This is a genomic window from Enterobacter sp. FW301-JW81 (genome assembly GCF_058788735.1).
In genome coordinates, this window is sequence record NZ_JBYTBA010000003.1 from 115,344 (window position 1) to 171,750 (window position 56,407).

Genomic DNA, 56,407 nt, shown 5'->3' on the forward strand with positions numbered 1-56,407 from the left:
CTAAAAAGCAAAACAAAAATGCGCGTGTTGCCGGCAGCGTCAGGAAAAATTTCCAGCCGCCATTTCAACGCAGTGGGAGATGAATCAAAAAAAACTGGAAATCGGGCGAAGAAGTGACCTAAAATAGCCATCCAGATGTTAATCCATCTATACTGATTAACACTCATACTGCCAGTGTCAAAAACCTGCAGGCCTTGGTAGAATTATCTCCTTTGGCTATTCCACACAGCAGCTTGAGCTAACCAAATTCCTCTTAGGTGAAATAAAACATGGCAAAACACCTGTTTACGTCCGAGTCTGTATCAGAAGGACATCCTGATAAAATTGCTGACCAAATCTCCGATGCGGTGCTGGATGCGATCCTGACTCAGGATCCAAAAGCGCGCGTAGCGTGTGAAACCTATGTCAAAACCGGCATGGTTCTGGTTGGCGGTGAGATCACCACCAGCGCATGGGTTGATATCGAAGAGATCACCCGTAACACGGTGCGTGAGATCGGCTATGTGCATTCTGATATGGGCTTTGATGCCAACTCCTGCGCGGTACTGAGCGCGATTGGCAAACAGTCTCCGGACATCAACCAGGGCGTTGACCGTGCCGATCCGCTGGAACAGGGCGCGGGCGACCAGGGCCTGATGTTCGGCTATGCAACCAACGAAACCGACGTGCTGATGCCAGCACCGGTGACCTACGCGCACCGTCTGGTGCAGCGTCAGGCTGAAGTGCGTAAAAACGGCACCCTGCCGTGGCTGCGCCCGGATGCAAAAAGCCAGGTGACCTTCCAGTATGACGACGGCAAAATCGTCGGTATTGACGCGGTAGTTCTGTCTACCCAGCATTCCGAAGATATCGATCAGAAATCCCTGCAGGAAGCAGTGATGGAAGAGATCATCAAGCCGGTGCTGCCTACAGAGTGGCTGAGCAGTGCAACCAAATACTTCATCAACCCAACCGGACGCTTCGTTATCGGCGGCCCAATGGGTGACTGCGGTCTGACCGGTCGTAAAATCATCGTTGATACCTACGGCGGCATGGCGCGTCACGGCGGCGGTGCATTCTCCGGTAAAGATCCGTCTAAAGTTGACCGTTCTGCAGCGTATGCGGCGCGTTATGTTGCGAAAAACATCGTTGCTGCCGGCCTGGCTGACCGCTGTGAGATCCAGGTTTCCTACGCTATCGGCGTGGCTGAGCCAACCTCCATCATGGTTGAAACCTTTGGTACTGAGAAAGTGCCTTCAGAACAGCTGACCCTGCTGGTGCGCGAGTTCTTCGACCTGCGTCCATACGGCCTGATTCAGATGCTGGATCTGCTGCACCCAATCTACAAAGAAACCGCTGCATACGGTCACTTTGGTCGCGAACATTTCCCGTGGGAAAAAACCGACAAAGCCGCTCTGCTGCGTGAAGCTGCCGGTCTGAAGTAATCGACTACCCGCTGCTTTATAAAAGGCCAGCCTTCGGGCTGGCCTTTTGCATTTGTGCGGTCATCTTTGCCCGGCGGCGCTTCGCTTGCGCGGGCCTACGGGTTTTGCGTTATTTGTAGGCCGGGTAAGGCGCAGCCGCCACCCGGCTGAAAGGCGCACTATTTGGAACCGATTACACCTTAGCGGATGCCCTCCGCTTTCAGAATATTCTCTTTGCACGATCGCTTTTCTTCTGCTGTTACATCCCCTTTCAGTTAAGTCTGAAATGTATTCTTTCGCGATGCATGTCACCTCATTTACCTCTATATTTTCAAAGCTTTAATTTTATTTACGGATGCACACTTGTGTAACCGATTACACCAATGTGATTAATCTCACATATTTTTACGGGTCGCTCACCTACCCTTAACCTCAATAAAACTGATAACCCAACTGGAGGGCATAATGCCTGACAATAAAAAACAGGGGCGTACGTCCAACAAGGCGATGACATTCTTCGTCTGTTTCCTCGCAGCCCTGGCAGGATTACTTTTTGGCCTGGATATCGGCGTGATTGCCGGTGCATTACCTTTCATCACAGAAGAGTTCCAGATCAGCGCTCACACCCAGGAGTGGGTGGTCAGCTCAATGATGTTTGGTGCTGCCGTCGGGGCCGTCGGCAGCGGCTGGCTCTCCTTCAAGCTCGGGCGTAAAAAGAGCCTGATGATCGGCGCTATTCTGTTCGTTGCCGGTTCACTCTTCTCTGCCGCGGCGCCTAACGTTGAGGTCCTGCTGGTTTCCCGCGTTCTGCTCGGTCTGGCCGTGGGCGTGGCATCCTATACCGCACCGCTGTACCTGTCTGAAATCGCGCCGGAGAAAATCCGCGGCAGTATGATTTCGATGTACCAGCTGATGATAACCATCGGTATTTTGGGCGCGTACCTTTCCGATACCGCGTTTAGCTACAGCGGCGCATGGCGCTGGATGCTCGGCGTGATCATCATCCCGGCCATTTTGCTGCTGATTGGCGTCTTCTTCCTGCCGGACAGCCCGCGCTGGTTTGCCGCGAAACGTCGATTCCACGATGCCGAACGCGTGCTGATGCGCCTGCGCGATACCAGCGCGGAAGCGAAAAACGAGCTGGAAGAGATCCGCGAAAGCCTGAAGGTCAAACAGTCTGGCTGGGCGCTGTTTAAAGAGAACAGCAACTTCCGTCGCGCGGTTTTCCTCGGCGTCCTGCTTCAGGTCATGCAGCAGTTCACCGGGATGAACGTCATCATGTACTACGCGCCAAAAATCTTTGAGCTGGCGGGTTATACCAACACCACCGAGCAGATGTGGGGGACCGTCATCGTCGGTCTGACCAACGTGCTGGCGACCTTTATCGCCATCGGCCTGGTGGACCGCTGGGGACGTAAGCCAACGCTGACGCTGGGCTTCCTGGTGATGGCGGCCGGTATGGGCGTCCTCGGTACAATGATGCATGTGGGCATTCACTCACCAACCGCCCAGTACTTCGCGGTAGGCATGCTGCTGATGTTTATCGTCGGGTTTGCGATGAGCGCCGGCCCGCTGATTTGGGTGCTGTGCTCTGAGATCCAGCCGCTGAAAGGGCGTGATTTTGGTATCACCTGCTCTACCGCAACGAACTGGATTGCCAACATGATCGTCGGCGCAACGTTCCTGACCATGCTCAATACCCTGGGCAACGCGAACACCTTCTGGGTCTACGCCGGGCTGAACATCTTCTTTATTGTTCTGACCATCTGGCTGGTTCCAGAAACCAAACATGTGTCCCTGGAACATATTGAACGTAACCTGATGAAAGGTCGTCCTCTGCGCGAAATCGGCGCCCACGACTAATCCTCACGCGGGAGGTGCCCCTTGCACCTCCCCGCTTCGCGCTTTATGCTCTGCCCCTATGAAAGCTCCCCGTCTCCCCATCGCCCTTCAGCAGGCCGTTATGCGCAGCCTGCGGGAAAAGCTCGCCCAGGCGAACCTGAAGCTCGGTCGCAACTACCCTGAACCCAGGATCGTTTATCAGCAGCGTGGCACCGCGGCCGGTACCGCCTGGCTTGAGTCTTATGAGATCCGCCTTAACCCGGTACTGATGATGGAAAACCAGCAGGCGTTTATTGAGGAAGTGGTGCCGCACGAGCTGGCGCATCTGCTGGTCTGGAAGCACTTCGGGCGCGTCGCCCCCCACGGGAAAGAGTGGAAGTGGATGATGGAAGCGGTGCTCGGCGTTCCGGCGCGCCGTACCCACCAGTTCGAGCTGGAATCGGTACGCCGCAATACCTTCCCCTACCGCTGCCAGTGCCAGCAGCACCAGCTTACCGTCCGCCGCCATAATCGCGTGGTGCGCGGCGAGGCGACCTACCGCTGCGTCAAATGCGGCGAGCCGCTGGTTGCGGACTAATCATCTGAACTTTCAGGAACTTTCCTGATCTGACTGATTGCATACAGGAACAACATTCGTTACGTTGCGGGCTCGTTTTGACACGGAGTGTAAGATGTCCCGTAATGTTTCTCTCGCGGTCGCCTTTTTGACGACGGCGCTCTCAGGCCACGCGCTGGCCGACGGTATCAACAGTTTCTCTCAGGCCAAAGCGGCCGGCGTAAAGGTCAACGCTGACGTGCCGGGCGATTTCTACTGCGGCTGTAAAATTAACTGGCAGGGTAAAAAAGGGGTCGTTGACCTTGAGTCCTGCGGCTATAAGGTGCGTAAAAATGAAAACCGCGCCAGCCGCATTGAATGGGAACATGTCGTCCCGGCGTGGCAGTTTGGCCACCAGCGCCAGTGCTGGCAGGACGGCGGGCGTAAAAACTGTTCTAAAGATCCTGTCTACCGCCAGATGGAAAGCGATATGCACAACCTGCAGCCTGCGGTTGGCGAAGTGAACGGTGACCGCGGCAACTTTATGTACAGCCAGTGGAACGGTGGCGAAGGCCAGTACGGTCAGTGCAGTATGAAGGTGGATTTCAAAGAGAAAGTCGCCGAGCCCCCTGCCCGCGCGCGCGGCAGCATTGCCCGCACCTATTTCTATATGCGCGATCGTTACGACCTCAACCTCTCCCGCCAGCAGACGCAGCTGTTCAACGCCTGGGACAAGCAATACCCGGTGACGGAGTGGGAGTGCCAGCGCGACGAACGCATCGCCAGGGTTCAGGGGAATCATAACCCTTACGTCCAGCGAGCTTGCCAGGCGCAAAAGAGCTAACCTACACTAGCGGCAATTTGCTTACATCGTATTACACACGGAATTTCTGACTATGCGCATTCCCCGCATTTACCATCCTGAACCGATTACCGCAGGTCGCGAAATCGCCCTGTCTGATGACGCCGCCAACCACGTTGGCCGCGTGCTGCGCATGGGCGCAGGTCAGGCCATTCAGCTGTTCGACGGCTCTAACCAGGTTTTCGACGCACAAATTACGCGCTCCGATAAAAAAAGCGTGCACGTTAACGTGCTGCGTGGCGAAGTAGATGACCGCGAATCGCCGCTGCACATTCATCTGGGTCAGGTCATGTCGCGCGGGGAAAAGATGGAGTTCACGATTCAGAAATCCATTGAACTGGGTGTAAGCCTCATTACGCCACTTTTTTCTGAGCGCTGTGGCGTTAAACTGGATGCGGAACGTCTGAATAAAAAGCTCCAGCAGTGGCAGAAAATTGCCATTGCGGCTTGTGAACAGAGTGGCCGCAACCGTATCCCGGAGATCCGCCCGGCGATGGATCTGGAAGACTGGTGTGCAGAAGAGGAAAGTGGGCTGAAGCTCAACCTTCATCCGCGCGCCAGCGCCAGCATCAATACGCTGCCCTTGCCCGTTGAGCGCGTACGCCTGCTGATTGGCCCCGAAGGCGGGCTTTCGGCGGACGAAATTGCGATGACGGCACGTTACCAGTTTACTGATATTCTGTTGGGACCTCGCGTTCTGCGCACTGAGACAACGGCACTCACGGCCATTACCGCGCTACAGGTACGGTTTGGCGATCTGGGTTGACGCATATTGGAGAGAAAGATGATCAAGCTCGGCATCGTGATGGACCCCATCGCAAACATTAACATCAAGAAAGATTCCAGCTTCGCCATGCTGCTGGAAGCGCAGCGTCGCGGCTATGAACTCCACTACATGGAGATGAACGATCTTTACCTGATCAACGGTGAAGCCCGCGCGCGCACCCGCATCGTTAACGTCGAGCAGAACTACGACAAATGGTACGAGTTCGGCACAGAGCAGGACATTGCGCTTGCCGATCTCAACGTCATTCTGATGCGTAAAGATCCGCCGTTCGACACCGAGTACATCTACTGCACCTATATCCTCGAGCGTGCTGAAGAGAAAGGCACGCTGATCGTCAACAAACCGCAGAGCCTGCGCGACTGCAACGAGAAGCTCTACACCGCCTGGTTCTCTGACCTGACGCCTGAAACGCTGGTAACCCGCAGCAAAGCCCAGTTGAAGGAATTCTGGCAGAAGCACGGCGATATCATCATGAAGCCGCTGGACGGCATGGGCGGCGCGTCGATTTTCCGCGTGAAGGAAGGCGATCCGAACATTGGCGTGATTGCCGAAACGCTGACCGAGCTGGGCACCCGCTACTGCATGGCGCAGAACTATATTCCGGCGATCAAAGACGGCGACAAACGCGTTCTGGTTGTAGATGGCGAACCGGTTCCTTACTGCCTGGCACGTATCCCGCAGGGTGGCGAAACCCGCGGTAACCTGGCCGCCGGTGGCCGCGGCGAGCCGCGCCCGTTGACCGAAAGCGACTGGGAAATTGCCCGCCGCGTCGGTCCGACCCTTAAGGCCAAGGGCCTGATCTTCGTTGGCCTGGATATCATCGGCGACCGCCTGACGGAAGTGAACGTCACCAGCCCGACCTGCATTCGTGAAATTGAAGCGGAATTCCCGGTCTCCATTACCGGAATGCTGATGGACGCTATCGAAAAACGCCTGCAGAAATAACCCACCAATGAGTGACAGCGCCCGGGTTTCTCCGCATACTGGTCGCTGTCGCTTTTTAAACCAGGAAACAGTACCTCTGACAATGAATTTACAGCATCACTTTCTTATTGCCATGCCTGCTCTCCAGGACCCGATTTTTCGCCGCGCGGTGGTTTATATTTGTGAATACAATGAAGACGGCGCGATGGGCATTATCATCAACAAACCGCTGGAAAACCTTCAGGTTGAAGGGATTCTGGACAAGCTGAAGATCCCGGCTGAAGCGCGCTTGCCGGAGATCCGGCTCGATAAACCCGTGATGCTGGGTGGACCTCTTGCAGAAGATCGCGGTTTCATCCTCCATACGCCGCCGGTATTCTCCTCCAGCATTCGAATTTCGGATAACACCGTCATCACCACCTCGCGCGACGTGCTGGAAACGCTGGGCACCGCTGAGCAGCCTTCTGAAGTGCTGGTGGCGCTGGGCTATTCGTCGTGGGAGAAAGGCCAGCTTGAGCAAGAGATCCTCGATAACGCCTGGCTCACCGCCCCTGCGGACATGAATATCCTGTTTAAAACCCCTATCGCCGATCGCTGGCGTGACGCGGCGAAGCTGATTGGCATTGATATTCTGACCATGCCTGGCGTCGCGGGGCACGCCTGATGAGCGGAACACTTCTGGCCTTCGATTTCGGAACGAAGAGCATTGGCGTCGCCATTGGTCAGCGCATCACCGGTACCGCACGCCCGCTTACGGCCCTGAAGGCCAACGACGGCACGCCAGACTGGAATCTCATTGAGCGTCTGCTCAAAGAGTGGCAGCCGGACGACGTGATTGTTGGGCTGCCGCTGAATATGGACGGCACGGAACAGCCGCTTACCGCCCGGGCGCGTAAGTTCGCCAATAAAATCCATGGCCGCTTTGGCGTCTCCGTGAAGCTTCACGACGAGCGTCTCAGCACCGTTGAAGCGCGAGCGGGTCTGTTTGAACACGGCGGCTTCCGGGCGCTCAACAAAGGCAGCGTGGACTCCGCTTCTGCCGTCATCATCCTCGAAAGCTATTTCGAACAGGGCTATTGAGCACAGGGGCCTACAGCCGCCCCTGCGCCCGTCTCTCCGCCAGGCTCTGGTCAAAGTTCTGCATGCCTGCCTGCTGGCCGGTTTGAATGATGCCGGGCAGTTGCCATGTTTTTCCTTCGCGAATGAGATTCGCCGCCGCGGCGGTGTTCACCAGCAGTTCATACAGCGCGACGCGCCCGTCTTGTAAGTCAGGAACCAGCTTCTGCGCCAGCACCGCCCGCAGGCTACCGGCCAGCTGGTTACGCACCGGATCTTTCTCCTGCGCCGGGAACGTATCGATCAGCCGTTCAATCGCCTGCGATGCGCCGCGCGTATGCAGCGTCGCCAGCACCAGATGTCCGGTTTCCGCTGCCGTCAGCGCCAGGCGGATCGTTTCGCTGTCGCGCAGTTCCCCCAGCAGAATCACGTCCGGGTCCTCGCGCAACGCGCTGCGCAGCGCTTCAGCAAATGACGGGCTGTGCTGACCCATCTCCCGCTGCTGTATCAGGCAGCGTTCACTCTGGTAGATGAACTCCACAGGATCTTCGAGCGTGAGAATATGGCCGTCGGTATAGTGGTTGAGGAAATCGACCATTGCCGCGAGCGTAGTGGATTTGCCGCTGCCGGTCGCCCCCGTCACCAGAATCAACCCGGCCTCATTGGATAACAGTTCCGGGATTGCCCGCGGCACGCCCAGCGAAGCGAGTTGCGGACAGGTGCGCGGCAGCAGCCGCAGCGCCACAGAGACACCGTTCATCTGCTTAAAGGCACTGCCGCGCAGGCGCTGGCCACCCGCCACCGTCGCGGCAAAATCGACCTGCCCGCTTGCCCACCATATTCCCTGCTGCTCGTCGTTGAGCCACGCTTTTAACAGCGCTTCGACGTCAGGCGGCGGAAACGGTGCCGGCTCAAGGCGGCCTGATATGCGCCAGCGGGGTGGTGAATCACTGCACAGGTGTAGATCGGAGACATTATGCTTTACACTAAGCGCCACCATTTCTTCCACATCCATAGACTACTCCTCGGAAAATGAACGACATTGCGCATAACCTGGCACAGGTCCGGGACAAAATCTCAGCCGCCGCAGCGCGTTGCGGCCGTGCTTCAGAAGAAATTACGTTACTTGCAGTCAGCAAAACGAAGCCTGCGAGCGCCATCGCAGAAGCCATTAATGCAGGCCAGCGGGCGTTTGGTGAAAACTACGTTCAGGAAGGCGTGGATAAAATCCGCTACTTCCAGGAACAGGGGAATACGCATCTGCAGTGGCACTTTATTGGTCCCCTGCAGTCGAACAAAAGCCGTCTGGTGGCAGAGCACTTCGACTGGTGCCACACCATTGACCGTCTGCGCATTGCAACCCGCCTGAATGACCAGCGCCCGGCGGAGATGCCTGCGCTTAACGTGCTGATTCAGGTCAACATCAGCGACGAAAACAGCAAGTCCGGCATTGCGCTGAGCGAACTGGACGCGCTGGCAGCAGAGGTGGCCGCACTGCCGCGCTTAACCCTGCGCGGGCTGATGGCAATCCCGGCGCCTGAGTCAAGTTATGAAAGGCAGTTTGCCGTGGCACAGCAAATGGCTGTAGCATTTGAGGCGCTTAAAGCGCGCTATGACAAGGTAGACACGCTTTCTCTGGGCATGTCGGATGATATGGAAGCCGCCATCGCGGCAGGCAGCACTATGGTGCGCATCGGTACAGCCATTTTCGGTGCGCGCGACTACACCCAATAATAAGGAAACCTGAGGAACGCCATGAAGACGTTGACTTTCCTGCTCTCTACAGTGCTTGAGCTGTATACGATGGCGCTTTTGCTGCGCGTCTGGATGCAGTGGGCCCGCTGTGACTTTTACAATCCGTTCTCCCAGTTTGTCGTGAAAATCACGCAACCGGTTGTCGGACCGCTGCGCCGTGTTATCCCGGCAATGGGTCCCATCGACAGTTCGTCTCTGCTGGTGGCGTTTATTCTGAGCGTTATCAAAGCAATCGTGCTGTTTATGGTCATCACCTTCCAGCCGATTATCTGGATTGCCGCCGTCCTGATTCTGATCAAAACCGTCGGTCTGCTGATTTTCTGGGTGCTGCTGGTCATGGCCATCATGAGCTGGGTCAGCCAGGGGCGCAGCCCAGTAGAGTACGCATTGATTCAGCTGGCCGAACCGCTGCTGCGTCCGATCCGTAACCTGCTTCCGTCTATGGGCGGCATCGACTTTTCCCCGATGATCCTGGTTCTGCTGCTCTATGTGGTCAACATGGGGATTGCTGAACTGTTACAGTCCACGGGCGATATGCTGCTGCCGGGGCTGTGGATGGCGCTATGAGTGCAGTAAGCACCTGCGCTGACGGGCTGGTTTTACGGCTGTATATTCAGCCGAAAGCCAGCCGCGACAGTATTGTTGGACTGCATGGCGACGAGTTAAAAGTCGCCATCACTGCCCCACCCGTTGACGGCCAGGCGAACGCACACCTGACCAAATATCTGGCAAAACAGTTTCGCGTGGCTAAAAGCCAGGTCATCATTGAAAAAGGCGAGCTGGGGCGGCATAAACAGGTAAAAATCCTCAACCCGCAATCGATCCCGACTGAAGTCGCGGCTTTGACAGAACAGGACTAAACCATGCAGAAAGTTGTTCTCGCAACCGGTAACGCCGGTAAAGTGCGCGAGCTGGCCTCGCTATTAAATGATTTTGGGCTGGATGTGGTCGCTCAGACCGATCTTGGCGTGGATTCCGCCGAAGAGACGGGGCTGACGTTTATCGAAAACGCGATCCTGAAAGCACGCCATGCCGCGCAGATTACGGGCCTGCCCGCGATTGCCGACGACTCCGGCCTGGCCGTTGATTTTCTCGGCGGCGCGCCTGGGATTTACTCTGCACGCTATTCCGGCGTTGACGCGACCGACCAGCAGAATCTGGAAAAGCTGCTTGTTGCGCTGAAGGACGTGCCTGACGAGCAGCGTACCGCGCAGTTCCACTGCGTGCTGGTCTATATGCGTCACGCTGAAGACCCAACCCCCATCGTCTGCCACGGCAGCTGGCCGGGGATGATTACCCGCGAAGCGGCAGGCAACGGCGGCTTTGGCTACGACCCGATTTTCTATGTCCCGTCCGAGGGCAAAACCGCTGCGGAACTGACCCGCGAAGAAAAAAGCGCGATTTCCCACCGTGGACGCGCGCTGAAACTGTTACTGGAAGCACTGCGTAATGGCTAATTTGCCGCCTCTGAGTCTTTATATTCATATCCCGTGGTGCGTGCAGAAATGCCCGTACTGCGATTTCAACTCGCACGCGCTGAAGGGCGAAGTGCCGCACGATGACTACGTTGCGCATCTGCTGGCCGACCTGGACGCCGATGTACCTTACGCACAGGGACGTGAAGTTAAGACCATTTTCATTGGTGGCGGTACGCCGAGCCTGCTGTCCGGCCCGGCGATGCAGACGCTGCTGGACGGCGTGCGCGCACGTCTGAACCTGGCAGCGGATGCTGAAATTACGATGGAAGCCAACCCCGGCACCGTTGAGGCCGACCGTTTTGTCGAGTATCAGCGCGCGGGCGTGAACCGCATCTCCATCGGCGTGCAGAGCTTTAGCGAGCCAAAACTGAAGCGCCTGGGGCGCATTCACGGCCCCGAAGAGGCGAAGCGTGCGGCACACCTGGCGACGGGGCTTAATCTTCGCAGCTTTAACCTGGATCTGATGCACGGCCTGCCGGACCAGTCGCTGGAAGAGGCGCTGGACGATCTGCGCCAGGCGATTGAACTGAACCCGCCGCATCTTTCGTGGTACCAGCTCACCATCGAGCCAAACACGCTGTTCGGCTCACGCCCGCCGGTGCTGCCGGATGACGACGCGCTGTGGGATATCTTCGAGCAGGGCCATCAGCTGTTAACTGCCGCAGGCTATCAGCAGTATGAAACGTCGGCCTATGCGAAGCCGGGCTACCAGTGTCAGCATAACCTGAACTACTGGCGGTTTGGTGACTATCTGGGGATTGGCTGCGGCGCGCACGGTAAGGTCACCTTCCCTGACGGGCGCATTCTGCGCACGGCTAAGACTCGCCATCCGCGCGGGTATATGGAAGGCCGTTACCTTGAGCGTCAGCACGACGTCGAGGCGGCGGATAAGCCGTTTGAATTCTTTATGAACCGCTTCCGCCTGCTGGAAGCCGCGCCACGTGCAGAGTTTGCGCGTTACACCGGGCTGCCGGAGACAGTGATTCGTCCACAGATCGACGAAGCGCTGGCGCAGGGGTATCTGACCGAGTGTGATGAATACTGGCAGATCACCGAGCACGGCAAACTGTTCTTAAACTCCCTTCTTGAGCTGTTCCTCGCAGAAGATTCCTGAAGGCTGATTCAGGATTTCGCATCCCGTTCTGCCGGCTGAGGGAAAGGCTGGCAGAGTGAGGGGGATGGACAAATCAAAACAACTCCGCAAACAAATGACGCCCGAAGAATTACGCCTCTGGTATTTGCTCAGAGGTCGTCGCTTCTATGGGTATAAGTTTCGCCGTCAGATGCCGGTTGGCACATATATCGTCGATTTTGCCTGCTTTAAGGCGAAGCTGATCGTTGAGCTGGATGGAGGGCAACATCAGGATGAGGAGAACTATGATTCACGTCGTACCGCGTTTTTGAATACGAACGGATGGGAAGTCGTACGGTTCTGGAATAATGAATTTCGCGTTAACGAAAATGAAGTGTTAAATATCATTCTTCAACGACTGCAATGCCTGATGCCCTCACCCTAACCCTCTCCCACAGGGAGAGGGAACGCTTACTCCCTCTCCCCTGGGGAGAGGGCCGGGGTAAGGGGCCCAGCGCGCAGAAACCTTACTTCAGCGTCCCCACCAGCGCCTTCCGGCTATCTTCCAGCGACACCACGCGTTTACACACGTCTTTGCCGAACTTCTGGAAATCATCTTCCTGGTTCTTCCACTCGTTCTGAATGGAGGTCTGCAGGCCACCAAGACTGCCCAGCACGCCCTGAAGCGGGTTACCGCCGCCTTTCAGTACCGCTTTGGCACCCATCTCGTTGATGCTGTCCTGCAGGATACCGCCCATCGCCTGGTTCACCAGCTGCTGCCCGTCAGCACGGACCTGATCAATCGCTTTGTAGTGGAACGTCAGGCCGTCGGTGCGCGTCTCGATAATCCGGTTCATCTGCTCTTTAAGCTGCTTATCGAGCTTGGTCAGGCGGGTGCGCATATTGCTGCTCTCACCCACCTCTTTGGTAATGATCTTGTCCAGCGCCACGCGGCTTTTCTCAACGCGCGTCAGCGCGCCGTCGTTAATCCATGGCAGGGCGGTACGCAAATCGGCCTGGTAGTCTTTCGCCTGCTCACGCTGTGCGGCTGTCAGGTTGTATTGTTTGCCGTTAAAGGTGACGTTCCCTTCCGGCGTAATCACCAGATTGCCGTTCTCGCCTTTGACCTGCACGGTTTGCGGGCTTAACACCACGTCATCACGCGGGGTGACGCTACATTTATACTCCGCATGGGCGGTGAATCCGGTAGCCATCAAAGCAACGGCCAGCAACGTTTTGCGCATCTTAAACACTCCCTCAGACAAAATGGGCCAGCTAATGCTGGCCCCTGACTACTTTATTAGTCCCACCAAACGTCGAAAAGTTCGCTGACGCGAACATCTTCCAGCTTGTGTTCTTCCAGCCATTTACGTACCAGCGCCTGATGTTCTTCGGTGCATTTACCCACTTCCTGGGTGCAGATCAGACCTTCCCATGCCAGGTAGCCGCTACCGTCGAAGGCCAGCTTGTTGGGCTCGATCACGTCATTGATGAACGCATCTACGTCCCGATCGATCTGTTCTACACTGGTGCCTTCCGGGAAACGCCACGCAACGGAGAAACCCACTTCCTGGAATTCTTCGATGTGCATTTTTTTACGCAGACGACGGCTACGGTTCTTTGCCATTATTTCACCCTCTCGAACATTAAGTCCCATACACCGTGACCAAGACGATGGCCACGCTGTTCAAATTTCGTTACCGGACGCGATTCCGGACGTGGTACATAGTCGTTGCTCGCAGACTGGTTTTTGTAACCCTCCAGAGACGACATCACTTCCAGCATATGTTCCGCATACGGTTCCCAGTCGGTCGCCATATGGAAGACACCGCCCAGCTTCAGCTTACTTTTCACCAGCTCGGCAAACGGCGCCTGAACGATACGGCGTTTATTATGACGTGCTTTGTGCCACGGGTCAGGGAAAAAGAGCTGAACCATGGTTAAAGAATTGTCAGGAATCATTTTGTGCAGCACTTCTACCGCGTCGTGACACATCACGCGCAGGTTCTCAACGCCCTCTTCATGAGCCGTTGCGAGACACGCGCCGACGCCCGGGGAGTGTACTTCGATACCGAGGAAGTTCTGCTCAGGACGCGCTTTAGCCATAGTCACCAGCGAGGTGCCCATACCAAAACCGATCTCAAGCGTGACCGGCGCTTCGCGGCCAAAAAGCCCGGCAAAGTCCAGAGGCTGCTCGCTGAACTCAACGCCCATCACCGGCCAGTAGTTGTCCAGCGCGTGTTGCTGCCCTTTTGTCAGGCGACCCTGACGGCGGACAAAGCTGCGAATACGGCGCAGCGGGCGACCGTTTTCATCAAATTCCGGTGAAATGACGTCGTTTTTCATAAAAGAGTTGTCTGCTTGTGAGAATGTTCGGGAAACGGGCATTATCCAAAGTTAAGGCTTCTATGCAAGCATGGGAAAGATCCGGTTTACAGCAGATTGACGCTGTGCTGCAATCGGCGTCCCTGATTATGCGAATCGATGACCATGCAAGCCTCTCAATTTTCAGCCCAGGTGCTGGACTGGTACGACAAATACGGGCGTAAAACCCTGCCCTGGCAAATTGAAAAAACGCCTTACAAAGTATGGCTCTCCGAAGTGATGTTGCAACAAACGCAGGTCGCCACGGTGATTCCTTACTTTGAGCGTTTTATGGCACGCTTCCCGACGGTGACCGATCTGGCAAACGCGCCGCTGGACGAGGTGCTGCACCTGTGGACCGGGCTTGGCTACTACGCCCGCGCGCGCAATCTGCACAAAGCGGCACAGCAGGTCGCGACGCGCCACAACGGTAAATTCCCGGAAACCTTCGACGAGGTGGCGGACTTACCCGGCGTCGGACGTTCAACCGCGGGCGCCATTCTCTCCCTCTCTTTAGGCAAGCATTTCCCGATCCTCGACGGCAACGTGAAGCGCGTGCTGGCGCGCTGCTACGCCGTTGACGGCTGGCCGGGGAAGAAGGACGTTGAAAAACGTCTTTGGGAGATCAGTGAAGACGTCACGCCAGCCAACGGCGTGGAGCGTTTTAATCAGGCGATGATGGATCTCGGCGCGATGGTCTGCACGCGCTCAAAGCCGAAATGCGAACTCTGCCCGGTAAATAATCTCTGCGTGGCGTATGCCAACCATTCGTGGGCGCAGTATCCCGGTAAGAAACCCAAGCAGACGCTGCCGGAGCGCACCGGCTATATGCTGCTGATGCAGCACGGCGACAACGTCTTCCTGGCCCAGCGTCCACCGAGCGGCCTGTGGGGCGGTCTATACTGCTTCCCACAGTTTGAAAATGAAGCGCTGCTGCGTGAATGGCTTAAACAGCGCGGGATTGCTGCCGATAACCTGACGCAGCTGACCGCGTTTCGCCACACCTTCAGCCATTTCCACCTGGATATTGTGCCGATGTGGCTTCCCGTGTCCTCATTCACCTCGTGCATGGATGAAGGCACCGCTCTCTGGTATAACTTAGCGCAACCGCCATCAGTCGGGCTGGCGGCTCCCGTGGAGCGCCTGTTACAGCAATTACGTGCCGGTGCAATGGTTTAGCATCGGCTAAAAAAGAGGAATGAGTATGGCCAGAACGATTTTTTGTACTTTCCTGCAGCGTGACGCTGAAGGCCAGGACTTCCAGCTTTATCCGGGCGACCTGGGTAAACGCATCTACAATGAAATCTCCAAAGAAGCCTGGGGACAGTGGCAGAAAAAGCAGACCATGCTGATCAACGAGAAAAAACTCAGCATGATGAACCCGGAACACCGGAAGCTGCTGGAGCAGGAGATGGTGAGCTTCCTGTTCGAAGGTAAAGACGTGCACATCGAAGGCTATACGCCACCGGAAAAATAACAGCGTGCGGGGGAAACCCCGCCGTTAAAGCAAACACAACACGCACTCCCGGAATGATGAAAAAACTTTTAGCGCTAGCCCTTGTTGCGCCGTTGCTTGTCTCGTGTTCGTCAAAAAAAGGCGAAGATTACAACGAAGCCTGGATCAAGGACACCAACGGTTTTGACATTTTGATGGGGCAGTTTGCCCACAACATCGAGAATATATGGGGATTTAACGAAGTTCTTATTGCCGGACCTAAGGACTACGTTAAGTACACCGATGCCTATCAGACCCGTAGCCACATCAACTTTGATGAGGGTACGATCACGATTGAGACCATTGCAGGCACAGACCCTGCGGCACGGCTACGTCAGGCAATTATCAAAACCCTGCTGATGGGTGACGATCCGGGCTCTATCGATCTCTACTCCGATGCCGACGATATCACCATTTCCAAAGAGCCGTTCCTGTACGGTCAGGTTGTCGATCAGACCGGTCAGCCGATCCGCTGGGAAGGTCGCGCCACGAAATTTGCCGACTACCTGCTGCAGACGCGCCTGAAAAGCCGCTCTAACGGCCTGAAGATTATCTACAGCGTCACCATCAACCTCGTCCCGAACCACCTCGACAAGCGTGCGCATAAGTACATTGGGATGGTGCGTCAGGCCTCGCGCAAATACGGCGTGGATGAGTCGCTGATCCTGGCGATTATGCAGACCGAATCGTCCTTTAACCCGTACGCGGTAAGCCGTTCCGACGCCCTGGGGCTGATGCAGGTTGTGCAGCACAGCGCCGGTAAAGACGTCTTCCGCGCGCAGGGTAAATCCGGGACGCCGAGCCGTAGCTATCTGTTCGATCCGCAAAGCAACATTGATACCGGCACGGCCTACCTGGCGATGCTGAACAATGTCTACCTGGGCGGAATTGATAACCCAACCTCGCGCCGCTATGCGGTGATCACCGCCTATAACGGCGGCGCGGGCAGCGTGCTGCGCGTGTTCTCGAATGACAAAGTGCAGGCCGCAAACATCATCAACAGCATGGCGCCGGGGGATGTCTACTCAACCCTCACCACCCGCCACCCGTCTGCGGAATCCCGTCGTTATCTGTATAAAGTGAATACGGCGCAGAAGAACTATCGTCGCCGCTAAAAAACTCTCCCTCACCCTGCCCTCTCCCAGAGGGAGAGGGTATTCAAGTTCCCTCTCCCTCTGGGAGAGGGTTAGGGTGAGGGCATCAGGCCGCACTCACTCACCCCACCCATACGAAAATGTTATTTGCATCACAATCCAAACTGCAAATTAATGTGGATTGCATTTTTTTGCGGGAGGTAACAAAACATATCGTTGCCAACTGATAGAATTGCATCAAATAACAACCCTGAATGTTTCTATAACAACATATCTCCCGCTCACTTGTGAGGAAAGTAACATGAACCTTAAGCTGCAGCTTAAAATATTGTCGTTTCTGCAGTTCTGCCTGTGGGGTAGCTGGCTGACTACACTCGGCTCCTATATGTTTGTGACGCTCAAGTTCGACGGTGCGTCAATCGGTGCCGTATACAGCTCGCTCGGTATTGCGGCTGTCTTCATGCCAACGCTGCTGGGGATCGTGGCGGATAAATGGCTGAGTGCGAAATGGCTGTACATGCTTTGCCATCTGGTGGGCGCGGGGACGCTGTTCATGGCAGCCCAGGTGACCACGCCGGGGGCGATGTTCATGGTGATCCTGCTTAACTCGCTGGCCTATATGCCAACGCTTGGGCTGATCAACACCATCTCCTACTACCGCCTGAAATCTGCGGATATGGATATCGTGACCGATTTCCCACCAATCCGTATCTGGGGCACCATCGGCTTTATCATGGCGATGTGGGGCGTGAGCTTCGCGGGCTTTGAACTGAGCCATATGCAGCTCTACATCGGTGCTGCGCTCTCCGTGGTGCTGGCGCTGTTCACCCTGACGCTGCCAACCATTCCGGTTTCAAACCAGCAGAAAAACCAGAGCTGGAGCACCATGCTCGGCCTGGACGCCTTCGCGCTGTTTAAAAACAAGCGCATGGCGATCTTCTTTATCTTCTCCATGCTGCTGGGCGCGGAACTGCAGATCACCAACATGTTCGGCAACACCTTCCTGCACAGCTTCGATAACAACCCGCTGTTCTCCGGCAGCTTTATCGTTGAGCACGCGTCGGTGATGATGTCCATCTCCCAGATCTCTGAGACACTGTTCATCCTGACCATCCCGTTCTTCCTGAGCCGCTACGGCATCAAGAACGTCATGCTGATCAGTATCGCGGCGTGGATGCTGCGCTTCGGTCTGTTCGCCTACGGCGACCCAAGCCCGTTCGGCACCGTGCTGCTGGTTCTGTCGATGATTGTTTACGGCTGCGCCTTCGACTTCTTCAACATCTCGGGTTCCGTGTTTGTGGAAAAAGAAGTGAAGCCTGAAATCCGCGCCAGCGCGCAGGGCATGTTCCTGATGATGACCAACGGCTTCGGCTGTATTCTGGGCGGCGTGGTGAGCGGTAAAGTGGTTGAGATGTACACCACCAACGGCATCACCAACTGGCAGCCGGTGTGGCTGATCTTCGCCGCGTACTCGCTGGTGCTGTTCTTCGCGTTTATCGTGCTGTTCAAGTACAAGCACGTTCGCGTGCCGAATGGTGCACAGCCGATCGCGCATTGATTGTTATGCCCGGTGGCGCTGCGCTTACCGGGCCTACAAAACCAGACCGTAGGCCGGGTAAGGCGAAGCCGCCACCCGGCTATTTTATTGCAGAGAGCACCCACCCCACCGACAGTAAATCCGCGCTGCCGCCGGGGCTCAGGTTCCGTTCAATCAATGCGTTGTCCATTCTGAGCAACGCCTTGCGGTCCCAGCCGCCAGCCAGCAGATCCCGCGAATAGCCCTGAACGTAGCGCAGCCCCTCAATGCCGCCGCGCGAGACCAGATTGCTATCCTGATTTATCGCCATCAGGCGTAACAGCAGGCCGTGAAGTGAACGTCCGTTCCACTGTGCCAGCGCCTTACGCGCCGTTGCAAAGCCGCTCTCTGCCTCACCGCGCGCGCCGGTATATCCGTACTGCTGAAACTGCCGCTCGCCCGCCGTCGCCCGTCCGCTGCGTGCGGCCAGCTCCCGCGAAACCAGCCCGCTGCAGATGTTACTCACCTCACAACAGAGGCCGTCTGCGGTGACATGCTTCACGCGCCCGGCGGCGAAGCACAGTAAGCCAAGGGCAAAAATACCGCCTTTGTGCGTGTTCACTCCGTTCGTTGCGGCGTACATCGCCTGCTCGCAGGCCATCCCCATCGGGCGGAGGATCCGCAGCTGTTCGTCAGCGGGCTTATCTGCATGCACGCGACCGAGCTCGGCAAAGCGCGTAAACCACGGCGTAATCGCTGCAATGCTGCGGACAAACAGCGCGTGGTCCATATCGCGATGGGAACCGTTATTAAGCTTGTCTACCAGCCCCGGCTTGGGCGTCAGCTCCAGCTCCTGCCACAGCGCCGCTTCGACAAGCGCGGGCACGTCAGCCGGGCGGGTTTTAGTCGCGAGCAAACCAGTCATCGATCGTTTTCTCCACGCGGGAAACCACCTGCTCAACGGGATGATTGCGCGAGCGGGAGCAGGCGTGCGCGGGCTCGTCGCAGATCAGACAGCGTCTGAGGTTCGTCCCCAGCGACTGACGCCCGACGTGGCCGTGCTGCGGGCAGATCACGTCCAGATCCCACAGCCTGCCGAGCGGGTGCGTCTGCTCCAGCTCCGCGCAGTGCGCTTTGATTTCCACCGCCGGATGGGCCACGCACCACAGGGCTTCCGGCCCGGTCGGGAGCCACAGCACCTGGCGGTCCAGCACCTGCCAGCGGTTTTCCCACAGCAGCTGGTCGCACATCTGCAGCGCCACGCCCATGGTGTTGCGATAGCGCAGGCTGTCTTTGATCTCCCCAGGCGTGACCAGCGTGAGGGAAATCACCGGTTGTTGATAGTGCTCAAGCATGTCAGCCTGGCGCGCTGCGCGGCGCTCTTTCGCCGCCAGCATTTCGTCCAGGCTGACACCCGCCCGCACGGGTGTCGCTAACGTCATATTGACTCCTTCACTTGCCTTACGGTGTCGATCACGCTGCCGTCGCGGTAGCGGATCACCCCGACGATTTTGTCGGTAAATTCAATCGGTTTCGGTACGCCGGTCAGGGAAATCGCCCGCTCGTAAAGCGCGCTGATATCCACAACTTTGAGTCCAGCTTCCAGCAGCCGCTCGCGGATTTCCGGGCGCGCCGGGTTGACCGCAATGCCGTGGTCGGTGACCAGCACGTCAATGCTTTCGCCCGGCGTGAGGCGCGTGGTAACGCGCTTCACGACCGTCGGAATACGGCTGCGCAGCAGCGGCGCAACAACGATGGTCAGGTTTGCCGCGGCGGCGACGTCGCAGTGCCCGCCAGACGCGCCGCGCATCACGCCGTCGGAGCCGGTGATGACGTTGACGTTGAAATCGACGTCAATTTCCAGCGCGCTGAGTATCACCACGTCGAGCTGGTCGCAGCTTGCCGCCTTGCTGCCGGGGTTGGCGTAGACGTTAGTGGAGATCTCCACGTGGTTCGGGTTGCGCGCCAGCGAGGCCGCCGCCTGGCCGTCAAAGCACTGGGTATCGAGCAGCTTTTCAATAAGCCCCTTCTCGTGCAGATCCACCAGGCTGCCGGTGATGCCGCCGAGCGCAAAGCGCGCCTTCACGCCGCTGCGCTCCATCTTCTCTTCCATAAAGCGCGTGCAGGCGGTCGCCGCCGCGCCGGAGCCGGTCTGCATCGAAAAGCCCGGTTTGAAGTAGCCGGAGTGTTCAATCACGTCCGCCGCATAGCGGGCAATCATCAGCTCGCGCGGGTTGCTGGTGACGCGCGCCGCGCCGACGCTGATTTTCGCCGGGTCGCCCACGCTCTCGACCTGCACAATGTAGTCCACCTGGTCCTGCACCAGGCTGGCGGGCATATTGGGGAACGGCACCAGCTCTTCGGTCAGCAGCACCACCTTACGGGCAAAGTGCGCGTCCACCATGGCGTAGCCCAGCGAGCCGCAGCAGGATTTGCCGTGCGTGCCGTTGGCGTTGCCAAATTCATCGCTGCACGGCACGCCGAGAAACGCCACGTCGATATTCAGCTCGCCATCCTGGAGCAGCTTCACGCGCCCGCCGTGGGAGTGAATTTGCACCGGCTCGTCCATCAGCCCGTGGGAGATGGCGTCTGCCAGCCTGCCGCGCATCCCCGAGGTGTAAATCCGGGTGATAACGCCGCTTTCGATATGCTCGATCAGCGCGTCGTTGCAGGTCATCAGCGAGCTGGAGGCCAGCGTCAGGTTTTTGAAGCCCATTCGCGCCAGCAGCGCCACGACGGTGTTGATCACCCGGTCGCCTTCGCGAAACGCATGGTGGAAGGAGATGGTCATCCCGTCCTGCAGGCCGCTTCGCATCACCGCCTCTTCAACAGAGGCGCAGAGCTTGCGGCTGTGCTTCGCGTCGCTGTCCGCCAGCCACGGCGTCGCGCTGTGGGCGGTATCAAACGGTTTTAAATCCCGCAGATGGGGAAAATTCATGTGAAGAAGTTCTGTCTGATTCATCATCTCATCCTTACCGACGCACGCCGGAGGCCGCCGCGCGCTCCAGCACCACCTGCGCGTGGTTAATAATCGGTGCATCCACCATTTTGCCGTTGAGCGACACTACGCCCAGGCCGTTACGCTCGCCCTCTTCTGCCGCTTCAATCACCCTTTTGGCGTGATCCACCTCTTCCTGCGTCGGGGCGTAGGCGTTGTGCAGCAGGTCAATCTGGCGCGGGTTAATCAGCGATTTGCCGTTAAAGCCCATCTTGCGGATCAGATCGACCTCGCGCAGGAACCCGGCCTCGTCGTTAACGTCTGACCACACCACGTCGAAGGCGTCGATGCCCGCGGCGCGGGCGGCGTGCAGCACGGCGCAGCGGGCGTAGAACAGCTCGGTGCCGTCGCCGCGCTCGGTCTGCATATCCATCACGTAGTCAAAGGCGGCCAGCGCGATGCCAATTAAGCGCGGGGAGCTGCGGGCAATCGCCACGGCGTTGATGACGCCAATGGCCGACTCGATCGCCGCCATTACGCGGGTGGAGCCAACCTCGCGTCCGCATTCACGTTCAATGCGCTCCAGGTGGCCTTCCAGCTCGTAGATATCGTCCGGGGTGTCGGTTTTTGGCAGGCGGATCACGTCCACGCCCGCCCGCACGGCGGCTTCCAGATCCAGCAGGCCAAACGGCGTACTGAGCGGGTTAATGCGCACCACGGTTTCGATATCCTGATACATCGGGTGCTGCAGCGCGTGGAACACCAGCATGCGCGCGGTGTCTTTCTCGCGCAGGGCGACGGCGTCCTCAAGGTCAAACATGATGGAGTCCGGGCGGTAGATAAACGCGGTTGAGAGCATGGCGGCGTTGGCGCCCGGCAGGAACAGCATACTGCGGCGGAGTTTGCTCATTTCAGCGCCCCCCAATTGATGACCTGGTCATCGGCGGCACGCATCAGCGCGCTTTGCAGGCGAGCGCGGATCACACAGTCCAGCGCCCCTTTGTCTTCAATAATGATAAGTCCCTGGTGCACGTTCATGGCGCGCAATGTGTCGTTGACCACCTGGCGAATCTGCTCGCCAAACTGCTTAATCACTTCACTGTGGATGACTATCTCCAGCTCGCCGTGAGCGGGAGCGATTTTCACCATCAGGTCGCTGGACTCCTGCGTTCCGGCCAGCGCCTCCCTTACAATTTTCATGATAAATTCCTGGTAGTTAAGCGACTTCCGCACTCGCACGATAGTGTGCTTCGAGATGCGCGAAGGTGGAGTCCGGGACAATCTCCCGGATCCGGGAAAACTGCTGTGTCTTCAGTAAGCGGCGCACTTCGGACGCTGAAATGGCGTTGCCGGTGGCCTTGATGCGCGGCATTTCCACCACCTCAATATGCGAGGCCAGCAGGTCATGCAGCGTCTGGTTGTACTGACGGGTGATGTCGCAAAAGGGCTCCGAGCCGATGAAGCGGTGCGTGATGCCCAGCGCCGGGGCAATAAAGTCCCGGAAGATCAGCACGTCGATTTCGCTCCACGCCTGCTGCACTTTGCCGGTCTCCTTCAGGAAGTAGGCCGGGAAGGTGGCGCGGGAGATGATGTACTGCGAGCCTTCATGCACCACCACGTTCGGCAGATGCGCCACGCCCGCGCGCACCATCTCGAGGCGGGCGCTGAACGGGAAGAACGAGGCGTCTTCACGCACCACGAACAGATGCAGGGCATCGCACTGCATCGCTGCCTGCTCCACCAGATGGCGATGGCCGAGGGTGAACGGATTGGCGTTCATCACTATCGCGCCAATTTTCTCCCCGCACCTGCGCTTCGCCGAGAGCGAACGGCAGTAGCGCTCGATCCCCTGCGGGGTGTTCTCCATCAGCACGGCGTTGTTTCCGCTCTGGGCAATCGGCCAGAAGCCGCTGCGGGCAAAGCGCTCCCGGTTGCACGGGCGGGTGCAGAGGAAGAGGTGAAAATGGCCGCGATCCAGCGCCGCATTTTGCACCTCTGCCAGCAGCCGCGCGCTGAGGTTCTCGCCGCGAAGCTGCTCGTTGACCGCCACGCATTTGATGACGTTGGCGGCAAGTCCTGCGCAACCCACCAGCTGCGGGCCGGACCAGGCTTCGACAAACAGCATGATGTCGTTGTCCAGGCCAAGGCCGCTGTCTGCCAGCAGGTAACGGATCTGGCTTAAGCGTTCCGGGTGCTTCGCCACCAGCGTGTGGCGAAAATCGATGGGTTGACTGTTCATGCCGCCTTTCTCAGTGTGCCGCCGCAAGCCCGACGGCTGGCGCTTCCACAATCACGTTGCTCAGATGACCGATATGCTCGATCTCCACCTCAATGCGATCGCCCTCTTTCATAAACAGCGGCGGGTTACGCTTTTTACCCACCCCGCCAGGGGAGCCGGTGATGATCACGTCGCCCGGACTTAAGCGGGTAAAGGTGCTGATGTACTCGATCAGCTCTGCCACCTTGTGGATCATGCTGCTGGTGTTGTCTTCCTGCACCATGCGGCCGTTCAGCCAGGTGCGGATTGCCAGCTGATGTGGGTCCGGGATCTCATCGGCCGTCGCCATCCACGGGCCAAACGCGCCGGTCTGACGCCAGTTTTTACCGGCGGTAAACCAGGTGTGCTGCCAGTCGCGGGCGGAACCGTCCATGTAGCAGCTGTACCCGGCCACGTGGCGCAGGGCGTCGTCGCGGCTGATGTTCTCCCCGCCTTTGCCGATGATCACCGCCAGCTCGCCTTCGTAGTCGAATTCGCTGGAGTGGCGCGGCTTCAGCACCGGCTCGTTGTGCCCGGTCTGTGAATCCGGGAAGCGGACAAACAGCGTTGGAGCCGGGTTATGCTGGTCAAACTCTTTGCGCTTGTCGGCGTAGTTCATGCCCACGCAGAGAATTTTTTCCGGCTGCACAATCACCGGTAAGAAGGTGATGGCGCTCAGCGGCACGTCCACGGCATCGTTCAGATAGCGGGTGGCCTGCGCCAGCCCGTTGCCCTGCAGCAGCGCCTTGAGGTCGCTGTAGCGGTCGCCGAGACGGCGGCCTAAGTCAATCACGCCGTCGGCCTGGACGATGCCGTAGCTGCGTTTTCCCTGGTATAAAAAGCTTGCGAGTTTCATTGTTCTTTCCTGAAAACTTAAACGAGGAAGTTGCCCAGAATCAGCAGTGAGATAGAGACGTTAATCGCGCCGCCGATACGGGTAGCAATCTGGGCGAACGGCATCAGGCTCATGCGGTTGCCTGCGGTCAGGATCGCCACGTCGCCGGTACCGCCCTGACCGCTCTGGCAGCAGGAGACGATGGCGACATCAATCGGGTGCATACCAATCTTTTTGCCGACGAAGAAGCCGGTTGCGACCAGTGCAGAAACGGTGCTGACAATCACCAGCAGGTTGCTGACGGTGAACGCCGCCACCAGTTCGTGCCACGGGGTGATGGCCACGCCAACGGCGAAGAGAATCGGGTAGGTCACGGAGGTCTGGAAGAATTTGTACACCACCTGCGAGCCTTCCAGCAGGCGTGGAGAGGCGCCGTTGCAGAGCTTCACCAGCACCGCCATAAACAGCATGCCGACCGGAGCAGGCAGGCCAATCAGCTTGTGGCCGAGCATGCCCAGCATGTAGAGCAGCACCGCCAGCAGCGCACCGGAGGCGATGGTGGTCACGTCCGCCTTGCCGGAGAACGCAGGCTGAGAGACGGTAGCATCTGCATTCGCGCGGTTAGGCATCAGCTGGCCTTCACCGGTCAGGTGCGGGTAGCGTTTACCAAGCTGGTTCAGGCAGCCGGAGATGATGATCGCCGTCAGACCGCCGAGCATCACCATTGGCAGCACGCGACCGAGCGCCACGCCCTGGTCCATATGCAGCAGGGTGGCATAGCCGATGGAAAGCGGGATCGCCCCTTCCCCTACCCCGCCCGCCATAATCGGCAGAATGATAAAGAAGAAGATCTGGAACGGCTCAAGACCCAGCGCCAGGCCGACGCCCATCCCCACCAGCATGCCGACGATTTCACCGCACAGCATCGGGAAGAAGATGCGCAGGAAGCCCTGAATCAGCACCGTGCGGTTCATGCTCATGATGCTGCCAACGATAATGCAGCAAATGTACAGATAGAGAATGTTGGTGGATTTGTAGAACTTGGTGGTGGACTCGACCACCACGTCCGGCAGCAGGCCGTAATAGACCAGCGCGGAAGGGATAAAGGTCGCGCAAATCGCCGCCGCGCCGAGCTTGCCGACAATCGGCAGGCGTTTGCCAAACTCGCCGCAGGCGAAGCCGAAGAAGGCCAGCGTCGCCACCATCACCACGATATCGCTCGGCAGTTTTCCACCCAGGCAATCAATGGCAATCAGTACGCCCGCCAGAACGAACAGCGGCAGAGGAATAATCCCGATTTTCCAGGTATCCATAATATGCCACCAACGCTCTTTGAGCGAAGGTCGCTGAATTTCAATCGGGTCGTGGGTAACAGAGAAAGAATCGTCAGTTGTGCTCATAATAAGCCCCTTAGTTATTTTGTGCGTTCAGCTTAGAGTCACAAAGGCTTACTTTATGTGAGGAATGGCATATTAAAAGCGAAGTTTTAATGGCCACTATGGTTTTAATGGTTTCTTTTATTTAATGTGATTTATGCCTTATTTATTGTCGTGGTTTTTATGGTTTCTTTTCTGAATTGAACAAACAAATAACATTTATTCGTGAAGCCTGAAGCACCGCTGCCTTTAGGATAAATCTTTTACATCCCCTGCTGTGCAAGGGATCACAAGTTTTCGGCAAAGCGGGCATCCGCACGAAAAAAGATGATATATTGGCGATCTTTGTCGCTACCTCGCGTGATAGTTATGAAAGTCTCTTTCCAGATTAAGCTGTTTATTTCGCTGGTTGCCTTTTTCTCAGTACTTTTTGCGCTACTGGGCGGATATTATTATGCCGATGTCGGCAAACAGCTTTATCAGGAAATGAGCGCCCGCGCCAAAATACAGGCTGAAGAGATTGCGCTTATTCCGACATTGCGTGATGAAGTCGAACAAAAGAATATCAGCGCCATCCATGATTTTATGCAGAAGATGTCCGCGCACAGTGATGCCAGCTTTATTGTGATTGGCGATAATAAGGGCCAGCACCTTTTTCACTCCGTCTTTGCCGACAGAGTGGGCACGACGCTGGTCGGCGGTGACAATGAAGCCGTTTTGCAGGGTAAAAGCACCACCACCATCCGCAAAGGGGGGCTGGGCATTTCGCTGCGCAGTAAGGCCCCCATCTTCAACGATGCCGGACAGGTGGTCGGCATTGTTTCGGTAGGCTATCTCACCAGCTACCTTGATACCATTACCGTCAGTAAAGTGGTCAATATCCTGATTGCCGCCGTGCTGCTGCTGATTGCCCTCTTTGTCTTCTCCTGGTTCTTTACCCGCAGCATTAAGAAGCAGATCTTCTCCCTCGAGCCGCGAGAGATCGGGCTGCTGGTGCGCCAGCAAAAGGCGCTGATGGAGTCTATTTATGAAGGGGTAATTGCCATTGACGATCGGCGGCGGATTGAAGTGATCAACCAGGCGGCGCGCAAGCTGCTGGGCCTGAGCCAGCCCGCCCGGGAACTGCGCGGGCAGCTGATAAGCCAGGTTATCGATCCGGTTCCGTTCTTCGATACGCAAACGATGCTGGCAAAAGATACCCATGACGAGATTTGCCGATTTAACGATCTCACGGTGATTGCCAGCCGGGTGCACATCATGCTTGAGGGGTCGCTGCAGGGTTGGGTGATCACCTTCCGCGATCGCAACGAGATCGACTCGCTGAGCGCCCAGCTCAGCCAGGTAAAACGCTATGTCGATAACCTGCGCATTATGCGCCACGAGCAGTTAAACCGGATGACCACCCTGTCCGGCCTGCTGCATATGGGCCGCTATGAGGAGGCGATTGGCTACATTCAGGCGCAGTCGGAGCATGCCCAGGAGCTGCTGGACTTTATCTCTTCGCGCTTCAGTTCCCCGACCCTGTGCGGCCTGCTGCTGGGCAAAGCCGCCCGCGCGCGGGAGAAAGGCGTCGAGCTGTGTTTCGACCCGGCGTGTCGTCTGGACAGGTCGTTCCTGCCGCTGGGGGAGCAAGAGCTGATTTCGATTATTGGCAACCTGCTGGATAACGCCATCGAAGCAACGCAGCGCTCACCGCTGCCGCATGCGCCGGTAGAGGTGCTGATAAAACTCAGCGAACAGGAGCTGATTATTGAAGTGGCCGACCAGGGCGTTGGTATTACACCGGAGATCCGCGACAGGATCTTTGAACGCGGCATCACCACCAAAACACGCGGCGATCATGGGATTGGCCTGTATCTGATCGAAAGCTATGTCACTCAGGCTGGCGGCGCAATAGAAGTTGCCGATAATACGCCGCGCGGCACCATTTTCTCATTGTTTATCCCTGCCACGGGAACCGCCCGGCAACTGGAAGACACCGACTATGCAACATGAACTTATCGACGTACTGATTGTTGAAGACGAGAGCGAGCTGGCGCAACTGCACGCGGAGCTGATAGGCAAGCATCCGCGTCTGAGGCTGGTGGGCATTGCCTCGTCGCTGGCAGCGGCCCAGGCTGAGCTTGAAAGCAAACAGCCGCAGCTCGTGCTGCTGGATAACTATCTGCCTGACGGCAAAGGGATCTCGCTGATTAATAACCCCATGCTGGCCCGCGCCAACTGCTCGGTGATCTTTATTACCGCCGCCAGCGATATGGACACCTGCAGCCAGGCGATCCGCAACGGCGCGTTCGACTACATTCTCAAACCCGTCTCCTGGAAGCGGCTCAGCCAGTCGCTGGAGCGGTTTGTGCAGTTTGCCGAACAGCAGCGCGTCTGGAAGATTGTCGACCAGCAGAACGTCGATTCGCTCTATCAGCTACAGGCGAAAAACTACCGCCAGGACAACGGCAGCAAGGGCATTGAGGAAAATACGCTGGCGCGCGTGCAGACGCTGTTTAACGACAAAGCAACGCACTGCTTTACGGTGGATGAGGTCGTGAGCGAGACGGGACTGAGTAAAACCACCACCCGGCGCTATCTGGAGCACTGCGTGGAGACCGGGTTTCTCAGCGTGGAGATGCTGTACGGTAAGATCGGGCATCCGAGGAGGATGTATAAGCGTAGTGCGGTTTGATGAAACGTTCCCTCTCCCTGTGGGAGAGGGTTAGGGTGAGGGCAGCAGCCCGCACTATCTCAATACATACCCATACAGCCGCTTAATCCCGTCGGCATCCTTCTCGCTGTACACGCCCTGCAGCTCCGGCGAGAAGCCGGGCAGCAGGTTGATGCCCTCCTCAAGCGCCAGGAAGTAACGCTGCACCGCCCCGCCCCAGACTTCACCCGGCACCACGCACAGCACGCCTGGCGGATAGGGCAGCGCCCCTTCGGCAGCAATGCGCCCTGCGGCATCCCGTATGCGGATCAGCTCCACCTCTCCGCGAATGTAGGCCCGGTTCGCATCCTGCGGGTTCATCACCACCTCCGGCAGGCTCTCCTTACGGAACATCGCCTTCTGCAAATCTTTTACGTCAAAGCTGACGTAGAGATCGTGCATCTCCTGGCACAGCTGCCGGAGCGTGTAATCCCGGTAACGCACCGGGTATTTCTGGAAGATGGTCGGCAGCACGTCCGCCAGCGGCGTATCGTCCTCAATGTGTTGTTCAAACTGCCCCAGCATCGCCACCAGCTGCGCCAGCTTCTCGCTGCTTTCGGCAGGCGTCAGCAGGAACAGGATCGAGTTGAGGTCGCATTTTTCCGGCACTATGCCGTTTTCACGCAGATAGTGCGCCAGAATCGTCGCCGGGATGCCGAAATCCGTGTACTCCCCCGTTTCGGCATCGATGCCCGGCGTGGTCAGCAGCAGCTTGCACGGGTCGACAAAGTACTGCTCGCGGGCATAGCCCTCAAACCCGTGCCATTTGGCACCCGGTTCGAAGCTGAAGAATCGAAGCTCGCTGGCAATGGCGTGTGTCGGATGATCCTGCCACGGCCGCCCCGCCACCACCGGTGGGATAAACGGTTTGATCATATGGCAATTCGCAACGATCGCCTTGCGCGCTTCAATCCCCAGCTCGACGCACTCCGCCCACAGCCTGCGCCCGCTTTCCCCTTCGTGGATTTTTGCGTTCACATCCAGCGCCGCGAACAGCGGATAGAACGGGCTGGTTGAAGCATGCAGCATAAACGCGTTGTTAAGGCGCTTGTGCGGGCAGAAACGCGCCTGGCCGCGAATATGGTTGTCCTTTTTATGGATCTGCGACGTTTGCGAGAACCCGGCCTGCTGTTTGTGCACCGACTGGGTGACAAAAATGCCCGGATCGTTCTCGTTCAACTCCAGCAACAGCGGGGACGTTTCCGCCATCATCGGAATGAACTGCTCGTAGCCCACCCACGCGGAGTCAAACAGAATGTAGTCGCACAGGTGGCCGATCTTGTCGATCACCTGACGGGCGTTGTAGATCGTCCCGTCGTAGGTGCCAAGCTGAATGATCGCCAGGCGGAACGGTCGCGCCTCGTCGGCCTTTTCCGGCGCCGCCTCGCGGATCAGCTCCCGCAGATACCCATCGTCAAAGCAGTGCTCGTCAATCCCGCCAATAAATCCAAACGGGTTACGCGCTGCCTCAAGATAAACCGGCGTGGCACCCGCCTGGATCAGCGCCCCGTGGTGGTTGGATTTGTGGTTGTTACGATCGAACAGCACCAGGTCCCCGCGGGTCAGCAGCGCGTTGGTCACCACCTTATTGGCCGCCGACGTACCGTTCAGCACGAAATAGGTTTTGTCCGCGTTGAACACTTTCGCCGCGAACTTTTGCGCGTGCTTGGCGGACCCTTCGTGGATCAATAGATCGCCCAGCTTCACGTCGGCGTTGCACATGTCGGCGCGAAACACGTTCTCACCGAAGAAATCATAGAACTGGCGCCCTGCCGGGTGCTTTTTGAAAAACGCGCCGTGCTGGTGGCCCGGACAGGCAAAGGTGCTGTTGCCCATTTCAACATACTGGCTCAGGGTGTCAAAAAAGGGCGGCAGCAGGTTCTCTTCGTAGCGGCTGGCAGCGCTCTCGAGCTCCAGAAACTCCTGAGCTTTACCCGAGATAACCGCGGTAGCGCCGTCGGGCGCTTCCGTGGGCTCCTGCGAGAAAATGAACACCGGAAGCTGAAAGCCCGTGCGTTTCAGCAACGCAAGAATGCCGCTGCGACTTTCCGTCGTCGTCATGACGACGGCTGCCACATCGGTGAAATCCGTGTTATCCAGCGTCACCTTTTCGCGGTGCGTAGACACGGTAGAGAGCAGCTCGCGGCTGACGGCGATTTTCATGGTTTTCATAAGCGCAGTTACCCTCACCGAGCGGTGAGACAGGAGGAGAAAATTCGCGCAATAATGTCACCTTTTATTTTTAGCCGCAACAGGGAATCCTTATGCATTTAATCACCCAAACCTGACGGCCATAAAGCAGAAGCATGTCATAATCATGCAATACCAATGAGTAAGTAACAGGAGTTAAGCGTGGTTATCGGGCCATTTATCAACGCAGGCGCCGTATTGCTGGGCGGCGTACTCGGTGCAGTGCTGAGCCAGCGGCTGCCGGAGCGTATTCGCACCTCCATGCCCTCAATATTCGGCCTGGCATCGTTAGGGATCGGTATTCTTTTAGTCATCAAATGCGCCAACCTGCCCGTGATGGTGCTGGCCACCCTTCTCGGCGCGCTCGTTGGCGAATTTTGCTATCTGGAAAAAGGTATTAACAGTGCGGTGAGTAAAGCCAAAAACCTGATTGCCCGACCGGGCGGCAAGGCGAAACACGGCACGCACGAGTCGTTTATTCAGAACTATGTCGCCATCATCATTCTGTTTTGCGCCAGCGGCACCGGGATTTTCGGTTCGATGCAGGAAGGCATGACGGGCGATCCGAGCATATTGATTGCGAAAGCGTTTCTGGATTTCTTCACCGCCACCATTTTCGCCACCACCCTTGGCGTCGCCGTTGCGGCGATTTGCGTCCCGATGTTGCTGATCCAGCTGGCGCTCGCCACCTGCGCCACCTTGATTCTCCCGCTGACCACGCCGGCGATGATGGCGGACTTCACCGCCGTCGGTGGCCTGCTGCTGCTGGCGACAGGCTTGCGCATCTGCGGGATTAAAATGTTTGCCGTGGTGAACATGCTGCCCGCTCTGCTGCTTGCCATGCCGCTTTCCGCACTCTGGACGCACTTTTTCGCTTAAGGAAGCGGCGAAATGGTGAGAGATTGCGCAGTCTGTAACGAAAACAACATTTTTCGTTGACGGCGGAGAGTGAATCGGGTTTAATGCGCCCCGTTGCCCGGATAGCTCAGTCGGTAGAGCAGGGGATTGAAAATCCCCGTGTCCTTGGTTCGATTCCGAGTCCGGGCACCACTTCTTCAGAAAACCCGCCCTTGAGGCGGGTTTTTGCTTTTGGTCTCGATGAGTGGCGTAAAAACTGTCTCAGTGCGTATCTGTTTATCTTTACGCATCCGCAATGCAAAATCCCCTGGTGGCGATGCCCAGGCCTTCAAGTTCATTGCTACTCAATGTCGTACGGATATCTTGTTCACTGATCGCAAGTTCATGCGGACAAAAATCCTGATTTGCCTTATCCCTAAAATTGGATTACTGGATGACCCCAGAATTGAGACCCGGCATCATATTGATGATAAGCGCGGGCAGGTGCGCCGGCATCAGACCAAATTTATGCGCCATGCCGGACAGCGCAAACTTACCCGGTATAACCTGGCCTTTCTCCTGATCACCTTTGTGCTCCCCGGAAAATAAAACAACTCCATTTAGAAAGTCAAAAACACCATCAAAACGTTGCAACTCCGAACAATATAAATAATGCTTCGCATAGGTGATAAGGACAGACACCCGGTGGTTCCAAAAAACTCGCAACTCGATTACTTATATTAAGACGAACATGTTTATTGATAATATTGTTCGTTTCATCAATCGTTACCAGATCGGCATGGCGGCATTATTAATATGATAAGAAATAGTGCGCGCGTCATACCCTCTTTTTCCAGATATGCTCCATACTATCGTAAAGCACCTTACGTGTTCTATGGGAGCATATGTAATGTTTTCCTGTTAATAACCCTCTTAATAAATTGAATTTAATTATAGATCCACTAATTTATATTCAGCAAATAAGTATATCGGAACTTCCATTCCTGAAAAGATTATATCGGTATATAATTGCGGATAAAATTTCACGCCACAATATCTGACACTGATGAGGGACAATAAATGATAAATTCCAGATTAGCTGCATTACTATGTGCGACAACGTTCCTGCTGACCGGCTGCGTCTATTCTTCCATTGATGCCAGGAAAAAAGGGGTACCTCGGACGGAAAGCAGCGTCAGTAAAAATGTGGCAACGCAGCTCACTGATAAAGATATCTTCGGCAACGAAACCACGCTGGCGGTTTCAGAAGAGGATATTCAGGCCGCTCTTGAGGGGGAGAAATTCAGCGTGCCGCTGAACTCTGCCGTCATTCTTGTTCAGTCCGGCAGTCGTGCACCGGAAATGACCATGCAGCAGGAGATGGGAAAATACTACAAGATATCAACATTCTCCGGTATCCCGGACAGGCAGAAGCCTCTTTCCTGCAACAGGGTCAAAACTGAGGAAGGGGACGCTGTTGTCAGCGAAAATATGAACTATATGCAGGCGCTGCGTTATATTGCAGCAAAAGGACAACAGAAAGCTGTTATTGTTTACTGGGATACACTACAAACCGGCAGGTACGACGACGCAACAAAAGCAACCCTCTGGTCGGATTACCGTGGTGAAACTTTGTCCGGTTCCGCATCGCTGCGTTACCTGATACGTTTCGCTCTGGTGGATGTGGCAACCGGAGAATGGGCCACCTGGTCTCCGATCAATTACGAATACAGTATCCTCCAGCCCCTGACCGGAAAAAAACCGGTGTCGATGACAGAACCACAAATCGCTCAGTTTAAACAAAAAACTTATGCTGCCGTAGTTAAAGATCTGGTAAATCGCTATCAGTAAATAAATGAGGGTATTCAAGATCCTCGCAAGTGGATTTATAACGTATAAGTAAAAGATCACCTTCTTAGCAGGTGGCTTTCAAGTATGCCACTTGTAAGGGCAATGCCGTTCAGCTTTAAGTCCCACGTGACTTAAAGCTGAACGGCTATTCAGGCGGGACATAAAGTACCGAGCGGTTATATCTTCGGTGTTTTACCCGAAAGAGTTAACCGATCTGCCGCATGATCTAATTATCCTGATGATGGAATATCTAGAACAGCTCACGACCTGGACGGAAGGCAGTAACGAGTCCGGCCGGATTGGGTATCTGGTGATTTTGATTTACAGCCCCTCTCGCCCCTTTTAAAATATCCGCTCGCTCCATAGGCTGAACGCACTGGTTCCAGCTATACAGTGATCCTGAGAGATACTTTCGTAGGTAAATGAAATCGCCTCTTCCGCCTGCCCCTCGCTGTTGAGGATGGTATGTGGTAATTGCAGGCTAATTCTGGCATTAATCAACTTCAGCTTGTAATACACCTCATTGATACCAAAGCGGTTGGTTGCGCAATCTGCGCTTAATTCCCGATGGACGCCAGCGATGAACACCCTGCCGAAATCACCCCCTGTAGCTGGCCGTTCAGCGTCAGATAAACAAGATTTGCTATAGTAATACTCCTTTATTTTTTCCCTGGTTTACCGTCCGGGTTTTCCGGCAACGGGTTCTGCGTCAGCAACAGCCAGCGGCTTAGTACGCCGTCCAGCCTTTCATTAATTTGTTTTGCCAGCATATCGGTGCTTTTCCCGGCAGACTGTATCTGCTGGTACTGCGTCAGCAGATACTCCAGCGGCGTCTCCTGATTCAGCGTACGCTCGGCCTGGTAAACGATGGTTTTGATATAAGAGAGCGTGAACCCGGCTTTCGCCTGTTCACGCTGCACCAGTTCTTCGGCGAATGCGCGTAAATCCGTCCGCGTCTGCTGCCAGCCCAGCATCTGCGGGCTGTCTTCCGCCCGCGCTTTCAGGGTGGCATTCCACTGCGCCGTGGCCTGCTGCTGCTGCAGGCTTCCCGGCCACCGGCTATCTGCCAGGCGGGCCATCTGCTGACCGGTTGCCAGCGGCAGCAACGGCGACGCGCCGGTAAGCTGCCGTAACCGCTGCGGATAGTCGCTCAGTTGCGGCGAGGCCAGCCAGACCGTCGCCGCCCCCTGCGCAGTATCACGAGCGGCGGCAACCCCTTGTTGCAGGGGATAAACCTGCCACCACCAGAGAGCCGCAGAGATAACCGCGCTACAGAGCACGCCAGCAGCAAATCCCTTCACCGCGCTTCCCGGTTTAACGTTACCGGCAGACTGCGGAGTCACGCCATGAACAGCTACCCTCACCTCCGGCAGTTCCGGCAGCGGCGGCTCCGGGACGGTTGTGGTCTCCGTGCTTTCCGGCATATACACCAGCGTCCGCACGGTCGTTTTTGCGGTCACCGTCGTCTCAGGCTGCGGCTCATAACGTTTGCGCGTGTTCTGCACAAAATAAAGCAGGTTTTCCACCCGCGGGATACGCTTCAGCTCCACTTGCTGGAGCTTGTCGCAAATCATCTGCAATGCCCGCTCCACCCGGTACAGTAGCGGCAGGTCGGCGGCTGAAAACGCCAGTTGCTGACGCAGGATATTGCCGGTGCGAGCATTGAACCAGTCCAGCATTTCCGTGCGTGCCGGACCTTCCTTCGGCCAGAACTTATCCCATTCACGGTTTATCAGCGCCGCCAGCAGCTCCACGCCTTCACAGAACCCCGCCAGCCCCTGCGTGCGCGTGCGAGCCAGCGTGTAGTACGTGGCCGTATGCAAATCCACACCGTTCGCTTTGAAAATGCTCAGCGCCAGCGACTCCACTAGCTTCCAGTTCATCACCGGCTGGGCCGGATGACTGGCCTTGTTGATTTCCTCGCGTATCGCACTGAACTCCGGCAGGCCGCGCGGGTCCTGGCCGGTGATAATCGTTTGTGTCTGTATTGCATCACTCATTACGTCGCTTCCCTGTTGTATTAAAAATTATCCTGGTTTTATTTATCTCTTTCGGGATTACTACTGCCAGTCCCGGATGTTATGTCTGATGTCGCGGAGGATTGTTCCTCATCAGTTTCAGCTGAATATGCCCTCTGCTTACACATTTCTTTGGTTCTGGCATAATAACTGCCGGATGAAACGATACTTGTTGATTTACACTGAACGTAGTCTGTACCAAGCGGATAAAAAGAAATCACCATTGACAGTGGAATACCGATAGCGAATGCGGCCATGGTGTAAACCATCGTCGGGATAAACAACCTTTGCCTGATGATATCCGTTTTTTTTCTGAATGGCGGCAAGAGAAAAATTATGGATAAATCCGTAACAAGCATAGATGGAAGTAGAAGGAAAAGAGTAATTTGTTTAGGATCATAGAGAATGTAATCCTCTCCTTTAATTATCCCCATGATGGTTGTCATTCCTGTTCTGTAAACAAAATACATCATACCTTTTAGGCATACAAGGCTAACAACGACATAAACACAACCCTTAACTTTCACCATATTCATAATATTAATAATGTCCGTTAATCATCGAAAACAAATAATGGTTACTGTGCCGAAGATTCCAGTCCATTACTCTCTGATGTTCTTCCAACCCTTCTCTGATACTTTTGATTAACCGTTCGGATAAATGATATTGTTCATCCAGGCTGAGCAATACATAAGTAATCAAAAATCCTATAACAACAATAATTGCTATCCCTGCTGATATCGGAACAACGATACTTAATGCAGTCGCGACTCCTGTAACTATCGCCACAGCAATTTTCGTCACAAAAACCGTTACAATCACCTTCGCCATATCCATCGTGATATTACCAATAAACGCAGCCACATCATGCTCAGATGAAAAAATAAATTCCACCACCCGCTGTGCCAGAGCAAAATAGATACAGAAACGGGCGCCGCTTAAAACCCCGGCATTAATCCCGGCTTTGCCAATGCCCAGCTCCAGTATTTTGGGGTTATTCACCGCATAACGGGTGCCATTCAAAATTCGCCTGACTGAAGGGTGGCCGGTAATTTTAATATAGGCCACACCCTTATGAACATAGGGTATCGCTTTGATACCCAGCCCTTTTAAGTTAATGACCAGCTTTCCGGCATCCTTGTAGCTGACCAGTTTCGACATATTTTTCATGCCCGACACGGCATCTTTTATATTTCCGGAATAGGTGGTTCCCTTGTTGTACAGGGCATCCATAACCGCATAAGCTTCATCCATGTTCAGCAGCATAATATGCTCGGTGTTTTTATGCAGAGCCTCTTCCAGTTGCAGCGTATCAAGTAAATAAGGGTGCTGGGGGATAAGTTGATTAACAGGAACATTGCCCCGTAACGTATCGCCCAGATAGTCATGCCATGCAGGTTGCTCATCTCTGAATCTGTTCATAAAATGCGCTCCCCCCAGAGACTGTAGCCACTTGTACCTGCCGTATAATGCTCCCAGCTGATTGATTCATATGTAAATTCAATTGATTCTTCAGGCTGGCCTTCGCTGTCATTGATGGTATGGGGAACCTGAAGATGGATCCCCGCAATGCGGGCGTTAATCAGAGCCAGCTTATAGTAGCATTCGTTCATACCGGCACGATTTGTGCGATAGAAATGAAACTCACAGCTCAGGCACTCATTTTCATTAATTGCTTTTCCCAATAAAGGAGAGGACTTATCGACAGGTTTAGCTATGGTTAATGCCTGATGATTAACATTCTGCTGACGCGTCATTCCGTGGGTTAATCCCAGCACCATTATCTGGTCAGCGTGCCCAGTTTGCGCTTTATTACCGATGGAACTCTGCGAAGAGCACCCCGCAGAAATCAGCCCCTGCAATTGTCCATTAAGTGTCAGATAGACCAGATTTGCCATATTTGCTCCGTATCATCAGTTTAAATCTTAAATGATGCCTTTATCAGATAAATACGCTGATAAAGGCATCAATTCTCAGTACAGCGTATCCGGCAGGCTGAACTGGCTGAACAGTCCTCCGGCAAACGGGTTGTCCTGCGTATCCGTATGGATGCGATAGGTCATGGTGCCCCCGTCGACGCCGAAGCGGGCGGTAAAAGTGCCATCCTGCACGCTGGTTAACTGCCCGGCGCCTAACAGACGGAACTGCGCCCACGGCCCACTGAAAGTGATACTACGCGGCGCATTACCGGCCACACCAATCAGAGTCAGCTTGCTTTCGTTGCCTTCGCGCATATTATTCGGCCACACAAGATGCGCCGTATAGTTGCGGCCCTGGGCATAATCCACCAGTTGGCCGTCGAGATTCAGCACGCTGCGGCGCTTGTTGCCCGACAGCGACACGGTTTCCACCGCAAACTGCGTCCCCAGTCCGTTTTGGCGGCTGAAGAAGATGTCGCGGATTTTCTGCGCGGTGTCTAACTGTCTGAGGACATCCTCGCGGATCACCACATTGTCATCCCCGTTTATTCCCTGACTGTTTTCCAAAAACAGTTTCAAATTCTGCTGGTAAAACGTATCCAGCACACCATCCGGCTTAAAGAAGCGTTCGAACGCATCCAGCGACGCATCCTCTTTTGCATGCGGGTTAAATGGATATTTGTCTGCTAACTGGCTGTTGAACGTTTTCACCACGTTGTCACGCCAATCCAACTCCATATAGTGAACCGCTTCGATCATCACCACATGCCAGGCCTGAGCCGCCAGTTTCCCCACCCAGCGGTTAAGCGGCGCAGGCAGAGTTTTCGCCATCTGCCGGGTGGTGAAAATCGGATCGCTGCTGTTCTGGTCGAGTCGTAGTTGCACCGCCTTCAGAGCTGATTTACCCGGTACAGGCGCGTTCTGTATCGCCAGCAGATAGCGGTGCAGTTCGGTCAGCTGTTGGTAAACAGCCTGTAAGGTGCTGCCCTTGTCTTTCTGCTCTTCCAGCGTGCTGTTTTCCGGCGCAAACTCATGCCCCAGGCGATTGAGCAGCCGCCAGTCAGGTTCGGCCTGCGCATTAGCGCGGGCCTTATCATCCAGTTTTTCAGACAGTACGGGGGGACGGGTATTATCACGTAATGCCGTCAGCATCCGCTGGAGAGGCTGGTCGCCGCTAATAATTTGCTCCAGCGCCCCCGTCAGTTCCGTCAGTGCTTCATAATCCCGGACGTTCAGGTTATCCATACCCGCCCGCCAGGTGGCAGTGTAGTCGCTAATGTACTGCTCGGTAAGCTGGCGCTGGATCTCAGTACGATCGACGTCGCTGTAGGTCACGTTGCGCGTCAGCGCCAGTACCCAGGAGTCCATAGCGGTGAGCGTCACCAGTTCATCACGCTGCTTAACAAAATAACTCTGCAGCCCGTAGCGGGTAAGGAACTGCGGAACAATCAGCCGGTCATCGTCAGCGGAGACGAATACCCTGTCGAAGGTCGGGCCAGTCTGGTCGCGCAGGCTAAGGTCAGCAGGCATCACGCCCAGGGCCCGGGTTTTCAGGCTCTGGTACACCCGCTGGTACACAGGCAGTTTGCTTAGCTCTTTTTGCGCAGCCGCAACGGGTCTGTCATACGGCATCCACAGACTGATGGCGTCCGCGTCGCCTTTCTGGCGCAGCGCGTGCCAGTCCGTATGCGCCAGGGCATAGTCGAGGTGGGACATCAACTGCGTCTGAATATCCTGCTTGCCGTGGAACTGTTCGCTCCAGCGCTTTGCCATAAACTGTTTCACCACCTCATCATTGCGGCCGCTTTTGTCTTCCAGCATGCGGATAACTCGCAGGACGGCGAGCTTCTCTTCCGAGCCCGGCGGCGCATTATTCAGGTCTTTCATCAGGCCGTTAAACAGGGCCGGAAGATAGCGCTGCTCCAGCAGATGCAGGTACGTCTGCTCCACATAGGGGCCAATACGCGTCCCCTGATACAGTCCCATTTCGGCAAGCCAGCTTCTGTCGCCCCAGTCACCGTAAGCCAGCGTGGCATCGCGAACGGGATTCAGCAATGGCAGCTGGAGCTGACCGGACTCATCGGTTCCCTGCGGCGGCGGGACATCCATGAACGACTTCGCCTGCGCCAGCACGGTCAGCCCGGCGCGGTAGTTCTCGTTGTACCAGTGATGCCAGCCTCCGATGAGCGCAAGTGCTGCAATTGCGCCGCAGCCAGAAAAGATGCTCATCCGGCGGCGGGAACCGGCCAGCCACAGACGGTTTTCCCCGGCAAAATTCGGCTCGGCCAACAGCACCTCAGGAAACAGGGTGCGGGAAAAATACGGCGTGGTGTCTACCAGTGGCCAGGCGGTCAGAGAACCGTTTTCAAGGCCATACTGTCGGGCGGCGGACTGGGTGAAAATATCGTCCATCTGACCGCGTTGCAGGGACGAGGTCAGGTACACGCCGCGCAGCATGGTATCCTGATATTCACCATCCAGTAGCGCATCCAGCAATGAGGCGATAACCTCTCCCGCTCCCTGCACCTGACGGGAAAAACTGAATGCCGCGCTGCGCGCCGGTGAGGACTGCGTGAGCAACTGGTTCGTCAGCGCCTGGTTCATCTGCTGTCCCCATGCCTGCCAGAAGGTGTTCAATTCAGTACGCCAGTCATCGCTTTCATGGGCATTGCGGGTAAATGTCACCCCCAGAATGCGGTCGCGATCGCGCCGGTCCAGCGCCCGGAACCACGCGGCAAACCCGGTCAGCAAATCAAGCTTCGTCAGCACAATGTAGACCGGCAACCGAGTGTGCAGGGACTGACGAACTTCCTGCAGACGACTACGCAGCATCTGCACCAGCTGTTCGTGACGCCGCTTGTCGGCGATCAGCAGATCGGGCAAGTCCAGCGTAAGGATCAGGCCGTTCAGTGGCTGACGCGTGCGTTTCTGCACCAGCCAGCCCAGCCAGTGCTCACGCAGGCGACGGTACAAAATGTCGCCATCGTCCGTTTCCGTCAGCGCGCCGTCGATATCGAATATCACCGCCTGTTTGCCGACATACGGCGTGATATATACCCGCGGCTCCACTCCCCGCAGGGCATCCTGGGTATAAATCACATCCGCCGGAAATCCTTCCCGCAGAAGAGCCGTTTTACCGCTGCCCGCAGGTCCCATCACCACATACCAGGGCAACTGCCACAGGTAACGGTGGCTGTCCAGATGGCGCTGGAGCCGCAACAGCCAGCGGTCGAGGTAACGCTGCTGACTGTTAATCGCAACAGCAAGCGGATCCTGTTCCTCCTGACGCTGCTGCTTCTGGTGTCTCTCGATCTGTTGCAGGCGCTTCACCACCCTGACGGTGAGCCAGACCAGCGCCAGCAGTCCCCAGACGGTGGTTGCCAACCAGCGGTTCGCCAGCGGCTTCAGCCAGTGCTCGCCGTACAGTGTCCACGCCGGGCCTTTCCACCAGATCCACACCAGCAGAAAAATCCATGCCAGCGCCAGCAGCCAGGCCGCTGACACCTTAAGCCGGGGCATTGCCGGTCTGAGTAGGGTACTCAGTCCGCTGAACATCCGGGGGGTGGGTATTCTTGACACAAACGCTCCTTGTTATTCTCTGGACCTGTTTTCCAGTTGTTGCAACAGTTCCGGTTCCCAGTCTGCAAGCGTCATACGCTGCGCAACCTGGTGCAGGGTGTGGTAATGCTGACGGGCAATCGTCGTCATGCCGGAGGCATCCAGCAACTGAGCTGTCAGGTATTCCCGGTAAAAATGCGTGCGGGGCGTGCCGTCAGGCTGCTGTTCAAGAAGCGCCAGCGCCGCTTCCAGCCCCTGCTCCTGATGGCACTGCCAGACCTGCTTCGCCGCATCATCCGCTGCGGCAACAGACACCGCTGGCATCTGCGGCTCATCGATAAGCCACTGCCGGGCGACATCGCTGATAAACGGCGAGCGGTCGTTAAACAGCAGGGCGTCAAGCGCAGGCAGGCGCGCCAGGAAATGGCGGGCCTCATCGCGGATGGCCTGCGCTACCTCATCGTGACCGAGCTGCTGCGCAATGCGCGCCGAAAGATGGTGGCCATCCAACCAGTACGGGGCCAGCAGCAGGCTCTGTTCCACCTGCTGCCAGAGCGCCACATCCGCCTGTGGAAGGCGCGCCTGGTAATCCGCGACCATATCGGCGGAGACGGCGGCCAGCGGGGTACGTCCGTCGCTTTCGGCCTGCGGCGCGCCGGTAATGTTCTGCCACAGGGCATGGCGGCGCAGGCGATACCCCTGTGCCGATGCTGGCTGGCGCTCGCAGAGGATGGCTGCCACTTTCAGCAGCGTGTCGCGCCAGGCTTTATCGTCATGGCTGTCAACCGTCGCCACCGGCGCAGGCGCTGCCCTGACGGTCGCTGCGGGCGTTGTTGCGGAAGTTGCGACAACGGTAGCAGGCAGTGCTGATGCAGCAGGCGTGCCGTCGCGAAACGCCCGCTGATACAGTGCAGACAGGTCATCAGTGAAGGAGGCCAGCTCCGGCATCCCGCTCTCCTGCCAGCAAAGAGCCAGCTTCGCCAGCTCACTCAGCAGCACATCATGCTGCCCCGGTTCTGAGGATGCAGCATATCCGGTGACACCGGACTCAAAGCGCTTCAGTATCTGGCTGGCAAAACGCTTTTTATTCGCCGCATTCTGCGGCCAGGCGATGGTCCAGTAATGGCTGACGTACTGCGTCAGCATCCTTAGCGCCAGCAGGTGGTCGCCCGCATGTTGCAGAGTGCGCAGCAGATGCGACACCAGCCGAATATCCTTGCTTTCAGAGGACAGAAGCGACAGCCCCCGGCGCTGAATCTCCGACACATCAAGCTGCGTATGACTTAGCGAGCCGAGTTTAACAATCTCACCGTCGATATATTCCCACTGAGGATCGTCGTCGCTGAGCTTACTCGCCTGCTTCTCTTCCGGCAGATTTTCCAGCAGCTGCGACAGCCAGACTTCCGGGTTTTGTATATCCATATGGTTATTCCCCCGCCCAGTGGCAGGCTTCACGCAGCGGCGTAATGGTTTGAGCCAGTCCGTCGATGTTAAAGGTCAGTTTTCCCGCGGCGCTGTCGGTTCCGGTATCCAGCGTCAGCGTTTTTGCACCAAAAAGTTGTTTAATTTCATCGATGCCTGACAACCCCCGGCTGGCTTCCAGCAGCGAGCCGTTCTCACGAACAAACCAGCGGGAGCGAAACTGGCTCCTGTCAGTGACAAGCTTGACCGGAATATCGTTTTCCCGGCGGGGAGAAGCGAGCGCTACCTGCATCCGGGTGATGTTGTCCACACAGCTGAACATTAGAACCGGGCGCGGTGGAAGGCTGCCAATGGCAGGCGTAGTGATAATCACCGTCGGATGCCCCCCCTCCGAGCGAGTTATCAGCAGCTCCGTGGAATTATCCGTGCGCTGCCTTTCCTGTGCCAGCGCACGCGTCCATGACTCGCCTTCGTAGCGCGCCTTCACCAACGCCCCGGCAAACCCCTGCGCCGGCACCGGTGCCAGAATACGGTCATAGCAGTCCAGGCGTTCCAGGGCGGCAGGCTCTTTACGGCAAGCCAACATGGCGGTAACCATGGCCTGCGCATCCGACGTCTCACCGGCGTATACCGGAGGAATGATCAACAGCAGGGGCAACAGCCAGAGGACGGAAAGTCTCATATCGCGCCTTCTTCCTCTGCCACCGCATCCTCAACGTCTGCGGTAAAAGCGCCGTCCTGCACATCAAGCGTGATACAGGCGATGTCGGTGTTTGCCGCCATTTTCTGCAACAGCAGCAGGGAGAGCGGTGGCAGCATCGCGCCATCAATAACCGACTCCAGCATTCGCGCCCCGTTTTCCGCACGAGTGATGCGGCTCATAATTTCATCGGTCACGCCCGGCGTAATCACCACCTGCGCCCCGAAGCGGGTGCGTAATACATTGTCCAGTCGCGCCAGCTTCCCGGCGATAATCACCTCCAGCGTATCGCGGGACAGCGGCAGGTACGGCACCACCTCCATGCGCGCCAGCAGCGCCGGTTTAAAGAAGTCGGCCAGCACCGGATACAGGGCATCGTGCATCGCTTCCGGGTTGTCCGCATGTTCCACAATCACCTGGTAACCAAGGTTGGAGGTAAGGAAGAAAACAATGTTTTTACAGTCAATTACCCGTCCCTCGCCATCGGCCATTTCACCCTTGTCGAATGCCTGGTAGAACAGGTTGAGTACGTCCGGATGCGCTTTTTCCACTTCATCAAGTAGCACCACCGAATACGGTTTCTGACGAATAGCTTCGGTTAGCACCCCACCCTCACCGTAGCCGACATAGCCCGGCGGCGAGCCAATCAAGCGCGAAACGGTGTGCTTCTCCTGGAACTCAGACATATTGATGGTGGTGAGATACTGACGCCCGCCGTAAAGCAGCTCCGCCAGTTGCAGCACGGTTTCGGTTTTACCAACGCCGCTTGGTCCCGCCAGCAGGAACGCACCGAGCGGGCGTCCCGGGCGCCGCAGGTCAGCGCGCGCCGTCAGCAAGTGTTTATGCAGATGCTCAATCGCCAGTTCCTGACCCCTGATGGTCTCGCCCAGCCATTGCGGCAAATCGGTGATGACCGACATTTCATTCTGTGACAGACGGTTAAGCGGCACGCCGGTCCATTCGGCAATAACAGCGGCAATCTGCTTTTTGTCTACGTGCGGGGAGACCAGCAGTTGCGAGTGATGCAGGACACTCAGCTCAGCGCTCAGTGCGGCAAGACACGCTGCCGGAGAAGGTGAAACCGTTTCGTCTTCCGGTATGTCGTCGTCCGTCTCCTTCACTTCTGCCAGCAAAACCTGACGCAGGGCGATAATCTGCTGCACCAGCGTCTGCTGATGCTGCCAGGCAGTTTCCAGGGACCGAAGCTCCGCCTGCACCGTTTCATACTCTGCATGGACCTCATCCAGCCGCCCACCGTCCGTGCGCAGGCCGATGCGAATTTCCCGCTCAAGCTGACGGATTTCAGCTTCACACTGATGGCACAGGGTTGTTAGCGCCGAGATTTGCTTCGGCGGCGAGGAGAGGTTGATCGCCACGCGGGCGCAGGCAGTATCCAGCACGTCGATGGCCTTGTCCGGCAACTGGCGCCCGGAAAGATAGCGCTCGCTTAACGTTGCCACAGCCTGCAACGCATCATCGTCAATCAGCACGCCGTGCGACTGCTCGTACAACGCCGCCAGTCCGCGCAGAATAATGGTCGCTTCCGCCGCCGTCGGCTCACTCACCTTCACCAGTTGGAAGCGGCGCGACAGGGCGGCATCTTTCTCGAAGTATTTTTTGTATTCGCTCCAGGTGGTGGCGGCTATGGTTTTCAGCTCGCCGCGTGCAAGCGCCGGTTTCAGCAGGTTAGAGATATCAAGACCGCCCTGATGGTTGCCCGCACCGATAAGCGTATGCGCCTCATCAATAAACAAAATTACCGGTACTGGTGACTGAATCACTTCCGCCATCAGTCCCTTAAAGCGTTTTTCAAACTCACCCTTGACCGAGGCTCCGGCCTGCAACGCGCCAAGATCCAGAGTCATGATGGCGGTATTTTTCAGCTTGTCTGGCACCTGACCGGCAACGATACGCAGTGCCAGCCCTTCAATCAGCGCACTTTTGCCCACGCCCGCTTCACCGACCACCACAGGGTTATTCTTGCGGCGGCGGCAGAGAATGTCGATCATGAGGTTGATTTCATTGTCCCGGCACAGCACCGGATCGAGCCTGCCGTTGCGGGCGTCTTCGGTCATGTTCTTCGCGTAACGGGCAAGCAGGCTGTCGTCTGAACGTATCGGCGCAGAGGCCATCTTGTCCCCGTCCGGCACTATCGATTCAGCCGACTCCCGCGTCCAGTCAGCGAAATCCTGTTGCAGACGGTCGCGATTAATTCCGGTCAGCAGGCGGACGGCGGACGGCGGCACATAACGTGGGGCGGAGTGCAACAGGGCCAGCAGCAGAATACCCCCGCGCAGCTCGCCGGACTGCATCTCTGCCGACGCCAGCAGCCAGCCATCACGCAGCCAGTCGACCAACAGCGGCGAAAAGGCCGGATAACTGTCCGTGTGGCGCAGGGTGGCATAATGCTCCACGGTCAGCGCCTGTTCCAGTTCCGCCACGCCAATTTCCGCTCTCTCCATAATGACGCGTAGATCGCAGCGCGGAATGGCAAGCATCTGCAACAACACATGGCTGACGGTAATTTCCGTGGCCTGCTGGCTCATACAGGCCGTGGCCGCCATTTCCAGCGCCTGGCGGGAAAAGGCATTCAGCCGTTTTACCAGCGTGGAGATATCAATCTGAATCATTCGGTGTCCTTACCTGGCAAGCAGCCGGTTTAACTGGTGGAGAATGTCCTGGGTCTGACCGTCCAGGCGCAGCAGATAAAACAGATACACCAACGCCAGCACGACGGTGCCCCCCAGCAGAATGTGCCTGATGGTCAGGCGTTTAATCAGCCGGTAGCGCCCGCCCTGGGTTTTCTTATCCTGATGCAGCAGCGGAAACGGCGCATCGCCGCGAAGCCCGTGCAGGACGTGATGCAGACGGCGGTAAATTTGTTCGAACTCATCCTGGCCCTGATGCGCCACCTTGTAGCGACCGCGAAAGCCCAGTGAAAAGCAGAGGTATAAAAACTCCAGCAGATCCTGATAGCGCTTTGGCTCGCGCATCAGGCGTTCCTGCAGAATAAATACCTTCTCCCCGCCCCAGGCTTCGTTGTGGAAATGGACCAGCAGCGACTGCTTGATCCATTCGTTTTTATTCGACCAGCCGTTGCCGAGCGCCGCTTCATCAATAAAGGTGCAGAGAATGTAACGAAACGACACAATAACGCCCGGCTCATAGCCCTGCTCCTGCAGCAACTGCTCCACCGCCTGGACGTCCGTCACCACCTGTGCAAACAGGTGCTCCGGCATCGTCTGGCTATTCATACCTGACAGGCGCATTACCATGCCGAGTAGTGGCGTAGCGGCGTCGATCATCGGATTAAGGCTATTACCACGAAGCGACAGACGGTACTGACGACCGGATGGAGCGCTGCTGGATTCAGCCAGGAGAACCTGTTCACTCATCGCCTCAGCCTCTTATCGCCCACAGTTGCATATCCAGTTCCGGGAAGGTGCCGGAAATATGCATCGCCAGTGCTCCAGCCTTCACCACGTCCTGCCAGGCAGTACTGCCCCTTTCCAGTTCAAAGTAGACATAGCCGTCGTGGTACGGCAGCTGGCGAGGGGCGGCCGGAAGCGCCCGCAGCGGAATACCCGGCACCTGCACGCTGACCATGTTGCGAATTTTGTCGGTGGCGGCGATTTTCGACTGCTGGGTGAACTGGAGAATAAGCTGGCTGTGCGGCATCCGTGCGCGGACGGCCAGCATAAATGCGCCGGACTGAAGTAGCCCCGGATCGTTGACGGTTGCCAGATAAACGCCTTCGGTGAAAATCAGCGGCAGGTTCTGCGCACGCGGTTGCAGGACAATATTGAGCGCCCGACGCAACTCCGGGATCACCGTTTTGAAGGAAAGCGTCAGATCGCGATGATCGTAGGGTTCCACCTCACAGGGCAGACGGTTGTTCTCGGTAAAGGTCATCAGCTCGCCCAATAACCGGGTTAGATCCAGATAAAAGATTTCCGGATGCAGGGTATGCAGGCGCGCACGATGCGAGAAATGCATCTGGCTGCGGTTAAGCAACTGTAACATCATAAATTCCGCCACATCCGCGATACCACTTTGCTCCGGCGATCCAATGCGTTTCGCCAGATCGACCGCGCGGGTAGCGATCATCCCCTGAACATCACCAGCAAACCGGTTCAGCACCGGACTGACACGCAGCGTCTGGCAGGTGGGGATAAACTCCTCGTCAAGCACCACTGCTCCGCCAGGCTGAGAACTACGAATACGGCACAGCGGTAGCACTACCATCGCACTGAGATCTTCCGCGCCACTGACTATTCTGAACGCCAGTTGCCCCAGAACGAGCGACTGCACATCGCCATCACTGCTGTGCACGTCACGAACATCCGTCCGCGTCACGCTGTAGCGTTCCGAACTCTGCCCAGCGCTGCGTACCCCCTGAACTTCACTGATGTTATGGGCGGCAACAGGCAGCGCCAGATAAATATCATGGCTTCCCGGCGAGGTCAGCGCACCGGGCTGAAATGGCATCGGCAGCAGGTCCCGATCGGGAATACGGAATACGGTGCCGTCCGGCATACAGCCTGCGGCGCGGTCAATCATTACCTTGCCCTGCGCAAGCAGTTCAGTGTTTAGCGACAGCGCCGTGAATCCCCAGGCAAAATCTCCCACCGCCTCCAGCCGTTCGCACAGCATGGCGTCGTTATGACGCTGCTGTTGCTGAAAATGCTGCGGCAGTGCGAACATGCCTTCCTGCCAGAGCACCCGGTTTTTCATTGTGGCCATCGTCAGTTGTCCTCTGTTTTCATCTCAATACTGTTCTGTCGCACATGGACCAGCAGGCGGTAATGATGCCCGGTCCCTTCCACTGGCTCGGTTTGCTTCCATTCACTGGTCTGGTCGTCGGAAAAGTAGGCGACGATGCCGATAAACCGTGTTTTTGCATCGAGTTTCACGGCAGGCAGCGTTTTCAGGGTATCCGGCAGCAGGGTAAAATCTTGATGGTCTAAATAGTTTTTTCCCAGCGCATCCGGCAAAGCCGTTGTCGCCAGTAAATCGTAATCCGCCGCCTGTAATTTCGAGTCGTCGCTCAGATACACCAGTTGCACATCCACGGGTGCGGCCTCGCCTTCGCCGTTCAGGTTTATGTCCGGCTCCGTCAGCAGCGTGACGGTTAGATCCGAAGGCTGCTCCTTCATGTCACCTACCTGAATACTCGGATCGGCGATGACCTGGCCTATCTTTTTGGTCACCGTGCAGCCGCAGAGCGCGCTCGCCAGCACCAGCATGACGAAAGCCCATCTCATGCTTCCGTCTCCCGCTGTTTCTCGCGCAACACCCGGTCATAGACCTGGGCATAAACCTCGTTAAACAGCATGGCGAATCCCTGCTGCCTGTCCGACGCCAACTCATCGTAATAATGGCGGTACATATCCCATGCCCCGGCATCATCCAGCTCACGACGTAGTTCATGGCTGCGGCGGTACTGAACGAAACGGCGCATCAGGCTCTGCGGCGAGAAGGCGTCAAGCATCACCCGCAGCGCTTCTGAAATCGCCGCCCGATTGGCCTCTTCGTGGTGCCGGACGTTACGCAGGCTCTCGCGAATGGCCGCAGGCGCGGCAAGATGTACCGGACTTTTGCCTTCGGCAAACATCACTTCCAGCGCCGTGGCGTAGTCCAGATTGAGGCGCAGCGGGTTATCTTCCAGCGGGCGCAGGTGCTTGTCCGACAGGCTGTTCTGGCTGTGCTGCAAATCGAGCAGCCCCTGAATGGCGGCCTGGAGGGCGCGCCCGGTCTCTTCCAGAAAGGCGTCGGCATCCTGTGAATTCTGTACGTTGAGCGTGCTGCCCAGCCCACGCAGCAGCGGCGTCACCGCCAGGTGCTTCTGCGCCATCTCCGCCGGAGAAAATTCGTCATCATCCCGCGGATCGGCGTACACCGGCGGCAGATCCATAAATGACATGTCGATACCGCCGTTCGCTTTAAGATCGGACAGCGGCACAGTGCGCTGCCCGTTAGCCGCGATCGGCGACGAGGTCGTCAGGCTTTCACTCTGCAGCACCTGCAACGGATCGGAAGAAAAACTGTTTACCACCGTAGAAGTCAGTTGATGACGATGCTGCATCCCCGGATATTCCGGCTGGCCGTCTGTGGAGATCAGCGCCTCCACCAGACTGTCACGCTGCGTCACAATGCTTTCCGGCGTCGCCATCTGCTCGTCATAGCTGACGCGTTTACCTTCATGCAGGAATACTTTTAGCGCCAACGCGCCGAGGCTGATTTCATCCCCCTGACGCAGGCGTACCAGCCCCGCATCCGCCGACACCGGCGCGAGGTTTATCATCAGCCCCGGCATCAGGCTGCGCAGGCAGAATACGCCGTCGTGCCGTACAATAGCGCAGGCGCGCCCGGCAATCGATCCGGCCCGATCCTGCACCGGCCAGTGGCAGCCTTCCGCATGGCCAATCTCACCGCCATTGTCGGAAAAAAGGCATTTTGCCGAACGACCGCTTTCCAGCTCGTTGCCGTTCATCACCTGTAAGGTCAGTGATACATTGCCGCATTGTTGTTCCTTAACCACAGACTGCTCCATAAAATTACTCCCTGATGTGGAGGGTGACATAAGGCGGTGTCGTTGGCTGACCGATAAAACCGGTGCGGCCCAGACGGGTACTGGATTGGTCCCCCAGTTGCATTCCCTTTGCCTGCGAAGGTGCCAGACACAGCTGCAAATCCCACGCAAACTGGTCGCGCAGAAGAAAAGAGATAAACATCTGTAACGCCTGATGGTGTTCGCCATCCGGCAGAAATGACAGATAGCGCTCCATCGACAGATTGCCTATCCGCAACAGGAACTTACCGCTGCGGTCCGGCACCCGTGCGCCGAGCGTGAAATTGACGCCCAGCATGGAGCGTCCGGCCACGTACCCGGCGGTTCGCCTCTTCGGGTTACGCTCTCCCAGACGGTTTTGTTGTGATGGCTCAATCGCCACCTTTCGCAACTGCCAGCTGTCAATCGTGACGTCCGGCAGGTCAAAACAGTGGGATACCAGATTGCATACAACGTCCGGTGAACGCCCCGGCGTTGCCAGCACACCCGCATAGGCCAGCATCTTGCTATGATTAATGGCCAGTTTATTGCGCACCCCCGGATTCCCCAGCCCCACCAGAGAATACATGCGCTGCGAAAACGTATCCGTGCCGCCGTTGCGAAAACAGATGTAGTAGCGGTACTTACGCCAGGCGTGGTAAGCAAACTGCGTCCAGCGATGGCTGAACAGATCGAGGAATTCTTTCAGTCCCTCTTCATTCTGCGCGGATTCCCGCGCCATCCGGTCCAGGTAATAACCCGGCAACGGCGACTGGCTGCCGGAAAAGCCGAGAAATTTGGTGGTCAGGGAAAACTGTCCGGCCCCGCTGCGTTCAAGGGTACCTAAATCGCTGCCCGGAAAGGCGATGCTGGCGTCGGATCTGAACAGCACCACTTCATCTTCCGGCTCAGTGCGTAGGGAGGGTTCACTGTCCGGCTTACTGTAGCGCCGATACAGAGACTCCAGCAGCACATAGAAATTAACACCGTGCACGTCTGCCGGAATCAGCATTTTTTCCGCTACATCAGGGCGTGCTGACCGCTGCTCTGCCATTCCCAGGCCTCCTGACTTTCCGTGTTTATGATTTTCAGACAGTGGAACGAGTTGATGCTGGCGTACAGCGCAAAGAACTGCGACAACACGGTTCCCAGCAGATACACCTCACCCTCGCAGACAAACGGTGCGGGATTAATCCACAGCGTGGTGGCAAGCCCCCTGACGGGAACACCCTTAAACAGCCTGTCCACAGGCCGGGTTTCCATCTTCTCAATGGCGTCCAGTTTCTGCCGGGAGAGCCGGGCCTGCTGGGGGTGGTGAATGCCAGGCAGGTCAAAGGTACGCAATATTTGCACCAGCGCGTCCCGGTCCAGCAGGGAGAGGTAGTTCAGGTTCATACTGGAAATCAGCGACCAGTGCATATCACCGTCCATGACCGGATACAGCGGCCGCGTCGGACGCGTGACGTTGTAGAAAGAAGCTACTGAAGGATTTTTACCGATGGAGACGCAGATATCGCCTGCATGCAGCTCCACGGGCAGCATCCGGTTGGTGCAGACCAGCGAGGCAGTGATCACCTCGCCTTTCAGTCGGGACGGCACCGGCAGGCTGCCATCGGCGTGGACAAAGGCAATCGAGTGATCAAGACCGCGATGGAAAAGGGACGTTTTTGTCCGGTGATGCCAGTAGATAACTTCGCGCTGGCGGCTGTATTCTATCTGGTGGTTAAAACTCTCAAATTCAGGCCAGGTGCGTACCGGTCCTCCCGCACCAGAAATATCGTCTGACGCTGCGACCTTGCTTAAAACGGACTTCACGCGAAAAATATCATAGGCATCCGGATGCTGATGGCTGGCACGCAGCGGATACTTTGCCACGCTGCCGTCCGGTATGACCGGCTCGGCGTGATGCACGAACAGATTGACGGCAGGCGTGCAGTGAAGCCGCAGTGAACTGCGGCGCAGTTTGATATCAACAGGCAGCGGTTGGTTGAAACGCAGACGCAGCGTGAAAGTACCGACCGGAAAATCCGCCGGCAACGGAACGACATCACGAAGATGAAAGAAAAAGAAGCTCTCCGGGTAGCAAAAATACTCCTGAAGAACCCGGTAGCCATTGTGGACGTTCTTCGGCCACGGCAACAGCGCATCATCACGCTCAAACCCGGCGGCATCCAGCCATAAATCGGGCAACGACACCCTGTGCTCTCCGGAAACCAGTTCTGCGTTCATCAGACGTTCACTAAACCACAGATAGAGCTGATAGCGGGTATAGTCATCATCGTTACCCAGCCAAAACGTGAGTTTATTCAAATCCAGGTCGCGGGAGGAAATACCTGCTTCCACAACAAAATCGACATCAATGATGCCTTCCTTGTGGGTACTGCTGTTGCAAACATCATGGATTTGTACAGACTGTAACCAGACATCACGCGCCAGAGTGAAATGGCAAACCGGGGGCAGGGTGGATTCACTATCAGTCAGCGCACTCTGCCCCGGAGACAGTGAACCATGAGCGGTACGGGATCTTATCAGCTCATCACGACAGACTTGAACGGGCGCATTTAGGCTTTTTTCAGGCTGATACTCAATCACCGTCATGGCCGGAACCGGACGCAGATAGTTAGGCCATAGCATTCGGATGATCCCGTGCGTAAATTCCGGAAACTCATCCTCCAGCTTCTGTCGCAGACCGCCGGAGAGGAAAGCGAACGCCTCCAGCAGGCGCTCAACGTCCGGATCGCCCTCTTTCTCGGCCAGAAAACGGGCAAGATACGGCTTTTCCTGCGCGAGCAGCTTGCCTAACTGGCGAAGATAATCCAGCTCTTCCTGGTAGTAACGCTCTTCAAAAGCCACAATACTTACTCCACCCGATAGTGCTGGTGGTTATCCAGCAGGATGTCAAACTCCAGGACATCCGATGCATCAGCAAAATTCACCCGCGCCACAATATGAAAACGCAGCTCCAGCGGGGAATAACCATCCGTTGTGGCGGCAGTCACCACCGCCTCTACGATCCGTGGTTCATAACGCAGAATACAGTCATGAATGCCCCGGCCTATTTCCTGGCGAAAATCGCTGGAGACCAAGGCTTCATCATTTAAATCAGCGATCCCCAGTTCCGGTGAGCCATGACAGCTGCCGGAACGGGTATTGAGGATGTTTTGCAGGTTATGCCCAATGGAATTTAACAGCGCTGCCTGCGGCCTGCGGCGCGGCGATAACTTCGCCGCATCGCCAATACGCTCAAACAAACTACCCCCGATACGCCGTTCCGCTATCATGACTATTCCCTGTCCAGACGCCCGACCAGCGACAGTTCAAAGCTGGCGCCCATATATTTGAAATGCGGACGCACAGAAAGCGCCACCTGATACCAGCCCGGCTCACCGTCCACGTCCAGCACTTCAATTCTTGCCTGACGCAGCGGCTTACGGCTGCGGACGTCAGCGGGCGGGTTCTCCTGATCCGCCACATACTGGCGTATCCAGGTGTTCAGCTGATTCTCCAGGTCCCCGCGCTCCTTCCACGAACCAATTTGCTCACGCTGCAACACCTTGATGTAGTGCGCCAGACGGTTAATGATGAAGAGGTAAGGCAACTGTGTTCCCAGCTTATAGTTGGTCTCCGCCTCCTTGCCTTCCGGGGTGTTCGGGAACACTTTAGGCTTCTGTACTGAGTTGGCCGAAAAGAACGCTGCACTGTCGCTGCCCTTGCGCATGGTCAGTGTGATGAAACCCTCTTCCGCCAGCTCATATTCACGGCGGTCGGTTATCAGCACTTCGGTCGGAATTTTGGCCTGAATCTGCCCCATTGCTTCATACAGATGGACAGGTAAATCCTTCACCGCGCCACCGTTCTGCGGACCGATAATATTCGGACACCAGCGGTATTTTGCGAAACTCTCCGCCATATTCGCCGCCAGCAGGAACGCTGTGTTGCCCCAGAGGTAGTCGTTATGACTGCGGCTGACGTTCTCGCGATAGTTAAAGCTCTTCACCGGATTCTCACCCGGAGCATAAGGCTGACGCAGAAGGAAACGTGGTGCCGTCAGGCCGAGATAGCGGGAATCCTCAGATTCGCGCAGGGATCGCCACTTGGTATAGGCCGGCCCCTCGAAAATCGCGCTGATATCCTTGATACCAGGCAGTTCCGTCCACGAGTCAAGGCCGAGGAACTCAGGTGCCACCGATGACAGGAACGGCGCATGGGACATCGCACCGACCGCGCTGACATACTGCAGCAGCTTCATATCTGCCGCGTTATTGGCAAATGCATAGTTGCCGACAACTGCTGCGACAGGCTCGCCGCCGAACTGGCCGTATCCGCTTGAGTAAACGTGCTTATAAAAACCGGACTGGGTGATTTCCGGGGCGAATTCGAAATCGTCGAGCAACTCTTCCTTTGTTACATGGAGCAGCTGAATTTTGATATTTTCCCGCGTGTCCGCACGTTCCACCAGCAGCTTCAGGGAACGCAGGAACGATTCAATTTCCTGAAACTCCGGGGAGTGGAGAATAATATCTATCTGCCGGCCCATGCGTTCATCGATATCGGCAATCATGGCGTTCACCGCCAGGATATCGACGGATTCGGCTTCATGCTGCAGCAGGGCAGCGATAAAGGCACTCACCCCCTGACGGGCAATGCCATAGCTTTCAGACTCGGGCTGAAAGCGGCTCTGCGCCATAATATTATCCAGCAGAGATCCTGTTGCAGCCGGTGCAGCGACGGGCGTCATTTCTTCCTGTAGAGACATAGTGAAATCCTTGTGCAAAATTATTTCTGACCGGCGAGACCCAGTTCCTGAATCAGTTGCTCGCGGGTTTCTTCATTACCTAACAACGCCTGTAGCTGAGCGCGAAACGCGGGGATATTACCCATCGGCCCTTTCAGGGCTACCAGAGCCTCACGCAGCTCCAACAGCTTTTTCAGCTCCGGCACACTGGCGGCAACATTGTCCGGTGAGAGGTCAGCCATCGATTTCACTTTCAGGCTAATGTCCATTCGTACATCCGGAACTTCACTGAGCGCCGACGGCACGGTGAAGTCCCGTCCGATTCCGGACTCTGCAATTACCGCATCGAAATTATTTTTGTTGATGGAGACCGACTGGCGTTCATCCAGCGGTGTGTCATCTGCCCTGCCTTTCAGGTCACCGGTGACCAGCAGGTTAAGCGGTAATTCCACTTCTGCTGTCTGCCCCTCAACTTTAGGGAGGTAGCGGATATTAATACGTTCTTTAGGCGCGATACTGCCGTCTTTATTGGTGCTCATAGGGATTTGTCCGTCTGGTTATCTACGAATTCCGTTCATAACGCGGGATGGTATTACAACCCATACAGCAAAGACATCCTGGATACTGTTCCCGCATCAGTAAAAAAAAGGTGCGACACTATTTTTAAGGCGTATGATACTCGCAGAAAATGAATTATAAAACACCTGCCGTGTTTATTTTTAAGATGACATTCATACGAGCACAATTTAACTATCTAAATATTTAATAGACTAATAAAATGAAATAAAAATCACGAAATTTCAATAAGTTATGAACAAACAAACTAAAGAGATCAAGGTGGGTAGTTTTATTAACTGAGATTAAATATAACTTTAGCAAATGAATGAGAGAAAAACATTCGCGAGCGTGAGCGTTTTCATTAAAAATAAAGGATCGGATATAATATTATTCTTGATACATCTATATTTAATTTATTTAACATGTCCGATTTCGCACTTTAATATCTAAACTGACAGAAGTTATTAAGGTAAGTCTGATATTTTGGTTGCCATTTTAATGGCTTCCGGTAGTGATGTTCACACTGAGTTAATTAAGAAAAGGAGTTAGAGATGCCAACACCGTGTTATATTTCAATTAAAGGACAGACCCAGGGACTGATTACTGACCGGGCGTTCACCGCAGAATCTGTGGGTAACATCTATGTTCAGGGCCATGAAGACGAAATGCTGGTGCAGGAATTCAGCCACAACGTTACCGTCCCTACCGACCCGCAGTCCGGTCAGCCAAGCGGACAGCGCTCCCACAAGCCATTTATCTTTACTGTGGCGCTGAATAAAGCCGTTCCGTTGCTGTACAACGCGCTGGCTTCCGGCGAAATGCTGCCAACCACCGAACTGCACTGGTATCGCACGTCTGTTGAAGGCAAGCAGGAGCACTTCTTCACCACCCGACTGACCGATTCCACTATCGTGGATATCGACTGCACGATGCCGCACTGCCAGGACGATACCAAGCGTGAGTTCACACAACTGGTTAAGGTTTCGCTGGCCTATCGCAAAATCGAATGGGAACACGTTTCTGCCGGTACCTCCGGTGCTGACGACTGGCGCGCGCCGCTCGAAGCATAAGAGTCAATCCACAGCATTCTGCCTTAAGGCGGAATGCTGTTTTTGCCGTAAGCGCGGCGAAAAGCTGTGTCAGTACAGGGTTACATTTTATCACGGGAGATGGCAAACGCCGGAAACTTCGGCGGTAGCGTACCTGAAGACGAACGCAACGCTGTACAGTCATCACAGTCCAGAGTGAGATGATAGGGAGTATGGTAATGTCTCGTTTGTTTTATCCCGAAGGTAATGATTTACTGGATTATGAGTGGTCTCGCCTACTGGGACAAACTCAGGGAACGGATTTTGATTTTAGTGCGCTGGCTGACTCTCTTGACTGCCAGCGTGATTTTTCTGGTGCAGGCATTATATACAATGACGGTTACCGCTCATTTTTAGTTCGCCCTTCGCGCCGCACCTCCACTCCGGGCCAGAATCTGATCACGCACGTTGTTGTGACTCAGACAACGCAGCTATCTCGTGAAGGGATGGAGAAAAGCGTCAAAGAAGCCGTTAAAGACCCGTCAATCGGAACAGAAATTGCGTCAACCGCGTTATCCTGTGGTGCAGTCATACTCACGGCTGTTGCATGGGCTGCCTCAATGGGCTCCGTACCGCTTACTGGGGGGATGAGTACTCCTCTGGCTGTCCTGGCTACCGCAGGAACGGTTGCAACCGCAGTACAATGTGGTAATGGTCTCTGGCGTTTACATGATATTACTTCGAATAATGGCCATAA

56 protein-coding genes, 1 tRNA gene and 1 pseudogene (2 of these 58 only partly in view) are annotated in these 56,407 nt (G+C 56.2%); 25 read left to right on the forward strand and 33 right to left on the reverse strand.

Features of this window, described 5'->3' with window-relative positions:
• Positions 1-131, reverse strand: the 5' portion of a protein-coding gene (locus tag AC3WOK_RS11560) for a hypothetical protein (protein ID WP_059311643.1). It extends 40 nt beyond the left edge of the window; 131 of the gene's 171 nt are visible here — the first part of the coding sequence; the start codon lies at positions 129-131; its stop codon lies off the left edge, out of view.
• Between the two features lie 138 nt (positions 132-269).
• Here AC3WOK_RS11560 and metK point away from each other — a divergent pair, with 138 nt between their 5' ends.
• The 8 genes from metK (at position 270) to ruvX (ending at position 7,433) form a co-directional block, all read left to right on the forward strand.
• Positions 270-1,424, forward strand: coding sequence for a methionine adenosyltransferase (gene metK / locus AC3WOK_RS11565; RefSeq protein WP_047347912.1), 1,155 nt, complete (start codon positions 270-272; stop codon positions 1,422-1,424).
• 444 nt (positions 1,425-1,868) lie between these two features.
• Complete coding sequence (gene galP / locus AC3WOK_RS11570) at positions 1,869-3,266, forward strand: galactose/proton symporter (RefSeq protein ID WP_047347911.1); 1,398 nt, start codon at positions 1,869-1,871, stop codon at positions 3,264-3,266.
• A gap of 58 nt (positions 3,267-3,324) precedes the next feature.
• The gene (locus tag AC3WOK_RS11575) at positions 3,325-3,822 is read left to right on the forward strand and encodes a SprT family zinc-dependent metalloprotease (RefSeq protein WP_047347910.1); all 498 of its coding nucleotides are present in this window, start codon (positions 3,325-3,327) and stop codon (positions 3,820-3,822) included.
• Between the two features lie 94 nt (positions 3,823-3,916).
• On the forward strand, positions 3,917-4,624 hold the full coding sequence (gene endA, locus AC3WOK_RS11580) for a deoxyribonuclease I (RefSeq protein ID WP_447856170.1): 708 nt from the start codon (positions 3,917-3,919) through the stop codon (positions 4,622-4,624).
• Between the two features lie 52 nt (positions 4,625-4,676).
• Positions 4,677-5,408, forward strand: coding sequence for a 16S rRNA (uracil(1498)-N(3))-methyltransferase (gene rsmE / locus AC3WOK_RS11585; RefSeq protein ID WP_059312249.1), 732 nt, complete (start codon positions 4,677-4,679; stop codon positions 5,406-5,408).
• A gap of 18 nt (positions 5,409-5,426) precedes the next feature.
• Positions 5,427-6,374, forward strand: coding sequence for a glutathione synthase (gene gshB / locus AC3WOK_RS11590; RefSeq protein WP_063428433.1), 948 nt, complete (start codon positions 5,427-5,429; stop codon positions 6,372-6,374).
• An 82-nt stretch (positions 6,375-6,456) separates the two neighbouring features.
• A complete protein-coding gene (locus AC3WOK_RS11595) occupies positions 6,457-7,017 on the forward strand; it encodes a YqgE/AlgH family protein (RefSeq protein ID WP_008499752.1) in 561 nt (186 codons plus the stop codon).
• The gene (ruvX, locus tag AC3WOK_RS11600) at positions 7,017-7,433 is read left to right on the forward strand and encodes a Holliday junction resolvase RuvX (RefSeq protein ID WP_047347906.1); all 417 of its coding nucleotides are present in this window, start codon (positions 7,017-7,019) and stop codon (positions 7,431-7,433) included. The genes AC3WOK_RS11595 and ruvX overlap by 1 nt, the downstream gene beginning before the upstream one ends.
• 10 nt (positions 7,434-7,443) lie before the next feature.
• On the opposite strand, the gene AC3WOK_RS11605 is transcribed toward ruvX, so the two are convergent.
• On the reverse strand, positions 7,444-8,424 hold the full coding sequence (locus AC3WOK_RS11605; RefSeq protein ID WP_063957025.1) for a type IV pilus twitching motility protein PilT: 981 nt from the start codon (positions 8,422-8,424) through the stop codon (positions 7,444-7,446).
• Positions 8,425-8,441: 17 nt separating this feature from the next.
• On the opposite strand from AC3WOK_RS11605, the gene AC3WOK_RS11610 reads away from it, so the two are divergent.
• The 6 genes from AC3WOK_RS11610 (at position 8,442) to AC3WOK_RS11635 (ending at position 12,159) form a co-directional block, all read left to right on the forward strand.
• Entirely contained in the window at positions 8,442-9,143 is a 702-nt protein-coding gene (locus tag AC3WOK_RS11610; protein WP_059312246.1) for a YggS family pyridoxal phosphate-dependent enzyme, read from the forward strand.
• A 21-nt stretch (positions 9,144-9,164) separates the two neighbouring features.
• On the forward strand, positions 9,165-9,731 hold the full coding sequence (locus AC3WOK_RS11615; RefSeq protein WP_059312245.1) for a YggT family protein: 567 nt from the start codon (positions 9,165-9,167) through the stop codon (positions 9,729-9,731).
• Positions 9,728-10,024, forward strand: coding sequence for a DUF167 family protein YggU (yggU, locus tag AC3WOK_RS11620; protein WP_014885193.1), 297 nt, complete (start codon positions 9,728-9,730; stop codon positions 10,022-10,024). The genes AC3WOK_RS11615 and yggU overlap by 4 nt, the downstream gene beginning before the upstream one ends.
• Positions 10,025-10,027: 3 nt before the next feature.
• Positions 10,028-10,621: an XTP/dITP diphosphatase gene (locus AC3WOK_RS11625; protein ID WP_059312244.1), complete on the forward strand. Its 594-nt coding sequence runs from the start codon at positions 10,028-10,030 to the stop codon at positions 10,619-10,621.
• A complete protein-coding gene (gene hemW, locus AC3WOK_RS11630) occupies positions 10,614-11,756 on the forward strand; it encodes a radical SAM family heme chaperone HemW (RefSeq protein WP_063957029.1) in 1,143 nt (380 codons plus the stop codon). Before AC3WOK_RS11625 ends, hemW begins: the two co-directional genes overlap by 8 nt.
• A gap of 64 nt (positions 11,757-11,820) precedes the next feature.
• Entirely contained in the window at positions 11,821-12,159 is a 339-nt protein-coding gene (locus AC3WOK_RS11635) for an endonuclease domain-containing protein (RefSeq protein ID WP_492354550.1), read from the forward strand.
• An 82-nt stretch (positions 12,160-12,241) separates the two neighbouring features.
• On the opposite strand, the gene AC3WOK_RS11640 is transcribed toward AC3WOK_RS11635, so the two are convergent.
• The 3 genes from AC3WOK_RS11640 to trmB are packed head-to-tail and all read right to left on the reverse strand — an operon-like array spanning position 12,242 to position 14,060.
• Positions 12,242-12,958: a YggN family protein gene (locus AC3WOK_RS11640; RefSeq protein WP_047347899.1), complete on the reverse strand. Its 717-nt coding sequence runs from the start codon at positions 12,956-12,958 to the stop codon at positions 12,242-12,244.
• Between the two features lie 56 nt (positions 12,959-13,014).
• On the reverse strand, positions 13,015-13,341 hold the full coding sequence (locus tag AC3WOK_RS11645; protein ID WP_047347898.1) for a YggL family protein: 327 nt from the start codon (positions 13,339-13,341) through the stop codon (positions 13,015-13,017).
• Positions 13,341-14,060 (reverse strand): tRNA (guanosine(46)-N7)-methyltransferase TrmB, encoded by a 720-nt coding sequence (gene trmB / locus AC3WOK_RS11650; protein WP_059312241.1) that lies wholly within the window; start codon positions 14,058-14,060, stop codon positions 13,341-13,343. Before trmB ends, AC3WOK_RS11645 begins: the two co-directional genes overlap by 1 nt.
• A gap of 138 nt (positions 14,061-14,198) precedes the next feature.
• Here trmB and mutY point away from each other — a divergent pair, with 138 nt between their 5' ends.
• The 4 genes from mutY (at position 14,199) to AC3WOK_RS11670 (ending at position 18,225) form a co-directional block, all read left to right on the forward strand.
• Complete coding sequence (gene mutY / locus AC3WOK_RS11655; protein ID WP_063428421.1) at positions 14,199-15,257, forward strand: A/G-specific adenine glycosylase; 1,059 nt, start codon at positions 14,199-14,201, stop codon at positions 15,255-15,257.
• Positions 15,258-15,282: 25 nt separating this feature from the next.
• Entirely contained in the window at positions 15,283-15,555 is a 273-nt protein-coding gene (locus AC3WOK_RS11660) for an oxidative damage protection protein (RefSeq protein ID WP_023309138.1), read from the forward strand.
• 56 nt (positions 15,556-15,611) lie between these two features.
• The gene (mltC, locus tag AC3WOK_RS11665) at positions 15,612-16,688 is read left to right on the forward strand and encodes a membrane-bound lytic murein transglycosylase MltC (RefSeq protein WP_032660036.1); all 1,077 of its coding nucleotides are present in this window, start codon (positions 15,612-15,614) and stop codon (positions 16,686-16,688) included.
• A 280-nt stretch (positions 16,689-16,968) separates the two neighbouring features.
• Positions 16,969-18,225, forward strand: coding sequence for a nucleoside permease (locus tag AC3WOK_RS11670; RefSeq protein WP_047347894.1), 1,257 nt, complete (start codon positions 16,969-16,971; stop codon positions 18,223-18,225).
• A gap of 79 nt (positions 18,226-18,304) precedes the next feature.
• Here AC3WOK_RS11670 and citG read toward each other — a convergent pair whose 3' ends face one another.
• Genes citG through AC3WOK_RS11710 form a run of 8 tightly spaced genes read right to left on the reverse strand, consistent with a single transcriptional unit; the run spans position 18,305 to position 25,613 of the window.
• Positions 18,305-19,108: a triphosphoribosyl-dephospho-CoA synthase CitG gene (gene citG / locus AC3WOK_RS11675; protein WP_492354551.1), complete on the reverse strand. Its 804-nt coding sequence runs from the start codon at positions 19,106-19,108 to the stop codon at positions 18,305-18,307.
• Positions 19,086-19,625, reverse strand: a complete 540-nt coding sequence (gene citX, locus AC3WOK_RS11680; protein ID WP_063957037.1) for a citrate lyase holo-[acyl-carrier protein] synthase — start codon at positions 19,623-19,625, stop codon at positions 19,086-19,088. Before citX ends, citG begins: the two co-directional genes overlap by 23 nt.
• Entirely contained in the window at positions 19,622-21,145 is a 1,524-nt protein-coding gene (gene citF / locus AC3WOK_RS11685; RefSeq protein ID WP_492354657.1) for a citrate lyase subunit alpha, read from the reverse strand. Before citF ends, citX begins: the two co-directional genes overlap by 4 nt.
• Before the next feature lie 10 nt (positions 21,146-21,155).
• Positions 21,156-22,031, reverse strand: a complete 876-nt coding sequence (gene citE / locus AC3WOK_RS11690; protein WP_032660024.1) for a citrate (pro-3S)-lyase subunit beta — start codon at positions 22,029-22,031, stop codon at positions 21,156-21,158.
• Complete coding sequence (citD, locus tag AC3WOK_RS11695) at positions 22,028-22,321, reverse strand: citrate lyase acyl carrier protein (RefSeq protein WP_063431648.1); 294 nt, start codon at positions 22,319-22,321, stop codon at positions 22,028-22,030. The genes citE and citD overlap by 4 nt, the downstream gene beginning before the upstream one ends.
• Before the next feature lie 16 nt (positions 22,322-22,337).
• Positions 22,338-23,360 (reverse strand): [citrate (pro-3S)-lyase] ligase, encoded by a 1,023-nt coding sequence (citC, locus tag AC3WOK_RS11700; RefSeq protein ID WP_492354552.1) that lies wholly within the window; start codon positions 23,358-23,360, stop codon positions 22,338-22,340.
• Positions 23,361-23,370: 10 nt separating this feature from the next.
• Positions 23,371-24,234 carry a fumarylacetoacetate hydrolase family protein gene (locus tag AC3WOK_RS11705; protein ID WP_059312234.1) on the reverse strand — a complete coding sequence of 288 codons (864 nt, stop codon included), beginning with the start codon at positions 24,232-24,234 and terminating at the stop codon, positions 23,371-23,373.
• Positions 24,235-24,251: 17 nt separating this feature from the next.
• Positions 24,252-25,613, reverse strand: coding sequence for a 2-hydroxycarboxylate transporter family protein (locus tag AC3WOK_RS11710; protein ID WP_047347887.1), 1,362 nt, complete (start codon positions 25,611-25,613; stop codon positions 24,252-24,254).
• A gap of 345 nt (positions 25,614-25,958) precedes the next feature.
• Here AC3WOK_RS11710 and AC3WOK_RS11715 point away from each other — a divergent pair, with 345 nt between their 5' ends.
• Both AC3WOK_RS11715 and AC3WOK_RS11720 read left to right on the forward strand, forming a co-directional pair.
• Positions 25,959-27,584, forward strand: coding sequence for an ATP-binding protein (locus AC3WOK_RS11715; RefSeq protein WP_492354553.1), 1,626 nt, complete (start codon positions 25,959-25,961; stop codon positions 27,582-27,584).
• Positions 27,574-28,266, forward strand: a complete 693-nt coding sequence (locus AC3WOK_RS11720; RefSeq protein ID WP_059312232.1) for a response regulator — start codon at positions 27,574-27,576, stop codon at positions 28,264-28,266. The genes AC3WOK_RS11715 and AC3WOK_RS11720 overlap by 11 nt, the downstream gene beginning before the upstream one ends.
• 54 nt (positions 28,267-28,320) lie before the next feature.
• On the opposite strand, the gene AC3WOK_RS11725 is transcribed toward AC3WOK_RS11720, so the two are convergent.
• The gene (locus AC3WOK_RS11725) at positions 28,321-30,456 is read right to left on the reverse strand and encodes an ornithine decarboxylase (protein WP_492354554.1); all 2,136 of its coding nucleotides are present in this window, start codon (positions 30,454-30,456) and stop codon (positions 28,321-28,323) included.
• Between the two features lie 180 nt (positions 30,457-30,636).
• On the opposite strand from AC3WOK_RS11725, the gene AC3WOK_RS11730 reads away from it, so the two are divergent.
• Complete coding sequence (locus tag AC3WOK_RS11730; protein WP_047347883.1) at positions 30,637-31,353, forward strand: DUF554 domain-containing protein; 717 nt, start codon at positions 30,637-30,639, stop codon at positions 31,351-31,353.
• 95 nt (positions 31,354-31,448) lie between these two features.
• A tRNA-Phe gene (locus tag AC3WOK_RS11735) sits at positions 31,449-31,524 on the forward strand.
• Between the two features lie 234 nt (positions 31,525-31,758).
• On the opposite strand, the gene AC3WOK_RS11740 is transcribed toward AC3WOK_RS11735, so the two are convergent.
• Positions 31,759-32,013, reverse strand: coding sequence for a hypothetical protein (locus tag AC3WOK_RS11740; RefSeq protein ID WP_492354555.1), 255 nt, complete (start codon positions 32,011-32,013; stop codon positions 31,759-31,761).
• 381 nt (positions 32,014-32,394) lie between these two features.
• Between AC3WOK_RS11740 and AC3WOK_RS11745 the strand changes: the two genes are divergently transcribed.
• On the forward strand, positions 32,395-33,162 hold the full coding sequence (locus AC3WOK_RS11745; RefSeq protein ID WP_492354658.1) for a lipoprotein YafT: 768 nt from the start codon (positions 32,395-32,397) through the stop codon (positions 33,160-33,162).
• 342 nt (positions 33,163-33,504) lie between these two features.
• On the opposite strand, the pseudogene AC3WOK_RS11750 reads toward AC3WOK_RS11745, so the two are convergent.
• The 18 genes and pseudogenes from AC3WOK_RS11750 to tssB all read right to left on the reverse strand — a co-directional run bounded on the left by AC3WOK_RS11750 (position 33,505) and on the right by tssB (position 54,603).
• Positions 33,505-33,809: pseudogene (locus AC3WOK_RS11750) on the reverse strand (Hcp family type VI secretion system effector).
• Positions 33,810-33,821: 12 nt separating this feature from the next.
• Positions 33,822-35,162, reverse strand: coding sequence for a VasL domain-containing protein (locus AC3WOK_RS11755; protein WP_492354556.1), 1,341 nt, complete (start codon positions 35,160-35,162; stop codon positions 33,822-33,824).
• Positions 35,163-35,200: 38 nt separating this feature from the next.
• A complete protein-coding gene (locus AC3WOK_RS11760) occupies positions 35,201-35,716 on the reverse strand; it encodes a DUF1240 domain-containing protein (RefSeq protein ID WP_492354557.1) in 516 nt (171 codons plus the stop codon).
• A gap of 4 nt (positions 35,717-35,720) precedes the next feature.
• Complete coding sequence (locus tag AC3WOK_RS11765; RefSeq protein ID WP_492354558.1) at positions 35,721-36,602, reverse strand: hypothetical protein; 882 nt, start codon at positions 36,600-36,602, stop codon at positions 35,721-35,723.
• Entirely contained in the window at positions 36,599-37,078 is a 480-nt protein-coding gene (locus AC3WOK_RS11770; protein ID WP_264439355.1) for an Hcp family type VI secretion system effector, read from the reverse strand. Before AC3WOK_RS11770 ends, AC3WOK_RS11765 begins: the two co-directional genes overlap by 4 nt.
• A gap of 75 nt (positions 37,079-37,153) precedes the next feature.
• Positions 37,154-40,678 carry a type VI secretion system membrane subunit TssM gene (tssM, locus tag AC3WOK_RS11775; RefSeq protein WP_492354559.1) on the reverse strand — a complete coding sequence of 1,175 codons (3,525 nt, stop codon included), beginning with the start codon at positions 40,676-40,678 and terminating at the stop codon, positions 37,154-37,156.
• A gap of 12 nt (positions 40,679-40,690) precedes the next feature.
• Positions 40,691-42,079, reverse strand: coding sequence for a type VI secretion system protein TssA (gene tssA / locus AC3WOK_RS11780; protein ID WP_492354560.1), 1,389 nt, complete (start codon positions 42,077-42,079; stop codon positions 40,691-40,693).
• Between the two features lie 4 nt (positions 42,080-42,083).
• On the reverse strand, positions 42,084-42,761 hold the full coding sequence (vasI, locus tag AC3WOK_RS11785; RefSeq protein ID WP_492354561.1) for a type VI secretion system-associated protein VasI: 678 nt from the start codon (positions 42,759-42,761) through the stop codon (positions 42,084-42,086).
• On the reverse strand, positions 42,758-45,409 hold the full coding sequence (gene tssH, locus AC3WOK_RS11790) for a type VI secretion system ATPase TssH (RefSeq protein ID WP_492354562.1): 2,652 nt from the start codon (positions 45,407-45,409) through the stop codon (positions 42,758-42,760). The genes vasI and tssH overlap by 4 nt, the downstream gene beginning before the upstream one ends.
• Positions 45,410-45,418: 9 nt before the next feature.
• Entirely contained in the window at positions 45,419-46,174 is a 756-nt protein-coding gene (icmH, locus tag AC3WOK_RS11795) for a type IVB secretion system protein IcmH/DotU (RefSeq protein WP_264439351.1), read from the reverse strand.
• Positions 46,175-46,178: 4 nt separating this feature from the next.
• Positions 46,179-47,522: a type VI secretion system baseplate subunit TssK gene (tssK, locus tag AC3WOK_RS11800; protein ID WP_492354563.1), complete on the reverse strand. Its 1,344-nt coding sequence runs from the start codon at positions 47,520-47,522 to the stop codon at positions 46,179-46,181.
• A 2-nt stretch (positions 47,523-47,524) separates the two neighbouring features.
• A complete protein-coding gene (gene tssJ, locus AC3WOK_RS11805) occupies positions 47,525-48,043 on the reverse strand; it encodes a type VI secretion system lipoprotein TssJ (RefSeq protein ID WP_264439349.1) in 519 nt (172 codons plus the stop codon).
• Positions 48,040-49,332: a type VI secretion system-associated FHA domain protein TagH gene (gene tagH / locus AC3WOK_RS11810; protein ID WP_264439348.1), complete on the reverse strand. Its 1,293-nt coding sequence runs from the start codon at positions 49,330-49,332 to the stop codon at positions 48,040-48,042. Before tagH ends, tssJ begins: the two co-directional genes overlap by 4 nt.
• Before the next feature lie 4 nt (positions 49,333-49,336).
• Positions 49,337-50,383 (reverse strand): type VI secretion system baseplate subunit TssG, encoded by a 1,047-nt coding sequence (tssG, locus tag AC3WOK_RS11815; RefSeq protein ID WP_492354564.1) that lies wholly within the window; start codon positions 50,381-50,383, stop codon positions 49,337-49,339.
• Entirely contained in the window at positions 50,350-52,182 is a 1,833-nt protein-coding gene (tssF, locus tag AC3WOK_RS11820; protein ID WP_492354565.1) for a type VI secretion system baseplate subunit TssF, read from the reverse strand. Before tssF ends, tssG begins: the two co-directional genes overlap by 34 nt.
• 5 nt (positions 52,183-52,187) lie before the next feature.
• Complete coding sequence (gene tssE, locus AC3WOK_RS11825) at positions 52,188-52,610, reverse strand: type VI secretion system baseplate subunit TssE (protein WP_264439345.1); 423 nt, start codon at positions 52,608-52,610, stop codon at positions 52,188-52,190.
• A 2-nt stretch (positions 52,611-52,612) separates the two neighbouring features.
• The gene (tssC, locus tag AC3WOK_RS11830) at positions 52,613-54,085 is read right to left on the reverse strand and encodes a type VI secretion system contractile sheath large subunit (protein WP_492354566.1); all 1,473 of its coding nucleotides are present in this window, start codon (positions 54,083-54,085) and stop codon (positions 52,613-52,615) included.
• Positions 54,086-54,105: 20 nt separating this feature from the next.
• On the reverse strand, positions 54,106-54,603 hold the full coding sequence (gene tssB / locus AC3WOK_RS11835; RefSeq protein ID WP_264439343.1) for a type VI secretion system contractile sheath small subunit: 498 nt from the start codon (positions 54,601-54,603) through the stop codon (positions 54,106-54,108).
• 570 nt (positions 54,604-55,173) lie between these two features.
• Between tssB and AC3WOK_RS11840 the strand changes: the two genes are divergently transcribed.
• Both AC3WOK_RS11840 and ssp4 read left to right on the forward strand, forming a co-directional pair.
• Positions 55,174-55,692 carry an Hcp family type VI secretion system effector gene (locus tag AC3WOK_RS11840; RefSeq protein WP_020689513.1) on the forward strand — a complete coding sequence of 173 codons (519 nt, stop codon included), beginning with the start codon at positions 55,174-55,176 and terminating at the stop codon, positions 55,690-55,692.
• A 197-nt stretch (positions 55,693-55,889) separates the two neighbouring features.
• A protein-coding gene (gene ssp4, locus AC3WOK_RS11845; protein WP_492354567.1) for an Ssp4 family T6SS effector crosses the window boundary here: on the forward strand, positions 55,890-56,407 show its 5' portion. 478 nt of this gene lie beyond the right edge of the window; 518 of the gene's 996 nt are visible here — the first part of the coding sequence; the start codon lies at positions 55,890-55,892; the stop codon falls past the right edge of the window.

What these genes read in the sequence shown, in the direction of transcription:
- tssA (WP_492354560.1), bottom strand. Translation starts at nt 42,079, where the DNA reads ATGGATATACAAAACCCGGAAGTCTGGCTGTCGCAGCTGCTGGAAAAT.
- AC3WOK_RS11710 (WP_047347887.1), bottom strand. Translation starts at nt 25,613, where the DNA reads ATGAGCACAACTGACGATTCTTTCTCTGTTACCCACGACCCGATTGAA.
- AC3WOK_RS11615 (WP_059312245.1), top strand. Translation starts at nt 9,165, where the DNA reads ATGAAGACGTTGACTTTCCTGCTCTCTACAGTGCTTGAGCTGTATACG.
- AC3WOK_RS11605 (WP_063957025.1), bottom strand. Translation starts at nt 8,424, where the DNA reads ATGGATGTGGAAGAAATGGTGGCGCTTAGTGTAAAGCATAATGTCTCC.
- AC3WOK_RS11635 (WP_492354550.1), top strand. Translation starts at nt 11,821, where the DNA reads ATGGACAAATCAAAACAACTCCGCAAACAAATGACGCCCGAAGAATTA.
- ruvX (WP_047347906.1), top strand. Translation starts at nt 7,017, where the DNA reads ATGAGCGGAACACTTCTGGCCTTCGATTTCGGAACGAAGAGCATTGGC.
- AC3WOK_RS11645 (WP_047347898.1), bottom strand. Translation starts at nt 13,341, where the DNA reads ATGGCAAAGAACCGTAGCCGTCGTCTGCGTAAAAAAATGCACATCGAA.
- tssC (WP_492354566.1), bottom strand. Translation starts at nt 54,085, where the DNA reads ATGTCTCTACAGGAAGAAATGACGCCCGTCGCTGCACCGGCTGCAACA.
- AC3WOK_RS11660 (WP_023309138.1), top strand. Translation starts at nt 15,283, where the DNA reads ATGGCCAGAACGATTTTTTGTACTTTCCTGCAGCGTGACGCTGAAGGC.
- tagH (WP_264439348.1), bottom strand. Translation starts at nt 49,332, where the DNA reads ATGGAGCAGTCTGTGGTTAAGGAACAACAATGCGGCAATGTATCACTG.
- icmH (WP_264439351.1), bottom strand. Translation starts at nt 46,174, where the DNA reads ATGAGTGAACAGGTTCTCCTGGCTGAATCCAGCAGCGCTCCATCCGGT.
- yggU (WP_014885193.1), top strand. Translation starts at nt 9,728, where the DNA reads ATGAGTGCAGTAAGCACCTGCGCTGACGGGCTGGTTTTACGGCTGTAT.
- rsmE (WP_059312249.1), top strand. Translation starts at nt 4,677, where the DNA reads ATGCGCATTCCCCGCATTTACCATCCTGAACCGATTACCGCAGGTCGC.
- citG (WP_492354551.1), bottom strand. Translation starts at nt 19,108, where the DNA reads ATGACTGGTTTGCTCGCGACTAAAACCCGCCCGGCTGACGTGCCCGCG.
- citD (WP_063431648.1), bottom strand. Translation starts at nt 22,321, where the DNA reads ATGAAAATTGTAAGGGAGGCGCTGGCCGGAACGCAGGAGTCCAGCGAC.
- AC3WOK_RS11715 (WP_492354553.1), top strand. Translation starts at nt 25,959, where the DNA reads ATGAAAGTCTCTTTCCAGATTAAGCTGTTTATTTCGCTGGTTGCCTTT.
- citF (WP_492354657.1), bottom strand. Translation starts at nt 21,145, where the DNA reads ATGAATCAGACAGAACTTCTTCACATGAATTTTCCCCATCTGCGGGAT.
- mutY (WP_063428421.1), top strand. Translation starts at nt 14,199, where the DNA reads ATGACCATGCAAGCCTCTCAATTTTCAGCCCAGGTGCTGGACTGGTAC.
- AC3WOK_RS11705 (WP_059312234.1), bottom strand. Translation starts at nt 24,234, where the DNA reads ATGAAACTCGCAAGCTTTTTATACCAGGGAAAACGCAGCTACGGCATC.
- AC3WOK_RS11720 (WP_059312232.1), top strand. Translation starts at nt 27,574, where the DNA reads ATGCAACATGAACTTATCGACGTACTGATTGTTGAAGACGAGAGCGAG.
- AC3WOK_RS11770 (WP_264439355.1), bottom strand. Translation starts at nt 37,078, where the DNA reads ATGGCAAATCTGGTCTATCTGACACTTAATGGACAATTGCAGGGGCTG.
- tssE (WP_264439345.1), bottom strand. Translation starts at nt 52,610, where the DNA reads ATGATAGCGGAACGGCGTATCGGGGGTAGTTTGTTTGAGCGTATTGGC.
- vasI (WP_492354561.1), bottom strand. Translation starts at nt 42,761, where the DNA reads ATGAGACTTTCCGTCCTCTGGCTGTTGCCCCTGCTGTTGATCATTCCT.
- tssG (WP_492354564.1), bottom strand. Translation starts at nt 50,383, where the DNA reads ATGGCAGAGCAGCGGTCAGCACGCCCTGATGTAGCGGAAAAAATGCTG.
- AC3WOK_RS11595 (WP_008499752.1), top strand. Translation starts at nt 6,457, where the DNA reads ATGAATTTACAGCATCACTTTCTTATTGCCATGCCTGCTCTCCAGGAC.
- tssB (WP_264439343.1), bottom strand. Translation starts at nt 54,603, where the DNA reads ATGAGCACCAATAAAGACGGCAGTATCGCGCCTAAAGAACGTATTAAT.
- AC3WOK_RS11840 (WP_020689513.1), top strand. Translation starts at nt 55,174, where the DNA reads ATGCCAACACCGTGTTATATTTCAATTAAAGGACAGACCCAGGGACTG.
- hemW (WP_063957029.1), top strand. Translation starts at nt 10,614, where the DNA reads ATGGCTAATTTGCCGCCTCTGAGTCTTTATATTCATATCCCGTGGTGC.
- mltC (WP_032660036.1), top strand. Translation starts at nt 15,612, where the DNA reads ATGAAAAAACTTTTAGCGCTAGCCCTTGTTGCGCCGTTGCTTGTCTCG.
- endA (WP_447856170.1), top strand. Translation starts at nt 3,917, where the DNA reads ATGTCCCGTAATGTTTCTCTCGCGGTCGCCTTTTTGACGACGGCGCTC.
- AC3WOK_RS11640 (WP_047347899.1), bottom strand. Translation starts at nt 12,958, where the DNA reads ATGCGCAAAACGTTGCTGGCCGTTGCTTTGATGGCTACCGGATTCACC.
- trmB (WP_059312241.1), bottom strand. Translation starts at nt 14,060, where the DNA reads ATGAAAAACGACGTCATTTCACCGGAATTTGATGAAAACGGTCGCCCG.
- AC3WOK_RS11575 (WP_047347910.1), top strand. Translation starts at nt 3,325, where the DNA reads ATGAAAGCTCCCCGTCTCCCCATCGCCCTTCAGCAGGCCGTTATGCGC.
- tssJ (WP_264439349.1), bottom strand. Translation starts at nt 48,043, where the DNA reads ATGAGATGGGCTTTCGTCATGCTGGTGCTGGCGAGCGCGCTCTGCGGC.
- citC (WP_492354552.1), bottom strand. Translation starts at nt 23,360, where the DNA reads ATGAACAGTCAACCCATCGATTTTCGCCACACGCTGGTGGCGAAGCAC.
- AC3WOK_RS11765 (WP_492354558.1), bottom strand. Translation starts at nt 36,602, where the DNA reads ATGAACAGATTCAGAGATGAGCAACCTGCATGGCATGACTATCTGGGC.
- citX (WP_063957037.1), bottom strand. Translation starts at nt 19,625, where the DNA reads ATGACGTTAGCGACACCCGTGCGGGCGGGTGTCAGCCTGGACGAAATG.
- tssK (WP_492354563.1), bottom strand. Translation starts at nt 47,522, where the DNA reads ATGGCCACAATGAAAAACCGGGTGCTCTGGCAGGAAGGCATGTTCGCA.
- AC3WOK_RS11610 (WP_059312246.1), top strand. Translation starts at nt 8,442, where the DNA reads ATGAACGACATTGCGCATAACCTGGCACAGGTCCGGGACAAAATCTCA.
- galP (WP_047347911.1), top strand. Translation starts at nt 1,869, where the DNA reads ATGCCTGACAATAAAAAACAGGGGCGTACGTCCAACAAGGCGATGACA.
- AC3WOK_RS11670 (WP_047347894.1), top strand. Translation starts at nt 16,969, where the DNA reads ATGAACCTTAAGCTGCAGCTTAAAATATTGTCGTTTCTGCAGTTCTGC.
- AC3WOK_RS11760 (WP_492354557.1), bottom strand. Translation starts at nt 35,716, where the DNA reads ATGAATATGGTGAAAGTTAAGGGTTGTGTTTATGTCGTTGTTAGCCTT.
- tssH (WP_492354562.1), bottom strand. Translation starts at nt 45,409, where the DNA reads ATGATTCAGATTGATATCTCCACGCTGGTAAAACGGCTGAATGCCTTT.
- gshB (WP_063428433.1), top strand. Translation starts at nt 5,427, where the DNA reads ATGATCAAGCTCGGCATCGTGATGGACCCCATCGCAAACATTAACATC.
- metK (WP_047347912.1), top strand. Translation starts at nt 270, where the DNA reads ATGGCAAAACACCTGTTTACGTCCGAGTCTGTATCAGAAGGACATCCT.
- AC3WOK_RS11755 (WP_492354556.1), bottom strand. Translation starts at nt 35,162, where the DNA reads ATGAGTGATGCAATACAGACACAAACGATTATCACCGGCCAGGACCCG.
- AC3WOK_RS11725 (WP_492354554.1), bottom strand. Translation starts at nt 30,456, where the DNA reads ATGAAAACCATGAAAATCGCCGTCAGCCGCGAGCTGCTCTCTACCGTG.
- AC3WOK_RS11625 (WP_059312244.1), top strand. Translation starts at nt 10,028, where the DNA reads ATGCAGAAAGTTGTTCTCGCAACCGGTAACGCCGGTAAAGTGCGCGAG.
- citE (WP_032660024.1), bottom strand. Translation starts at nt 22,031, where the DNA reads ATGAGCAAACTCCGCCGCAGTATGCTGTTCCTGCCGGGCGCCAACGCC.